This window comes from Achromobacter xylosoxidans (assembly GCF_002192695.1).
GTDB lineage: Bacteria > Pseudomonadota > Gammaproteobacteria > Burkholderiales > Burkholderiaceae_B > Achromobacter > Achromobacter xylosoxidans_C.
Genome location: NZ_MTLG01000082.1, coordinates 169119 through 226789, shown reverse-complemented (window position 1 = coordinate 226789; position 57671 = coordinate 169119). Strand labels below are relative to the sequence as shown.

Annotated in this window: 48 protein-coding genes (2 of these 48 cut by a window edge); 27 read left to right on the top strand and 21 right to left on the bottom strand. The window is 67.8% G+C overall.

Annotated features, from left to right (window positions below; all coding sequences use genetic code 11):
• The 7 genes from BRO63_RS19185 to BRO63_RS19155 all read left to right on the top strand — a co-directional run.
• On the top strand, positions 1 to 550 hold the 3' portion of the coding sequence (locus BRO63_RS19185) for a DUF899 domain-containing protein (RefSeq protein WP_218824104.1). It extends 200 nt beyond the left edge of the window; 550 of the gene's 750 nt are visible here — the last part of the coding sequence; its start codon lies beyond the left edge, outside the window; the stop codon is at positions 548 to 550.
• A gap of 221 nt (positions 551 to 771) precedes the next feature.
• Complete coding sequence (locus BRO63_RS19180; protein ID WP_088141311.1) at positions 772 to 1311, top strand: hypothetical protein; 540 nt, start codon at positions 772 to 774, stop codon at positions 1309 to 1311.
• Between the two features lie 99 nt (positions 1312 to 1410).
• Complete coding sequence (locus tag BRO63_RS19175) at positions 1411 to 1896, top strand: nucleoside deaminase (RefSeq protein ID WP_088141310.1); 486 nt, start codon at positions 1411 to 1413, stop codon at positions 1894 to 1896.
• A 96-nt stretch (positions 1897 to 1992) separates the two neighbouring features.
• On the top strand, positions 1993 to 2481 hold the full coding sequence (locus BRO63_RS19170; RefSeq protein WP_088141309.1) for a hypothetical protein: 489 nt from the start codon (positions 1993 to 1995) through the stop codon (positions 2479 to 2481).
• An 87-nt stretch (positions 2482 to 2568) separates the two neighbouring features.
• Complete coding sequence (locus BRO63_RS19165) at positions 2569 to 3870, top strand: UDP-N-acetylglucosamine 1-carboxyvinyltransferase (RefSeq protein ID WP_088141308.1); 1302 nt, start codon at positions 2569 to 2571, stop codon at positions 3868 to 3870.
• Positions 3871 to 4075: 205 nt separating this feature from the next.
• Complete coding sequence (locus tag BRO63_RS19160) at positions 4076 to 5467, top strand: FAD-binding oxidoreductase (RefSeq protein WP_088141307.1); 1392 nt, start codon at positions 4076 to 4078, stop codon at positions 5465 to 5467.
• Positions 5468 to 5554: 87 nt separating this feature from the next.
• Complete coding sequence (locus BRO63_RS19155) at positions 5555 to 6508, top strand: polysaccharide deacetylase family protein (protein ID WP_256943352.1); 954 nt, start codon at positions 5555 to 5557, stop codon at positions 6506 to 6508.
• 14 nt (positions 6509 to 6522) lie between these two features.
• On the opposite strand, the gene BRO63_RS19150 is transcribed toward BRO63_RS19155, so the two are convergent.
• On the bottom strand, positions 6523 to 6945 hold the full coding sequence (locus BRO63_RS19150; RefSeq protein ID WP_088141305.1) for a DUF1801 domain-containing protein: 423 nt from the start codon (positions 6943 to 6945) through the stop codon (positions 6523 to 6525).
• A 137-nt stretch (positions 6946 to 7082) separates the two neighbouring features.
• On the opposite strand from BRO63_RS19150, the gene BRO63_RS19145 reads away from it, so the two are divergent.
• A complete protein-coding gene (locus BRO63_RS19145) occupies positions 7083 to 8480 on the top strand; it encodes an HdeD family acid-resistance protein (RefSeq protein ID WP_088141304.1) in 1398 nt (465 codons plus the stop codon).
• 16 nt (positions 8481 to 8496) lie between these two features.
• Complete coding sequence (locus BRO63_RS19140; protein ID WP_088141303.1) at positions 8497 to 9546, top strand: Lnb N-terminal periplasmic domain-containing protein; 1050 nt, start codon at positions 8497 to 8499, stop codon at positions 9544 to 9546.
• Here the strand turns inward: BRO63_RS19140 and BRO63_RS19135 are convergent.
• Together BRO63_RS19135 and BRO63_RS19130 are read right to left on the bottom strand one after the other, a co-directional pair.
• Positions 9495 to 11090: an FAD-dependent monooxygenase gene (locus BRO63_RS19135; RefSeq protein ID WP_088141302.1), complete on the bottom strand. Its 1596-nt coding sequence runs from the start codon at positions 11088 to 11090 to the stop codon at positions 9495 to 9497. The two genes, BRO63_RS19140 and BRO63_RS19135, sit on opposite strands and share 52 nt — an antisense overlap.
• A gap of 159 nt (positions 11091 to 11249) precedes the next feature.
• Positions 11250 to 12155, bottom strand: coding sequence for a LysR substrate-binding domain-containing protein (locus tag BRO63_RS19130; RefSeq protein WP_088141301.1), 906 nt, complete (start codon positions 12153 to 12155; stop codon positions 11250 to 11252).
• Between the two features lie 113 nt (positions 12156 to 12268).
• Here BRO63_RS19130 and BRO63_RS19125 point away from each other — a divergent pair, with 113 nt between their 5' ends.
• The 3 genes from BRO63_RS19125 to BRO63_RS19115 are packed head-to-tail and all read left to right on the top strand — an operon-like array spanning position 12269 to position 15389.
• Complete coding sequence (locus BRO63_RS19125; protein ID WP_088141300.1) at positions 12269 to 13951, top strand: alkaline phosphatase family protein; 1683 nt, start codon at positions 12269 to 12271, stop codon at positions 13949 to 13951.
• Positions 13952 to 13961: 10 nt separating this feature from the next.
• The gene (locus BRO63_RS19120; RefSeq protein WP_054456254.1) at positions 13962 to 14414 is read left to right on the top strand and encodes a cupin domain-containing protein; all 453 of its coding nucleotides are present in this window, start codon (positions 13962 to 13964) and stop codon (positions 14412 to 14414) included.
• Positions 14415 to 14417: 3 nt separating this feature from the next.
• A complete protein-coding gene (locus BRO63_RS19115) occupies positions 14418 to 15389 on the top strand; it encodes a Bug family tripartite tricarboxylate transporter substrate binding protein (protein ID WP_088141299.1) in 972 nt (323 codons plus the stop codon).
• A gap of 37 nt (positions 15390 to 15426) precedes the next feature.
• On the opposite strand, the gene BRO63_RS19110 is transcribed toward BRO63_RS19115, so the two are convergent.
• The 5 genes from BRO63_RS19110 to BRO63_RS19090 all read right to left on the bottom strand — a co-directional run bounded on the left by BRO63_RS19110 (position 15427) and on the right by BRO63_RS19090 (position 21955).
• Entirely contained in the window at positions 15427 to 16725 is a 1299-nt protein-coding gene (locus BRO63_RS19110) for an acyl-CoA thioester hydrolase/BAAT C-terminal domain-containing protein (RefSeq protein WP_088141298.1), read from the bottom strand.
• Between the two features lie 9 nt (positions 16726 to 16734).
• Complete coding sequence (locus BRO63_RS19105; protein WP_088141297.1) at positions 16735 to 17721, bottom strand: Bug family tripartite tricarboxylate transporter substrate binding protein; 987 nt, start codon at positions 17719 to 17721, stop codon at positions 16735 to 16737.
• 274 nt (positions 17722 to 17995) lie between these two features.
• Positions 17996 to 18553: a DUF1415 domain-containing protein gene (locus BRO63_RS19100; RefSeq protein ID WP_088141296.1), complete on the bottom strand. Its 558-nt coding sequence runs from the start codon at positions 18551 to 18553 to the stop codon at positions 17996 to 17998.
• Positions 18554 to 18622: 69 nt separating this feature from the next.
• The gene (locus BRO63_RS19095; protein WP_088141295.1) at positions 18623 to 20095 is read right to left on the bottom strand and encodes a M20 family metallopeptidase; all 1473 of its coding nucleotides are present in this window, start codon (positions 20093 to 20095) and stop codon (positions 18623 to 18625) included.
• 234 nt (positions 20096 to 20329) lie between these two features.
• A complete protein-coding gene (locus BRO63_RS19090) occupies positions 20330 to 21955 on the bottom strand; it encodes a methyl-accepting chemotaxis protein (protein ID WP_088141294.1) in 1626 nt (541 codons plus the stop codon).
• A 169-nt stretch (positions 21956 to 22124) separates the two neighbouring features.
• Here BRO63_RS19090 and BRO63_RS19085 point away from each other — a divergent pair, with 169 nt between their 5' ends.
• From BRO63_RS19085 to BRO63_RS19075, 3 genes are all read left to right on the top strand, one after another.
• A complete protein-coding gene (locus BRO63_RS19085) occupies positions 22125 to 22631 on the top strand; it encodes a sigma-70 family RNA polymerase sigma factor (protein WP_088141293.1) in 507 nt (168 codons plus the stop codon).
• Entirely contained in the window at positions 22628 to 23590 is a 963-nt protein-coding gene (locus BRO63_RS19080; protein ID WP_256943351.1) for a FecR domain-containing protein, read from the top strand. The genes BRO63_RS19085 and BRO63_RS19080 overlap by 4 nt, the downstream gene beginning before the upstream one ends.
• Positions 23591 to 23692: 102 nt before the next feature.
• Complete coding sequence (locus BRO63_RS19075) at positions 23693 to 26089, top strand: TonB-dependent siderophore receptor (protein ID WP_088141291.1); 2397 nt, start codon at positions 23693 to 23695, stop codon at positions 26087 to 26089.
• Positions 26090 to 26171: 82 nt separating this feature from the next.
• Here the strand turns inward: BRO63_RS19075 and purL are convergent, their stop codons facing one another.
• Positions 26172 to 30221 carry a phosphoribosylformylglycinamidine synthase gene (purL, locus tag BRO63_RS19070; RefSeq protein ID WP_088141290.1) on the bottom strand — a complete coding sequence of 1350 codons (4050 nt, stop codon included), beginning with the start codon at positions 30219 to 30221 and terminating at the stop codon, positions 26172 to 26174.
• 355 nt (positions 30222 to 30576) lie between these two features.
• Here purL and BRO63_RS19065 point away from each other — a divergent pair, with 355 nt between their 5' ends.
• From BRO63_RS19065 to BRO63_RS19055, 3 genes are all read left to right on the top strand, one after another.
• Positions 30577 to 31125: a TRAP transporter small permease gene (locus tag BRO63_RS19065; RefSeq protein WP_179215148.1), complete on the top strand. Its 549-nt coding sequence runs from the start codon at positions 30577 to 30579 to the stop codon at positions 31123 to 31125.
• Entirely contained in the window at positions 31122 to 32420 is a 1299-nt protein-coding gene (locus tag BRO63_RS19060; RefSeq protein ID WP_088141288.1) for a TRAP transporter large permease, read from the top strand. The genes BRO63_RS19065 and BRO63_RS19060 overlap by 4 nt, the downstream gene beginning before the upstream one ends.
• A gap of 93 nt (positions 32421 to 32513) precedes the next feature.
• Positions 32514 to 33542 carry a DctP family TRAP transporter solute-binding subunit gene (locus tag BRO63_RS19055; RefSeq protein WP_088141287.1) on the top strand — a complete coding sequence of 343 codons (1029 nt, stop codon included), beginning with the start codon at positions 32514 to 32516 and terminating at the stop codon, positions 33540 to 33542.
• A gap of 162 nt (positions 33543 to 33704) precedes the next feature.
• Here BRO63_RS19055 and greB read toward each other — a convergent pair whose 3' ends face one another.
• The 3 genes from greB to BRO63_RS19040 all read right to left on the bottom strand — a co-directional run bounded on the left by greB (position 33705) and on the right by BRO63_RS19040 (position 36174).
• Positions 33705 to 34256 carry a transcription elongation factor GreB gene (gene greB / locus BRO63_RS19050; RefSeq protein ID WP_059373400.1) on the bottom strand — a complete coding sequence of 184 codons (552 nt, stop codon included), beginning with the start codon at positions 34254 to 34256 and terminating at the stop codon, positions 33705 to 33707.
• A 71-nt stretch (positions 34257 to 34327) separates the two neighbouring features.
• Positions 34328 to 35173 (bottom strand): 3',5'-nucleoside bisphosphate phosphatase, encoded by an 846-nt coding sequence (locus BRO63_RS19045; protein ID WP_088141286.1) that lies wholly within the window; start codon positions 35171 to 35173, stop codon positions 34328 to 34330.
• Positions 35174 to 35238: 65 nt separating this feature from the next.
• Complete coding sequence (locus BRO63_RS19040; RefSeq protein ID WP_088141285.1) at positions 35239 to 36174, bottom strand: alpha/beta fold hydrolase; 936 nt, start codon at positions 36172 to 36174, stop codon at positions 35239 to 35241.
• A 295-nt stretch (positions 36175 to 36469) separates the two neighbouring features.
• On the opposite strand from BRO63_RS19040, the gene cfa reads away from it, so the two are divergent.
• Complete coding sequence (gene cfa, locus BRO63_RS19035) at positions 36470 to 37651, top strand: cyclopropane fatty acyl phospholipid synthase (RefSeq protein ID WP_088141284.1); 1182 nt, start codon at positions 36470 to 36472, stop codon at positions 37649 to 37651.
• Positions 37652 to 37722: 71 nt separating this feature from the next.
• On the opposite strand, the gene BRO63_RS19030 is transcribed toward cfa, so the two are convergent.
• A complete protein-coding gene (locus BRO63_RS19030; RefSeq protein ID WP_088141283.1) occupies positions 37723 to 39327 on the bottom strand; it encodes a GMC family oxidoreductase in 1605 nt (534 codons plus the stop codon).
• Positions 39328 to 39520: 193 nt separating this feature from the next.
• Here BRO63_RS19030 and BRO63_RS19025 point away from each other — a divergent pair, with 193 nt between their 5' ends.
• From BRO63_RS19025 to nirD, 3 genes are all read left to right on the top strand, one after another.
• Positions 39521 to 40408 (top strand): LysR family transcriptional regulator, encoded by an 888-nt coding sequence (locus tag BRO63_RS19025; protein WP_088141282.1) that lies wholly within the window; start codon positions 39521 to 39523, stop codon positions 40406 to 40408.
• A 316-nt stretch (positions 40409 to 40724) separates the two neighbouring features.
• Positions 40725 to 43274 (top strand): nitrite reductase large subunit NirB, encoded by a 2550-nt coding sequence (gene nirB / locus BRO63_RS19020; RefSeq protein WP_088141281.1) that lies wholly within the window; start codon positions 40725 to 40727, stop codon positions 43272 to 43274.
• Positions 43274 to 43624, top strand: a complete 351-nt coding sequence (gene nirD, locus BRO63_RS19015; protein WP_088141280.1) for a nitrite reductase small subunit NirD — start codon at positions 43274 to 43276, stop codon at positions 43622 to 43624. Before nirB ends, nirD begins: the two co-directional genes overlap by 1 nt.
• A gap of 17 nt (positions 43625 to 43641) precedes the next feature.
• On the opposite strand, the gene BRO63_RS19010 is transcribed toward nirD, so the two are convergent.
• Positions 43642 to 45699, bottom strand: coding sequence for a transcriptional regulator (locus BRO63_RS19010; RefSeq protein ID WP_088141279.1), 2058 nt, complete (start codon positions 45697 to 45699; stop codon positions 43642 to 43644).
• Between the two features lie 125 nt (positions 45700 to 45824).
• Between BRO63_RS19010 and BRO63_RS19005 the strand changes: the two genes are divergently transcribed.
• On the top strand, positions 45825 to 46673 hold the full coding sequence (locus tag BRO63_RS19005; protein WP_088141278.1) for a class I SAM-dependent methyltransferase: 849 nt from the start codon (positions 45825 to 45827) through the stop codon (positions 46671 to 46673).
• A gap of 219 nt (positions 46674 to 46892) precedes the next feature.
• On the opposite strand, the gene BRO63_RS19000 is transcribed toward BRO63_RS19005, so the two are convergent.
• The 7 genes from BRO63_RS19000 to BRO63_RS18970 form a co-directional block, all read right to left on the bottom strand.
• Positions 46893 to 47753, bottom strand: coding sequence for a D-amino acid aminotransferase (locus BRO63_RS19000; protein ID WP_088141277.1), 861 nt, complete (start codon positions 47751 to 47753; stop codon positions 46893 to 46895).
• 24 nt (positions 47754 to 47777) lie between these two features.
• Complete coding sequence (locus BRO63_RS18995; RefSeq protein WP_088141276.1) at positions 47778 to 48506, bottom strand: amino acid ABC transporter ATP-binding protein; 729 nt, start codon at positions 48504 to 48506, stop codon at positions 47778 to 47780.
• A 27-nt stretch (positions 48507 to 48533) separates the two neighbouring features.
• Positions 48534 to 49217, bottom strand: a complete 684-nt coding sequence (locus BRO63_RS18990; RefSeq protein WP_088141275.1) for an amino acid ABC transporter permease — start codon at positions 49215 to 49217, stop codon at positions 48534 to 48536.
• On the bottom strand, positions 49214 to 49969 hold the full coding sequence (locus BRO63_RS18985) for an amino acid ABC transporter permease (RefSeq protein ID WP_088141346.1): 756 nt from the start codon (positions 49967 to 49969) through the stop codon (positions 49214 to 49216). The genes BRO63_RS18990 and BRO63_RS18985 overlap by 4 nt, the downstream gene beginning before the upstream one ends.
• 82 nt (positions 49970 to 50051) lie before the next feature.
• Entirely contained in the window at positions 50052 to 50960 is a 909-nt protein-coding gene (locus BRO63_RS18980; RefSeq protein WP_088141274.1) for an amino acid ABC transporter substrate-binding protein, read from the bottom strand.
• 101 nt (positions 50961 to 51061) lie between these two features.
• A complete protein-coding gene (locus tag BRO63_RS18975; protein ID WP_088141273.1) occupies positions 51062 to 51961 on the bottom strand; it encodes a LysR family transcriptional regulator in 900 nt (299 codons plus the stop codon).
• Between the two features lie 114 nt (positions 51962 to 52075).
• Entirely contained in the window at positions 52076 to 53137 is a 1062-nt protein-coding gene (locus BRO63_RS18970; protein WP_088141272.1) for a LacI family DNA-binding transcriptional regulator, read from the bottom strand.
• Positions 53138 to 53249: 112 nt separating this feature from the next.
• Between BRO63_RS18970 and BRO63_RS18965 the strand changes: the two genes are divergently transcribed.
• From BRO63_RS18965 to BRO63_RS18950, 4 genes are all read left to right on the top strand, one after another.
• Positions 53250 to 54269 (top strand): TRAP transporter substrate-binding protein, encoded by a 1020-nt coding sequence (locus BRO63_RS18965; RefSeq protein WP_088141271.1) that lies wholly within the window; start codon positions 53250 to 53252, stop codon positions 54267 to 54269.
• Positions 54270 to 54278: 9 nt separating this feature from the next.
• Positions 54279 to 56159 (top strand): TRAP transporter large permease, encoded by a 1881-nt coding sequence (locus tag BRO63_RS18960; protein WP_088141270.1) that lies wholly within the window; start codon positions 54279 to 54281, stop codon positions 56157 to 56159.
• A gap of 67 nt (positions 56160 to 56226) precedes the next feature.
• Positions 56227 to 56766, top strand: coding sequence for a VOC family protein (locus BRO63_RS18955; protein ID WP_088141269.1), 540 nt, complete (start codon positions 56227 to 56229; stop codon positions 56764 to 56766).
• A 21-nt stretch (positions 56767 to 56787) separates the two neighbouring features.
• Positions 56788 to 57671: the 5' portion of a ribulose-bisphosphate carboxylase large subunit family protein gene (locus BRO63_RS18950; protein ID WP_088141267.1), read on the top strand. It continues 394 nt past the right edge of the window; the window shows 884 of its 1278 coding nt (coding positions 1-884); it begins with the start codon at positions 56788 to 56790; its stop codon lies beyond the right edge, outside the window.

Here is a 57671-nt window from a genome sequence, read left to right as displayed (position 1 = left end):
CCGCCAACTGATCGTCTACCGCGCCTTCTTCGAACCGGGCGTGTACGGCTGGCCGGAACACGCCTGCCGCGGCTGCTCGATGGTGGCGGACCAGGTCGCCCATCTGGCGCACCTGAATGCCCGCGACACCACGCTGGTCTTCGTGTCCCGGGCGCCGCAGGCGGACATTGCGCGGCTGAAAGCGCAGATGGATTGGAAGATGCCCTGGTACACGCTGACCGATGGCTTTGACGCCGACTTCGGCGTGGACGAGTGGCATGGCACCAATGTGTTCTACCGCGACGGCGACCGCATATTCCGCACCTACTTCCTCAACAACCGCGGCGACGAACAGATGGGCGGCACCTGGAACTACCTGGACATCACCCCGCTGGGGCGCCAGGAAGTCTGGGAGGATTCTCCCGAGGGCTATCCGCAGACGCCGACCTACAAGTGGTGGAACTGGCACGACAGCTATGTGCCGGACGCTGCGCCCGACAGGAAATGGGTCGAGATTTCCGATGCGGGCGAAGCCGCATTCCGGGCGCAGAGCGCAGCCGCCAAACGGTGAGTGGGTGGGCGGCATGGCTGGGCGGGGCTGCTTGCTGTATTCATTGGCAACGTAAATAACCAATGGATACACAAGCTCAAACAACAGCAATTATCGGGGTCCGATGAGCGTGCTAATTTATGCGCCCGCCGACCTTCGGCCCCGGCGCATCCGCGGCGGCGTCCCCGTCAGTCGGCCCTTGCCGGGCGGCTGCGCCCATCTACCCCTACTTGACGAGAACCATGCACAAGAACCTCGAGAGCGACACGATCATCGCCAAGGGAAAAATGCGGATGTCCAGCCTGTTGCTGGCGGCAGGCCTGGCGCTTGCAGCAAGCGCGCCGGCCATGGCCGTGCCGCCGATCAAGGCGCACGGCGCGCCTGCCGCGGCTGCCCCCTCGGGTTCGGTGCAGAAGACCGATATCCAGAACCAGGCTGCCTACGAGCGCCTGATGAACAACAGCGGCATCACCCTGCAATGGCTCTGGTCCGCGCAGCGCGGCCACCTGACCGCCACGGATGAAAACGACGTGGTGCGCATCGAGGGCACGCAGGCCAACCACGAGGGCACGCTGAAGATCAAGGGCGATATCGTCTCCATCGCCAGCGACCGCTTCATCTTCCGCGGCACGATCCTGATCCTGGACGCGCCGGACAAGGGCCGGCGCTGCGAGCGCAACGGCGAGTTCGAGTTCCGCGCGACCGGCAAGCGCAAGTACTGGCGCCTGCAGCAAATGGAAGCCTGCGGCGGGCTGACGGACTACGTGGACGTGTATTACTAAGCCAGCCTGCAAGAAGGCTATGCTTGCGGCTGCATGCCGGCGGCCTCCCCATCCACCGCCGCCGGTCCCCCGCCGCGCGGCATACACGAGGAGGCTCGCATGATTACCGAAACGGACAAGAAGCATCTGGCGCGCTGCGTCGAACTCGCCAGACAGGCGCTGGAAGCAGGCGACGAGCCCTTCGGCTCGGTGCTGGTGTCGCCCGACGGCGCAGTTCTGTTCGAAGACCACAACCACGTCTCCAGCGGCGACCGCACGCGGCATCCGGAATTCGAGATCGCGCGCTGGGCCGCCAGCAATGTGCCGCCGGCCGAGCGCGCCGCCTGCACCGTCTATACCTCGGGCGAGCACTGCTCCATGTGCGCGTCGGCGCATGGCTGGGTCGGATTGGGCCGCATCGTCTATGCCAGTTCTTCTGCCCAGTACCGGGAATGGCTGCGGGAATGGGGTGTCGCCCCCACGTCCAAGGTGCGGCCGCTGGCCATCGCCGAGGTCGTGGACGGCATTCCCGTCGAAGGACCGGTGCCGGAGTTCGCCGAGCAGGTCAGGCTGCTGCACCAGGAAAGAATGCGGCGCCGGGCCTAGGCGGCATCTTGCCCGGATCGCGGTTACCGCCCGTCTCAATCGTCAGCAGCAATCCGCAGTATTCTCGCTGCACCGCATTATGAACAGGACTCCCGCATGCCCTCTGCCCTGACCAAGTGGCTCACCAGCATCGCGTTCGGCCTGCTCGTCGCCTGGGCCAGCGGCGGCGTCGTCAATCCGGTCATGCAGCAGGCGTTCGGGCTGGCGGACTTGACAGGGCTTGCCTATATGGCGGCGCTGGACAGAATGCTGATCACGACGGGCGTCGTGTCGCTGCTGATAGGCGTGGCGCTCGTCGCGGCGCTGGTCCGCATTGCCAATTTCCGCCGCCTGATCGGCTGGGGCTGCGCCATGCTCGGCCTGGCCGTCCTGCTGAACCTGCTCGGCGCCGTGCTTGCAATGGAGCCCGGCATCTTCAATCCGGCCGCCGGCGGCAAGCAGGCGGCCAACGACGCTTATACGGCGCTGTTTTTCTGGGCGCTGATTTTCGGCCTGCCTTATCTGGGGGCCGGCCTGGCGCTGACCATAGGCGGCTGGGTCCTGATCCGCAGGAATCCCGGCCCGGGCGCGGCCAGGCCGGCATGACACGGCCGCCGTGCGCCCTTAAAGTGTGAAATTACCCGGAGCTCCGCAAGCTCCCTACTCCCTGTTTCTTCTGGCCCTACACGTTCCATGTCCAACCTCATCGTCCACGGCGGCACCCCTTTGCGCGGCCGCGTCATCCCTTCGGCCAACAAGAACGCGGTCCTGCCGGTGCTGTGCGCCACCCTGCTGACGGACCAGCCGCTGCGGCTGCACGGCGTGCCCGACATCACGGACGTGCGCAAGATCCTTGAAATCTTCCGTACCCTGGGCAGCGACGTGCGCCTGGACGAGTCCACCCGCACGCTGGACCTGCACCATCGCGACACCGCCTTCGACGCCACCCGTCACCGGCTGCCCGAGGAAATGCGCTCTTCCATCATGCTGGTGCCGCCGCTGCTGGCCCGTTTTGGCGTGGCGCGGCTGGAAGACAACGTCAAGGGCTGCACGCTGGGCGTGCGCGAGATCGACCCGCACGTGGACATCTTCCGCTCCTTCGGCGGCGAGGTGGAACGCGCCAGCGGCTCGCTGCTGGTCCGCAGCAGCGGCCCCCTGAAGCCGACCCACCACTGGCTGGACTATGCCTCGGTGACGACCTCCGAGAACTTCGTGCTGTGCGCCGCCGCCGCGCAGGGCGAGTCGACGCTGACCAACGCCGCCTCCGAGCCGCACGTGCAGGAGTTCTGCCGCTTCATGGCGATGATGGGCGCGGACATCGACGGCATCGGCACCTCGCGGCTGACAGTGCGCGGCGGCGCCCGCCTGGGCGGCGGCGAATTCACCTTCGAGGAAGACTTCCACGAGATCACCACCTTTCTCGCGCTGGGCGCGATCACGGGCGGCGACGTGGTGGTGCGCAACAGCACGCCCGCGAACTTCCCGCTGATCGACCGCACCTTCGCCAAGTTCGGCGTGCAGATCGTGCACGAGAACGGCTGGTCGCGCGCGCTGCGCTCGGGTCCGCTGAAGGTGCAGACGCCCTTCACCAGCAATGTGCTGACCAAGGTCGAGGCGGCGCCGTGGCCCTATTTCCCGGTGGACCTGCTGCCCATCTTCATTGCGCTGGGCGTGTGCGCCGAGGGCAACGCCATGTTCTGGAACAAGGTCTACGACGGCGCGCTGGGCTGGACCGGCGAGCTGTCCAAGTTCGGCGCACATGTGTTTTCGTCCGATCCGCACCGGCTGATCACGTTCGGCGGCCGGCCGCTGACGCCCGCGGTGGTCGAAAGCCCCTACATCATCCGCGTCGCCATCGCGCTCTTCATGATCGCCAGCAGCATCGACGGGCGTTCGGAAATCCGCAACGCCACGCCGATCCGCCGCGCCCATCCGCGCTTCGTCGAAAACCTGCGCAGCCTCGGCGTGCAGGTGGAATGGACCAGCGAGGAGTAAGCTTTCCAGATACGCACGCCACGGCGCGCAAAACGGGAGCGGGCCGACCGGCTCCCGGCGCGGCGCGCCGCCCTCCTTGGGTCATGGCCTCTCACGCAGGAGGCGTACTCCATGCCGCGCCCGAACCCATAGGCGGCCAGGGCCTGCTTCGCAGGCCCCAGTTTCAGAGGTTGTTCACGAAGCAGCACCTTCAAGGAGGTGTGTGATGAGCAAACTTTCCGATAGCGCCCTGGATGATCTGAAAGCCTCGGCCCGAGGCCAGGTCCTCTGCCCGGGCGACCCCGGCTACGACGACGCCCGCAAGATCTGGAATGCGATGATAGACCGCCGGCCAGCGCTTATCTGCCGCTGCGCGGGCGCGGCCGACGTGCGCCGCGCCGTGGATTTCGCGCGCGACAACGGCCTGGTCCTGTCCGTGCGCGGCGCGGGCCACAACATCGCAGGCACCGCGGTCTGCGACGACGGCATGATGATCGACCTGTCTCCGATGAAGTCGGTGCGCGTCGATCCCGTGCGCGCCCGGGCCTACGTGGAGCCCGGCGCGACGCTGGCCGATTTCGACCATGAGGCCCAGGCCTACGGCCTGGCGACGCCGCTGGGCGTGAATTCCACCACCGGCGTGGCGGGGTTGACGCTGGGCGGCGGCTTCGGCTGGCTGACCCGCAGGTTCGGCATGACCATCGACAACCTGCTTTCAGCCGATGTCGTCACCGCGGACGGCAAGCTGCTGCACGCCAGCGAGCAGGACAACCCGGACCTGTTCTGGGCGATCCGGGGCGGCGGCGGCAATTTCGGCGTGGTCACGATGTTCGAATTCCAGCTGCATCCGGTCGGCCCCGAGGTGTATGGCGGCCTGGTGGTGCTGCCGCTGGAACAGGGCAAGCAAGCGCTGTCGAAGTACCGCGACGCGCTGGCCACCTTGCCCCAGGAATTGACGGTCTGGGCCGTGCTGCGCCTGGCGCCCCCGCTGCCCTTCCTGCCTCAAGATGTGCATGGCAAGCCCATGGTCGCCTTCGCCATGTGCTATACGGGCGATCCGGCACTGGGTCCGGCCGCGGTCGAAGTGGTGCGAGGCTTCGGCACGCCTTATGGCGAGCATCTGGGCCCCATGCCCTACACCGCCTGGCAAAAGGCCTTCGACCCGCTGCTTACGCCTGGCGCCCGCAACTACTGGAAGTCGCATAACCTGGGCGGCCTGGAGGACGGGCTGATCGACGCCATCGTCGCGGCGGTGGAAAACCTGCCTTCGCCGCAATGCGAGATCTTCCTGGGCTACATCGGCGGCGTGGCCGCGCAGGTGCCGGTGTCCGCCATGGCCTATCCGCACCGCTCGGCGCAATTCGCCATGAATGTGCATGGCCGCTGGGACTTTCCGGAAGAAGACGAGCGCTGCATCGCCTGGGCCCGTACGCTGTTCCGGACCACCGAGCCTTATGCGCAAGGAGGCGTGTACGTGAACTTCCTGACGCAGGACGAACCGGAGCGGCTGGGCGCGGCCTACGGCCCGAACTTCGACCGGCTGGTCCAGGCCAAGACCCGCTACGACCCGCAGAACCTGTTCCGGCATAACCAGAACATCAGGCCGGCGGCGGGCTGACCTGATCGGCGCGCCCGTTTGCCCTGGCTGCTATCCTGATGCCCCGGCATCCGCCGGGGCACGGGACGCCAGGGTCGGATTCCTGGCGTGCGTGGCAACGACATCCGAGGTTTGCTTCCCTGCATGGCTTTCCGCTTTTCCCTACACCGCATTCTTGCCGTCGGCTTCTCTCTGTGGGCGTCGTGGTGCTCCGCCCAGACCGTGGCCCTGACCTTCGACGACGGACTCAATCCCGATAAGCAGCCCCAGGCCGCGCTATGGAATTCCCAACTGCTGGACGCCTTGCATAAGCATGGGATCCAGTCCGCGCTGTTTCCCGCCTTGAGCAGCATAGGTGGCGCCGACGGGCTCGCACTGGTGGCGCAATGGTCGCGGGCGGGACATTGGGTTGGCAACCATACGGCCAGCCACCGCAGCCTTGCCGATCCCAAGGTATCGCTGGAAGCGTTCATCGCCGATGTAAAAAGCGCCGATGCCGCCCTCCGCAGCCTGCCTACCTTCGTGCCGATGCTGCGGTTCCCGTACTTGAGAGAAGGCGATACCCAGGCCAAGCGAGACGGCATGCGGGACTGGATGGCGCAGAACCGCTACAGGAACGGGCTGGTATCCATAGATGCCAGCGACTGGTACTACAGCCGCGTTTATGCCGATCACATCAAGGCGGGCGACACCGCCCGGGCCCAGATTGTGAAGCAACGGTACGTCCGCCATTTGCTGGACCGGGCGGCCTATTACGACGGGCTGGCCCGCAAGGTCCTGGGCCGCAGCCCCCAGCATGTCATGCTGCTGCACACCAACCCGCTCAATGCCGCAGCTCTGCCGGACGTGATTGCGGCGCTGAACGCCCAGGGCTGGACGATCGTCCCGGCAAGCGCCGCATTTGAAGATCCGCTGTACGCCCAAGCGCCCGATACGCTGCCCGCCGGCGAAAGCATCGTCTGGGCGCTGGCCAAGGCCAGCAAGCTTGCGGACCTGCGCTATCCGGCGGAAGGCTCCGAGTATGAGGAGCCGCTGTTGCGGGACGCCGGGCTGTTGCCCTGAACCCCAGGCGCAAGCTATTTTTTCGCGCTTGCCGATTTCCCCGCCGCGTTCAGACGCACCGCGGCGCGGATCAGCGCCTTCAGCGCCGTTTCGTCCAGGGTTTCGCCCTCGCGGATATCGATGGCGCGCCGCGTGTTGCCGTCCAGGCTGGCATTGAATAGCCCTGCGGGGTCCTCGAGCGCCGCGCCCTTGGCGAAGGTCAGTTTGACGGCGCTTTTATAGGTTTCGCCGGTGCAGATGATGCCATCGTGCGACCACACCGGCACCCGCCACTTCCATTCCTCGACCACGCCGGGGTCGGCCTGCCTGATGACGGCCCTGACCCGCGCTAGCGTCTGGCCGCGCCAGTCATCCAGTTCGCGGATCCTGGCGTCTATCAGGCCGGACGGGGTCTCTTGCGTTGCCTCTTTTACTGCGTTGCTCGTCTTGGTGTTCATGCCATGTCCCGGGAAAGATCGCAGACGGATGCGTCAGGAAGAATACCTGCATCGATCCCGGAAAATTTGTTAACTTGGTTAGCAAACCAAAATAGCTAGCACCGTAACGGGGTCACGGAAGAGGAGGACCAAACGCAATGGCCAATCTGGTTTTGCTGCTGCTGGGCGTGGACTATCTGCGCAAGCGCGCCCGCGGGCTGTATATCATCGGCAGCCTGCTCTTCATTACAGGCGTCACGCTGTTCATCGACGCGCTCGACAACGCCGTCTATTTCCCGCTGAATTTCTTCGCCGGGCTGCTGGTCATCGAAGGCCTGGCCACGCTGATCATTGCCAAGTCTGGCGTGGGCGGCCAGCGGGTGCTGCGCTATGCCAAGGGCGCCATCGTGCTGACGGCGGGCATCCTGGTCCTGATCGGCCACCATCACGGGCACTTCGTGCTGTCCATGCTGTTCGGCCTGATGTTCCTGGTGGACGGCCTGATCCAGTGCACCGCCGCCTACGTGGTGCGCTACGAGCGCTGGCGCTATGTCTTCGCCTCGGGCGTGGCGGAAATACTGCTGGCCATCTTCTTTTTCCAGCCCTACCCGACCCATTACGTCGGCACGGTGCCGTACTGCCTGGGCCTGTTCCTGGCGTTTTCGGGCCTGCGGCTGCTGTCGCTGGCGCGCCGTGTGCGCAACCTGGACTCCAACCCGGCGCTGGACGTCAATCCGCATCCGGACTTCATGCCCACGCGCGCCGACTCCCATGCGCAGAAGGTGTTCGATGGCCCGCCCCTGGAATCGGAACGCGCGCTGACCGTGCACGTCTGGACGCCGTCGGGCTCGGCCAAGAACGAGACGCGCAACTATCCCGTGGTGAACCGCTACATCGCCGCCGTCGACATCAATGGGGTGGTGTCCACCGGCCACGCCGCCCTGGAATCGCCGGAAGGCGTGTACATCAGCCTGTATCCGGCCCAGGAGATCGACCACTCTCCGGAGCAGTTCGGTGCCCTGCTGCGGGCCACGGCCGAAAACAACGTGCCGGGCGTGTTCCAGCCCGACTACGCCACCGAATCCAAGGCCTGGACGCCGTCCACGATGCGGGTGCGCATCCGCAACTACGACGCCGCCAAGCTGCAGGCGTTCTGGGATGAGTACCGCAAGACCGAGATCTACAACCTGACGCACCGCAACTGCTCCAGCTCCGTGTCCAGCGCGCTGGAGGCGGCGCTGGACGGCGTGGTCGGCCGCCTGCACGGCCCCGATGCCGGCTGGCGTGTGCTGCTGCGCCTTTTGCTGACGCCGGAACTGTGGGTGGCGGCGCAGATCCGCAAGCGCGCGCTGACCATGGCCTGGACCCCGGGCCTGACGCTGGACTATGCCCGTGCGCTCAGCATGTTGGCCGACCCGCGCCCGTTCGGCTGGTGGAAGATGTCGCAGGACGCGCTGCGCCAGATCGCGCGCATGCGCGCCGGCTGGCGCAAGCAGGACCGCAAGGCGCACGCGCGCAACGCGGAGCAGGCCGAATCCTCGCAAGGGGCGCAATGATGGCCCCGCAACGCGCGTGATCGCGCAGATCGCGGCCGGCGTGGCCGTCTTGGTTGGCGCCGCGTGGGGCGCGGCGGCGCTCTGGTTCCAATCGCCGTACACCGGCCGCGCGCGCGCCGTCCTGCCGGCGGCGTGGCTCGCGCTCGCGGCCGGCGCGCTGATCGGCCTGTTTGTCGGGCAGCCCTTGCCCGCCTGGCTGTTCGGCGCCCTGCTGCTGGCGCTGCTGGCCTGGTGGTGGCTGGGCGTGCGTCCGTCCAACGAGCGCGAGTGGATGCCGGAGGTGGCGCGCCAGACGCAGGGAACGGTCGAAGGCGACATCGTCACCCTGCGCAACGTGCGCAACTTCGATTGGCGGTCGCGCACGGATTACGACGAGCGTTGGGAGACCCGCTCCTACGATCTAACGCGGCTGGACTCCGTGGACCTGGCGCTGTCCTATTGGGGCCGGCCCGCGATCGCCCACGCCCTGGTGTCGTTCGGCTTCGCAGACGGCCAGTACGCGGTGTTCTCGGTGGAGATCCGCCGCAAGCTGCACGACGTATTCTCCGAGATCGGCGGCTTCTTCCGCCAGTATGAACTATCGGTGCTGGCCTCGACCGAGGAAGACAGCCTGCGCGTGCGCACCAATGTGCGCGGCGAGGAAGGCTATCTGTACCGCGTGCGCATGCCGGACGGCGCGGCCCGCAAGCTGTTCCTGGCCTATGTGGAGACCGCCACCCGGCTGGCGGACAAGCCGCGCTTCTACAACACGCTGACGGGCAACTGCACCACTATCGTGTACCGGCTGGCCGACCAGATCGTGCCGGGGCTGCCGCTGGATTACCGCGTGCTGTTTTCGGGTTATCTGCCCGAGTACCTGTACCGCCTGGACGCGCTGGAAGGCGCGGACAGTCCGCTGGCGTACCGCCAGGCCGGCCACTACACGCAACGCGCCCGCGCCACCGTGGATGCGGCGGAATTCTCGCGCAACATCCGGCGCGGCGTGCCAGGCGTGCCGCAGGCGCCCGCCCCCGCTCAGGAGGGCACGGCCGTGCCCGGCGCAGGCGCGCGCAGCCGCGCTACGTAAGCGCCCAGGGTCTCGACGTGGCGTTCTTCCGAGCGCAGCCCGACATGGCCATCCGCCCTGACGGCCAGCACCAGGATATGCCACACGCCCAGCCTTCCAGCCAGCGAGGGATCCAGATAGCCGTCCGCGCCGTCGGCATCCGCGTTCGCCGTCAGTGCGACCACGGCTTCGATGATGGCGCCGTCCGATAGCGGCTCGATTGCGGCGCGGACCTGGGCGAGCGCATCCGCCGACGTCCGCGGCCCGCCCAGGATGAAGACCGTATGGCCCTTGCGGTGAGCGCCTTCGTGCAGCATCCCGGCGCCGCCCGCCGCGAGTCGGATCGGGATCTGGTCCGGCAGCCGCTGGCCCGGCGAAACCGGGTCGTGCCGGTCTCCCATGACGATGGGCGAATCGCGGTAGTCGATGTCCAGCTCCGCCTCGGCGACCGCCTCGTGATGCTGCGAGGCGCCGTCCTCGAAGGCCTTGCGGATGGCGGCATTGCGCTCGCGCAGCAGGTCCGGGTCCGTGGCGAGTTGGGCGCTCTCGGCCTCGTCGCCCGATGCCAGCACGCGCTGCGCGGCCGGCCGGCGCTCGGCCTGGTAGCTGTCGAGCAGGCTATCCGAACACTGCCCACCGCAGACCAGCGCAAGCTTCCAGGCCAGGTTGACGGCGTCATGCAGGCCGCTATTCATGCCGTGGCCCTGGGCCGGGCTGCAGGTATGCGCGGCGTCCCCGGCCAGCAGGATGCGGCCGGCCCGGAATTGCCGCGCGACCTTGGTGTAGCAAAGGAAACGCGCCGGATGGGCCACGTCCTCGAAATTGGCCTCGGGCAGATAGCGCCGCAAGGTGGACAAGGCATCGGCCACCAGGTCGGAGTCCTCGGCGCTGGGCCGCAGATACACGCGCCAGCGCTGGCCCGGCAGCGCCGTCAGGATCACCGGGATCCGGTCCAGGTAGGCGTAGTTGGCCTCGAAGATCTCGGGCCAGCCGCTGATCGCGGCGTCGAACACCGCCCAAGGCTGGCTGATGTCATGGCCGTCCTGTTCGATGCCGGCCAGCTGGCGCACCGTGCTGTGGTGGCCGTCGCAGCCTATCACCCACTCGGCCAGCACTTCGATATCGCCGTCCGGCTGTTGGATCCTGGCCAGCATGCCGTCCGGCCGTTCCTGCAGATCGACCAGCTTGCTTGCGCGCCGCACGCTCCCGCCGTGGCTGGCCAGATAGTCGGCAAGGATGGACTCGGTGACCTCTTCCGAGATCCCGATGTTGTAGGGATAGCGGCTGCCGCAAAGGTCCAGATCGATCTCGCCCAGCACCTTGCCATCGGCATGGATGCGCGCGCCGCGCTGCTTCACGCCTGCGGCCAGCAGCGGTTCGACGATGCCCAGCGAGTCGAAGATCTCCAGCGAGCGCGGATGGACCACCGTGGCGCGGTCCCATTCCAAGGGCCGCTCGTGCGCGTCGATCAACAGGCATTGCACGCCGCGCCGCTGCAGCTCGGCGGCAGTGAGCAGGCCCGCCGGACCGGCGCCAACCACCAGGACTGTCGTTGCAATCACCATGATGTCGCCTCGGGGAATTTCGAGGCGGCGTGGATTGCGCCTCGGCAGGAATCCAAAAAAATAAGACCGCGCATCACTTGCCGTCAAGGATATTGAGGCTTACGCCGCTGGCATGACGCGGTGGACGGGACTCAACCTTTTGGACCGATCCCTGGCGACTCAGGGGTGGCCGGCCAGCTGCGCGGCCTCGCCCAGCAGCGCGTCCAGCAGGCGGCGCGCCGGCACCGTCAGCGGCGCATCGGCGCGGTGGGTCACGTAGATGACGGTCTTGGGCAAGGGATCGATGATGTCCAGCCGCACCAGCCCCAACGCCGGCCCGTAACGGTCCAGGAACCCCTGCGGCATGATGCCGATCAGGTCCAGCTGCGGCATCAGCGCCAACAGCGTGGAAAAGGACTCGCATTCCAGCTGCAAGCGCAGCGCGCGCGCCTGCGCTTCGTCGCTGTACAGCGCCCTGGGATCGCCCGGCCCCTGCGCCGGCCCGGTCAGCACCCAGGCGGCTTCGGCCAGTTCGCTCAGGCGCCGCGCGCCAGCCAGCGGATGCGAGGCCCGCGCGACGATGACCGACTGGCTTTCGAACAGCGGCTGCACGGCCAGGTCGCCGCCGCCGCCCGCTTCGGGCAGCGGCCCCAGCGCCATATCCAACTCGCCCGAACGGATGCGCTCCAGCGCCTGCGGATACAGCGTGTCGCGCACCCGCAGCCGCACCTGCGGCCAGCGGGCGCCATAGCGCGCCACCGCGCCCGGCGCCAGCAGGATGGCGGCGGCGGGCGATACGCCCAAGGTCACCTGGGCTTCGGCGCCGCGCAGGTGCCAGGCCAGGTCTTCGTGGGCCTTCTCGATTTCCCGCATGACGACGGCTGCGCGTGCCGCGAGGATCTCGCCGGCCTGCGCCAGCCGCACGCCCTTGGGCGTGCGCAGCACGAGTTCGGCGCCGACCTCTTCCTCCAGCTGGCGCAACGACTTGGTCAGCGCCGGCTGCGACACGTTCAGGACCTGCGCGGCGGCGCGCATGCTGCCGGTCCGGGCCAGGGTGAGCAACAGGTTCAGATGCTGGAGTCGCAAGCCGCCTCTCCGGCCGATTACCTGGGGTAATCGACATCAAAACAATTCAAGGGATGCGCGCGCAGGCCATCGATAGAATTCCTGCATGCCCCAATCGGAGACAGGAGCCTAGCATGACCCGAGGCGTGAAGAACATTCTCTTCATCATGTGCGACCAGCTGCGCTACGACCATCTTTCCTGTTTCGGCCATCCCAGGCTGAAGACCCCGAATCTGGACGCGCTGGCCGCGCGCGGCGTGATCTTCGACCGGGCCTTCGTGCAGTCGCCCGTTTGCGGCCCGTCGCGCATGAGCTACTACACCGGGCGCTACGTGCATGCGCATGGGGCCAGCTGGAACTTCGTGCCGCTGAAGGCCGGCGAGATGACCATCGGCGACCATCTGCGGCCGCTGGGCGTGCGCTCCGTGCTGGTGGGCAAGACCCATATGCGCGCAGACATGGCCGGCATGTCGCGGCTGGGCATAGACCCGGCCTCCGTCATCGGCCGCCGCATTGCCGAATGCGGCTTCGACGCCTACGAGCGCGACGACGGCATCCATCCGTACTCGGGCCACGATCCGGACCCGCGCTACAACGACTATCTGCGCGCGCAGGGCTATGGCGGCGACAACCCCTGGGAAAGCTGGGCCAATTCCGCGGAGGACGCGGATGGCACGGTGCGCTCGGGCTGGTTCCTGAAATACTCCAACCTGCCCGCGCGCGTGCCCGACGAGCATTCGGAAACGCCCTACATCACGCGCCGCGCGATGGACTTCATCAGCGAGGCGGGCGAGCAGCCCTGGTGCCTGCACCTGTCCTACATCAAGCCGCACTGGCCGTATCTGGCGCCGGCGCCCTACGCCGGCATGTACGGCGCGCACGACGCGCTGCCGGTGGTGCGCGCCGAGGCTGAACGCGCCGATCCGCATCCGGTGTATGCGGCGATGATGCAGCACCGCGTATCCGCGACCTTTTCCGAACCCGGCGTGCGCGAAGCCGTCATGCCGGGCTACATGGGATTGATCAAACAGATCGACGACCAGCTCGGCGTGCTGTTCCGCTTCATGGAGGCGCGCGGCCTGTTCGACAACACCATGATCGTGTTCACCTCCGACCACGGCGACTATCTGGGCGACCATTGGATGGGGGAAAAGGACCTGTTCCACGAGCCCGTCATCCGCGCGCCGCTGATCGTCTACGACCCGGATCCGCGCGCCGACGCGGCCCGCGGCACGCGCTGCGCGGCCATGGTCGAAGCGATAGACCTGGCGCCGACCTTCCTGGAAGCCTGCGGCGGCGTGCCGGTGCCGCACATCATGGACGGCCGTTCGCTGCGGCCCCTGCTGTTCGGCCAGACCCCGCCGGATTGGCGCGACCACGTCATCTGCGAATACGACTACGCCTTCCAGGATTCGCGCATCGCGCTGGGCACGCCCGCGCGCCAGGCCTGGCTGCGCATGGTGCGCGACGAACGCTGGAAGTACGTGCTGGCGGAAGGCTACCGGCCGATGCTCTACGACCTGCAGGAAGATCCGAACGAATTCGTCGACCTGGGCGCCTCGCCCGCGCACGAGGCGGTGCGCAAGCGCATGGAGGACCTGCTGTTCCGCTGGGCGCGCCAGCCGCGCCAGCGCGCCACGGTGGCCGACGGCACCATTGAATCGATCGAAGTCCAGCCGCGCATTTCCGAGGGCGGCATCCTGATCGGCTATTGGGACGAAGCCGACCTGGCGCGCGCCAGGCAGACGTTCAAGCCCCGTTTCGCATCATCCAACCCGCTCGTGAAGCCGACGCTGGATCGGCTGTCGCAATCCTGAGGAGTGCCGCATGATTCTCGAAACCCCCGACATCACCCGCGCCCAGGCCGGCCTGGACGGCGTCTCCTGGAACATCCTGGGGCAGGTGTACGTGCCCAAGCAGGTCAGCCTGGACAGCATTTCCTGGCACGCCACGTTTCCCGAAGAGAGCTTCGTGCCGCCGCACGTGCATCCCAACCAGGACGAGTACATCTTCGTGCTGGACGGCCGCATCGACCTGCTGCTGGACGGCAAGAAGACCTCGGCCGGCCCCGGCGACCTGGTGCGCATGCCCCGCGGCGTGCCGCATGCCTTCTTCAACAATTCCGGCGTCGCCGCCACCGCGCTGTTCTGGGCCGCGCCCGCCGGCAAGCTGCTGGAGCTTTACCGCCGCATCCACAACATGTCGAGTCCGGCGGAGGTCGTTGCGGTCGCGCCGGAGTATGACGTGATCTTCATGCCGCCTGTTTCGTCAGCGGCCTGAACCATGCGCCGCCGCACGCTATTGAAGGGCCTGTCCGGCGCCCTGGCCTGTACCCTGCCCTGGGCCGCCCGCGCCGCGTACCCGGACAAGCCCGTACGCATCATCGTGCCGCTGCCGGCGGCCAGCCCGCCCGACGTGCTGGCGCGCGTGATCGGCGAAAGGCTGCAGCGCCTGTGGGGGCAGCCGGTGGTGGTGGAGAACCGGCCCGGCGCGACCGGCATGATAGGGCTGGACGCCGTCGCCCGCAGCGCCCCCGACGGCTACACCGTGGGCATCATGTTCCTGACCCATACCGTGCTGCCGGCGCTGTTCGGCAAGGTGTCCTACCGCACGGATGGCGACTTCGCGCCGATCGCGAACCTGGTCTGGCTGTACAACGCCCTGCTGGTGGCGCCGGGCAGCGAGTACGCCGACGTCCGCGGCCTGGTCGAACAGGCGCAGCGCCAGCCCGGCAAGCTCAGCTACGGTTCCGGCGGCAATGGCTCGCCCGCCCATCTGCTGGGCGCGGCCTTCTGCCAGGCGGCGGGCATAGACATGCTGCACGTGCCGTTCAAGGGGCCTGCGGAAGCGGCGCAGGCGCTGATGGGCGGCTACGTGCAGACCATGTTCGCCACCGCCTCCGTCGCCGTGCCGCTGGCCCAGTCCGGCAAGCTGCGCGCGCTGGCCGTCACGCGCGACGGCGGCATGACCGCCCTGCCCGGCGTGCCCACGCTGGCCGAGGCCGGGGTGCCCGCGTTCAACCTGAAGGAATGGGAAGGCATCGTCGCGCCCGCGGGCACGCCGCCGGACCTGATCGCCAAATGGAACGGCGCCATGCGGACCATCCTGGCCGAGGCGGAGGTACGCGACAAACTCGCCGGCCTGGGCATGGAAGCCGCCGATGCCAACACGCCGGCCGAGTTCGCGGGGCTGATACGGGGCGAGCTGCAGCGCTGGTCGGCGTTCGTGGCGGACCAGAAGCTGCGCAACGGGTGATGGCCGGGCGGACTAGCCCGGCCGCCCACCAGCCCGTTTACTTCGCCGCGCCCCCCACCCGGCCCAGGAAGTCCAGGACGGCGAGGTAGGAACCTTCGTTGCCCGCCGCATTCGCGCTGGGCGTGCCACCCGCGTCCAGCAGCAGGCCGGACATGGCGTGCGGCTTGCTGATCAGGGTCGCTGGCAGGCAGGGATAGTGCACGTGATGGCCGGCGCCCATGCAGACGTGGTGGAACGTGGGCAAGCCATGTTCCTGGCGCCGGCGCATGACGATTTCCGAGTAAGCGGTGCTGGGCCAGAAGCCGTCATCCGACGCGCTGACCAGCAGCACCGGGCCGGGATAGTTCTCGACCGGAATGCGGGCGCGCTCGAACGCCGCGCTGTCGCGCGTGGCGCTGAGGAAGGCATGCGTCTGGCGGTACGGCGGCTGGGACGCGTAGGCGGCGTCCCAGTTGGCGCTGGCGTTGTCCTGCCACAGGTGCGGCAGCGGCTCGCCGCCCTTGGTCCAGACCTGCGCGTCGCGGCCGGTGCCGGGCGCGCCGGCGCTGACCACGCCATGCATGACCGGCGACGGCACATAGGCGACCACCGCGCTGACGAGATCGGGATAGTGCGAGGCCACCAGCAGCGAGGTTTCGCCGCCGCGGCTGATGCCGGACAGGGCCACGAAGCCGTCGCGCGGCGCAAGCTCCGCGCGGGCCCAGCGCAGCGCATGCTCGAAGTACTCCAGCGGCATGTCGTTCAGGTACTTGGGGCGGCCCTCGTAGTTGAAGATGGCCAGCGCCAGGCATTGGTAGCCGCGCGACGCGAACAGCGCAGCGCGCGGCGCGTTGACGCCGCCGGACGAGCCGTTCATGTAGATCACCAGCGGATGCGGGCCGGGGCCGGCGGGCGTGTAGAGCTCGCCCGACAGCGTCATGCCGCCGACTTGCTCGCGCACGCTGCGGTGGGTCACGCCTTCGGCCTGGAATTCCTGCACCAGGGTCGCCGCCGCGGACTGGCGTCCGTCGCTGGCTTCGATGCGGATGACGAGCGGCTCGGTCCGGTCCGGCGGGAACACCACGCTGGCGATGTCCTCGCAAGCCATGGACCAGACGATGCCCATGGCCGAGGGTTCGGCATAGCTGCCGGACACGGGGCAATCGCGGGCCAGGTCCAGGCTGCCGTCGTGGCCGGCCACGAACACGGCTTGCGAGCGCCAGGGCGCGCCGCACATCGTCATGCTGGCCGTAACGGTGATGAAGGCGTAGGCCGGGAAGCCGCTGACGCGGGTCTCGCGCGCCACGTCGATCAGGGCGCGTTCCGGAGTGACGGTGATGCTGGGTTGTTCTGCCACGGTGACTCCTTAGCTCTTCAGGTCGGTCTTGGGCACGCCGTTGGCCTTGATGACCTGGGCCCACATGGCGGACTCGTCGGCGATGACCTTGTCCAGGTCGGCCGAGGACGTGAATTCCACGGTCACGCCCTGGTCCGCGAACTGCTGCACCAGGCTGCGGTCGCGCGTGCCTTCGCGCACCGCGTTCTCCAGCGCCGCGACCACCGGCGCCGGCATGGCGGCCGGACCCGAGATCATCATGCGGGTATAGAGCTCGAAGCCGTCCACGCCCGCTTCCTTCATGGTGGGGACGTCCGGCAAGCTGGAAAGGCGCTTGTCGGAGGTGACCGCCAGCACCTGCAGCTTGCCCGACTTGATGTTGGGCAACGCCGAAGTCGGGAAGTCGAAGGTGCTCTGCACCGTGCCCGCCATCAGGTCCAGCAGCGCGGGACCGCTGCCCTTGTAGGGCACGTCCTGGAACTGGGTGCCGGTCTTGGACTGGAAATGCAGCAGCGCCAGGTGGTTGATCACCCCGCGGCCCGCGTGCGCGCAAGTGATGTCGCCGGGCTTCTTCTTGGCCAGCGCGATGAATTCCTGCACGTTCTTCACGCCCAGATCGGGATGCACAATCAGCAGCATCGGCGACTTGCCCATGGAGCCCAGCTGCTTGAAATCCGACTGCTGGTAAGGCAGGTTGTTGTAGAGCAAAGGGTTCAGGATCATGCCATTGGTGCCGGCGAAACCCAGGGTGTAGCCATCGGGCTCGGCGCGCGCCACCGCCACGGTGGCGATGATGGCCTGGCCGCCGGGACGGTTTTCCACCACCACGCTCTGCTTGAGCGTCTTGCCCATGCGCTCGGCCAGGGCGCGCGCCGCGATATCGGTCAGCCCGCCGGGGGCAAAGCCCACCAGCAGGCGCACGGGGCGGGTCGGAAAGGTGTTCTGGGCCCAAGCGGGGCGCGAGATCAGAGGCAGCGCGGCAAGCGCGCCCAGGGCATGGCGGCGGGTAAATCGCATACAACTCTCCAGGCAAGGACAACGCCCCCGCGCCCGGGAGAGGCCGCGGGGCAAAGCAATCGAAGGGAAAGGACACGCGGGCCGCTCACCTTACGGCGAGCTGTCACGGCGTCAGTATGTTGTATGCAATACCGCGGACGGGCTATCTAGGGATATCCCGAGGCTCGTTGGCAAAAAGCGGATCTTGTATTCCGCATGGCGGTATTTGGTATGCGATCTGATCGATTGCCCGACCGGCCCGCCATCCCGTCAGGTGCCGTCTACAGAACTGGCGTCAAGCCTTGGTCATCAGCTTCTTCCACCCGTCCAGCCCCAACCGCTTCATCGTGTCGATGTTCTTCTCGTAGATCTCGGCGGCATCCGGGAAGGACTCCACCGCGCGGTCGATGCTGTCTTCGCGCAGCAGATGCAGGATCGGGTACGGCGAACGGTTGGTGTAGTTCTCGATATCGTCCGGCTGCGTGTCGGCGAACTGGAACTGGGGGTGGAAGGTGGCGACCTGCAGCTCGCCCACCAGGCGCATGCGCTTGAGCAGGCGCTCCGACAGCTCTTCGAAGTCATTGAAGTCCAGGAAGTCGTCGAGCGCGTCCGGGATGATCAGCAGCGTGGTGTCGATCTTTTCCGGGTCGGTTTCGGCCAGCAGCGCGAGTTCGTCCTGCAGGTCGGTCAGAACGCCCTCGGCGTCGGTGGCGTCGCTGACGGCAAAGCGGATCTGGTCCTTGACCTGCACCGCCTTGGCGAAGGGACAGAGGTTCAGGCCGATCACGGCCTGGTTCAGCCAATGCTTGGTCTCAGCGACCACGTTGGCGTAGGCGTCGGAAGTGGAAATCATGGGTGTCCGTCCTGGAAAAAAGAAAAGCGCGGGCGTTGCGGCCCGCGCTTTGAAGAGCGTCGCCGCCGCTTACGCGGTGGGCATGGCCGCCATGGTCTGGGCCACGGCCGCGGTCAGTTTCTTGCCGTAGGGCACGTGCAGGAACTCATTGGGGCCGTGGGCGTTGGACTTGGGGCCCAACACGCCGCAGACCATGAACTGGGCCTTGGGGAAGCCCTTCTGCAGGATGCTCATCAGCGGAATGGTGCCGCCCTGGCCGATGTAGCCGCAGGACGCGCCATAGTATTGCTGCGAGGCCGCGTCCAGCGCCTGGGTCAGCCAGGGTGCGGAAGCCGGGGCGTTCCAGCCGGTGGCGGCGCCTTCGTTGGCCTTGAACAACACCTTGGCGTTGTAGGGCGAGTCGGCTTCCAGCAGGGCCTTGATCTCTTGCGAGGCGGCCACGGCGTCCACCAGCGGCGGCAGGCGCAGCGACAGCTTGAAGGCGGTGCGCGGGCGCAGCACGTTGCCGGCGCTGGACAGCGGCGGCAGGCCTTCGGCGCCGGTCACGGACAGCGTCGGACGCCAGGTGCGGTTCAGCAGGGCCTGTTCGGGTTCGGTCGTCATGGGCAGCACGAAGCCGCCGTCGGCGCCGCAGCTCCAGGGGAAACGGCGCCAGACTTCGTCGCCCAGGATGCGCGCGGTGGCGTGCACTTGTTCCACGCGGTCGGCGGGGATCTCGCAATGCAGGCTCTGCGGCAGCAGGCGGCCGGTGCCGCTGTCTTCCAGGCGGTCCAGCAGATGACGCAGGATGCGGAACGAGGACGGCACCACGCCGCTGGAGTCGCCCGAGTGCACGCCTTCGTCCAGCACCTGCACTTCCAGCGTGCCCGACACCATGCCGCGCAGCGAGGTCGTCATCCAGAGCTGGTCGTAGTTGCCGGCGCCCGAGTCCAGGCACACCACCAGGGCCACGTTGCCCAGGCGGTCGCGCAGCGCGTCCACATAGGGCAGCAGGTCGTAGCTGCCGGATTCCTCACAGGTCTCGACGATGCCCACGCAGCGCGGGCGCGGAATGCCCTGCTTGTCCAGCGCCATGATGGCGGTGAGCGAGGCGTACACGGCGTAGCCGTCGTCGGCGCCGCCGCGGCCATACAGCTTGCCGTCTTCGAGCTTGGGGGTCCAGGGGCCGAGGCCGGCGCGCCAGCCGGAAAATTCGGGCTGCTTGTCCAGGTGGCCGTACAGCAGCACGGTGTCGCCGTTGTCGCTGCGCGTGGCGGGCGCGTCAAAGAAGATGACGGGCGTGCGGCCCGGCAGGCGCACCACTTCGAGCTTCAGGCCCGAGACCTTCTGCGCCTCGACCCACTGCGCGGCGTCGCGCACCACGCGTTCGATGAAAGCGTTCTTTTCCCAGTCCGCGTCGAACGCCGGGCTCTTGGCCGGGATGGCGATGTAGTCGGTCAGCGCCGGGATGATCTCGTTGTCCCATTTGTCGTCGACGAAAGCCTGCAGGGCCTTCGGGTCCAGGGTGGGAGGAAGAGCGTCTTCGGGGATGCGTGCGTTCATGGCGCGGGATCCTGTGTGCGGAGGGGGTAGGCAATCCGCTATTTTATGCCTGCGCGGCGCGGCTGGCATCTTTTGTCCCTGATTGTTGTTGGCGCCAGGAAATGGTGCCGCCACGCGGGCCGCGCATCCGGCCCATGGACAAAGCCCCCAGGCGCGAACACGCTGGGGGCTTTGTGCCAGTTCATGGCCAGCCATCCGGGCTGGCCGCCATATGGACGAGTTCAGGGACGCGGTTCAGGCGCCCAGCAAGGCCGGCTCGCCGTTGTGGCCCACGGCCGGCGCGTCGGCGTCGATCACGCGGCCGGTCTGCAGCTTGAATACCGCCACGGCGTCGCGCAGGCGCTGCGCCTGGGTTTCCAGCGAGGCTGCGGAGGCCGCGGCCTCTTCGACCAGCGCGGCATTCTGCTGCGTCACGCTGTCCATCTGCGACACGGCCTGGTTGACCTGCTGGATGCCCTGCGACTGCTCCTCGGAAGCGCTGGAGATCTCGTTGATGATGTCCGTCACGCGGCGCACCGAGGCCACGATTTCCTGCATGGTGGCGCCGGCGGCTTCCACCTGGTCCGAACCGACCGATACCTTCTGCACGGAGTCGTCGATCAAGCCCTTGATTTCCTTGGCGGCGGCGGCGCTGCGCTGCGCCAGGGCGCGCACTTCGCTGGCGACCACCGCGAAGCCCTTGCCCTGCTCGCCCGCGCGCGCCGCTTCCACGGCCGCGTTGAGCGCCAGGATGTTGGTCTGGAAGGCGATGCCGTCGATCACGCCGACGATGTCGGCGATGCGGTTGGAGCTGTCGGCGATGCCGCGCATGGTGCCGACCACGTCGCCCACGGCCTCGCCGCCGCGCGTGGCCACTTCGGACGCCGCCACGGCCAGTTCCGAGGCGCTGCGCGAGCTTTCCGCGTTGTTGCGAACGGTGGAAGACAGCTCGTCCATGCTGGCGGCGGTTTCTTCCAGCGAAGCCGCCTGCTGCTCGGTGCGCGAAGACAGGTCGATGTTGCCGGCGGCGATCTCGCGCGCGCCGGTGTGGATCTCTTCCACGCCCAGGCGCACGGCCGACACGGTGCGGGCCAGGCTGTCCTGCATGCGCTTGACGGCGGCGTAGAGCACCCCGATTTCGTTGTTGCCGCGTTGCTCGATGCGGTTGGTCAGATCGCCGCCGGCGATGCGGTCGAACAGGCGTCCGGCTTCATGCAGCGGACGGAACACCGAGCGGCCGAACACCGCGTACAGCCCCACCACCAGCGCGGCCACCACGACCAGCAGGCCGATCAGCAGCGCAATCGCGCTATTGATGCGGGCGGAAGCCTGGCGCGCCACGCGCTGGCCGACTTCGTCGGCGTAGTCCACGTACTTCTGGATGGCGGCGGTAAAGGTCAGGCCCAGCGGCGTGACTTTTTCCAGGTTGAGGCGGCTGGAATCCTGGGCGTTGCCGGCGCGGATGGCCGCGATCATGGGCACGATGGCGTCGCGGTGATAGACGTCGTAGGCCGCCAGGGCCGCGTCCAGCAGGGGCTTGCCCTGGGCCGAGGTTTCCGGAGTCTTGCGCACCAGCTCGATCAGCTCGCCGGCCTTCTTGGTGTAGCCGTCCAGCCGCTGCATGCTGGCCAGGTTGTCCAGGCTCTTGCCTTCCATCAGCGCGGTCTGCGCGGCCAGCAGCACCAGGCGGGCGCGCAACAGTTCGGTACCGGCGCCGTTCACGGCATTGGCGCGGACCAGGTTGGTGTCCAGCAGCACTTCGATGGAATTGCGGTTGGAGGTCAGCTGCTGGTGGACGGCGATGCCTGTTACCAGGAAAAGCGCGAAGAAAACGGCTAAAGCGGTCGTCAAGACCGCGCGAATACTGAGATTCTTGAACATTGGGGTCACTCCGGGTTGCGTATAGCGGCTACCTATGCGTTACGACAGGTTGCAATGAAAAGTTAAACATCTCATTTGATTGCATGCCGCATTTCCTTCCGCGCCGTGCTTGTCCAACACAATTAACAACGATTATCATTTGCAGTTTTGGACCTGACGGGAACCCATCGTGACGGCGGCCACCCAGCCCACGGCGCACCATGCCTTGAACCTGCTCTACCGCGACCATCACGGATGGCTGGCGGGCTGGCTGCGGCGGCGGCTGGGCTGCGCGCATGACGCCGCGGACCTGTCGCACGACACCTACGAACGGCTGCTGAACTCGGGCCGGCTGCCCGAAGCCGACCAGGCGCGCGCCTTCCTCACCCAGATCGCCAAAGGCCTGGTGGTGGACCTGTACCGCCGCCGCGCGCTGGAAAGCGCCTACCTGGACGCCCTGGCCAGCCTGCCCGAAGCGCACATGCCTTCGGCCGAGGCGCGCGCGCTGGCGCTGGAAACGCTGATGGCGGTGGACGCCGCGCTGGACGCCCTGCCCACCCGCGCCCGCCAGGTCTTCATCCTGTCCCGCTTCGAGGGCCGGACCTATTCCGACATCGCGCAAAGCCTAGGCGTGTCGGTGGCGCTGGTGCGCAAGCACATGCTGCGCGCCGCCCAAGCCTGCCTGGCGGCGCTGTGAGCGCCCGGCACGGGGACATCCCCGAACCGATACTGGCGCAAGGACTGGAATGGCTGGTCATCCTGTGGTCCGGCGAAGCCAGCGCCGACGAGCGCGCCGCCTGGGAGCGCTGGCGCGCGGCCCATCCGGACCATGAGCGCGCCTGGCAGCAAGTGCAGCGCATCGATACCCGGCTGATGGACGTGTCGCCCGAGGCATCGGCCCAGGCCCTGGCCCGCTCGGGCCGGCAGGCAGGACGCCGCAAGGCCCTGCGCCTGATGGGCTGGGCGGTGCTGGGCGCTGGCGCGGCGGGCCTGGCGGCCCAACGGGTGCCTTGGCAGGCCTACGCCGCCGACTACCGTAGCGCGGTAGGCGAACGGCGCGAAATCATGCTGGCCGACGGCACGCGGCTCATACTCAACGGCGATAGCGCCGTGGACATGGAATACACCGCCGACACGCGCCGACTGGTCCTGCGCCGCGGCGAGATCTACGTGCAAACCGGCCACGGCCCCGCCGCCGCGGGCCGCCCCTTCTTCGTCGCCACCGCCTATGGCGACGTGCAGGCGCTGGGCACCCGGTTCACGGTGGAGCAGCAGCGCAACCGGATCCGGGTCGGCGTCTACGAAGGCGCGGTGGAAATCCAGCCGTCCCGGGGCCGCCCGCTGCGCCTGGACGCGGGCCAATCCGCCGCGTTCACGCCGCTGGCGGCCGAGCCGATGCCGGACGCCTTGCAGCAGGCGCCGGCCTGGCTGCACGGCCAGCTGGTGGCCGAACGCCTGCGGCTGGCCGATTTCCTGGACCAGATCGGGCGTTACCGGCGCGGCGTGATCCGTTGCGACCCGCGCGTAGCGGACCTGATCGTGTCGGGCGTGTACGCCCTGGACGACACGGACCGGATCCTGGCCTCTCTAGCAAGAGCCCTGCCGCTGCGCGTGTCGCGCTACACGGGCTATTGGGTGGTGGTCGAGCCCAGATAGCCCTGCGCAAAAAAATTTCGCGAAAACCGTAGCACTTTTTATTTCTCGTTCGGGATACCTGCATATCCGCAGCATTCACGTCCGCAACGAGGAACCCACTACATGCAAGCCCGCTCCACTCCCAAGCCCGCCCGCAGCACGCTGGCGCTGGCCCTGACCGCCCTGGCGCTGGCCGCGCCCCCCGCCGCCATGGCCGCGGAACCAGGCGCCCCCTCGCCCCAGGAGCGGGCCGCCAGAAGCTACGACATTCCCGCCGGCCCGCTGGACCAGGTGCTGAACGCCTATTCGCAGCAGGCGGGCGTGACCATCACCATCGACGGCGCCCTGACCGCGGGCCGGCGCAGCCCCGGCCTGCGCGGCGCCTACAGCCTGAACGCGGGCTATGCCGCGATCCTTGCCGGCAGCGGCCTAGCGGCGCGGCTGGAAGGCGGCGGCTACGTGCTGCGTCCGCTGCCGCCGGGCGCGGCCGGCGTCTCCACGCTGGAGCCGGTCACCGTGCGGGCCTCGAGCGTGGCGCCCGACAGCTACGTGGCCGAGGAAACCCGGGCCGGCACCAAGACCGACACGCCGATCCTGGAAGTCCCCCAGTCGATCTCCGTCGTGACGCGCGCGCAGATGGAAGCGCAGAACGCGCAAAGCGTGACCGAAGTGCTGCGCTACGTACCCGGCGTGACGGTGGAAACCTACGGGGTGGACCCCAAGGGTTTCGACTGGGTCATGCTGCGCGGCTTCAACGCCCAAGCCACCAGCGACTATAAGGACGGCCTGCGCCAGGCGACGTCCGGCTACACCCTGTTCCGCAGCGAACCCTACGCGCTCGATCGCATCGAGGTGCTGCGCGGCCCCTCTTCCGTGCTGTACGGCCAAGGCGACGCGGGCGGGGTCATCAACCGCGTGAGCAAGCTCCCCTCGGCCACGCCGCACTACGAGGCCGAGCTGGAGTACGGCAGCTTCCAGCGCAAGCAGGCCGCAGTCGACCTGACCGGTCCGGCGACCGAAGACGGCACGCTGATGTACCGCGTCATCGGCGTGGCGCGCGACGCCAACACGCAATTCACCTATCCGAACGGCGACCGCATTTCCGACGACCGCCTGTTCCTGGCGCCCTCGCTCACCTGGGCGCCCTCCGCCGCCACCCGTTTCACCCTGCTGACCGAGTACCTGCGCGACCGCTCGGGCGGCACCATCGGCACGGTCACGGTCAACGGCAAGCCCACCAACCTGCGCAACGGCGATCCCAATTTCAACCGCTACGACCAGGACCAGAAGAGCATCGGCTACCTGTTCGAGCACCGCTTCAACGACACGCTGCAGGTGCGGCAGAACCTGCGCTACGGACGGGTCGATTCGATCCTGGACAACATGTTCCTGGCCGGCCTGACGCCCACGGGCATCGCCCGCACTGCCCGCCGCTACGACGAAAGCATGACCGCGCTGGCGTTGGACAACCAGGCCCAGCTGGAGCTGCGCACCGGCCCGCTGGCCCATACGCTGCTGCTCGGCCTGGACTTCAACCGCAGCAGCGCCGACGTGTCGCGCACCATGGGGCCGGCGCCCAGCCTGAACCCCTTTGACCCGGTCTATGGCGTGGACGTGCCCACGCCGACCATACCGCTGGCCAACTACCTGGAGCGCACGCACCAGACCGGCCTGTATCTGCAGGACCAGATCCGCTTCGACGAGCGCTGGGTGCTGACCCTGGGCGGCCGCTACGACTGGTATAGCCAGAAGACCGAAAACCGGATCCTGAACAACGACACCGATCAGAGCGGCAGCCGCTTCAGCGGCCGCGCCGGCCTGAACTACGTCATGCCCAACGGCGTCGCGCCCTACGTCAGCTTCGCCCAGTCCTTCTTGCCCAACACCGGGACCTCGGCGCCGGCCAATGGCAGCTCTCCGTTCGCCCCCTCGCGCGGACGCCAGTGGGAAGGCGGCATCAAGTTCCAGCCGCCCGGATCGAATGCGCTCTACACGCTGGCGGTCTTCGACATCAAGAAGAGCAACGTGCTGACCAATGACCTGCAGAATCCCGGCTTCCAGGTCGCCTCCGGCGAGGTGCAATCGCGCGGCGTGGAACTGGAAGGCAAGTTCAGCCTGGGCGACGGCTGGGACTTCACCGGTTCCTATACCTACGTGCACGCCCGGATCTCCCGCGCCAACAACGGCACCGAAGGCAACCGCCCGGCCCTGGTGCCCGAGCACAGCGCCTCGGGCTGGCTCAATTACACCGTGCGCAACAGCGCGCTGGCCGGATTGAGCCTGGGCGCGGGCCTGCGCTACGTGGGCTCGACCTACGGCGACAACGCCAACACGCTGAAGATCGCCGGGCGCACGCTGGTGGACGCGGGCGTGTCCTATGCTGTCGACAAGCACCTGACGCTGTCGGTCAACGCCACCAACCTGTTCGACAAGGAATACCTGGCGACCTGCTCCGACCTGAGCGATTGCTATCCGGGCAGCCGGCGCAGCGTCATCGGGCGGGTGAAGTACCAGTTCTGAGCGCCACAATGAAAACGCCCCGCCAAGTAGCGGGGCGTTTCGCGCAAGCGCCGGGAAGCAAGCCCCGGCGCCAGCGTTTGGCTTACTTCAGCCAGACGCGCGCGTTGCGGAAGATGCGCATCCAGGGGCTGAACGCGCCACCCTGGTCTGCCTTGCCCCACTTCTCCGGCGCCCACGACATCATGACGTTGCGCGTCACGCGTTCCGGGTGCGGCATCATGACCGTGAAGCGGCCGTCGGCAGTGGTGACCGAAGTCAGGCCGCCCGGGCTGCCGTTCGGGTTGAACGGATAGGCTTCCGTGGCCTGGCCACGGTTGTCGATGTAGCGCGCGGCGGCCAGCAGGCGGCTGGCGTCGCCCTGCTGCGAGAAGTCCGCATAGCCTTCGCCGTGCGCCACGGCCACCGGAATGCGCGCGCCTTCCATGCCGGCGAAGAAGATCGACGGCGACTTGGCCACTTCGACCATCGCCAGGCGGGCTTCGTACTTTTCCGACAGGTTGCGCGTGAAGCGCGGCCAGAACTCGGCGCCCGGGATCATCGGCGCCAGCGCAGCCATCATCTGGCAGCCGTTGCACACGCCCAGCGCGAAGGTGTCGGGACGCGCGAAGTAGGCGGCAAACTGGTCCGACAGCTTGCTGTTGAAGCGGATGGTGCGGGCCCAGCCTTCGCCGGCGCCCAGCACATCGCCGTAGCTGAAGCCGCCCACGGCCACCAGGCCCTGCACTTGCGCCAGGTCCACGCGGCCGGACAGCAGATCAGTCATGTGCACGTCGATGGCTTCGAAGCCGGCGGTGTCGAAGGCCCAGCCCATTTCCACCTGGCTGTTGCAGCCCTGCTCGCGCAGGATCGCCACGCGCGGACGCTTGCCGGTGTTGATGAACGGCGCGGCCACGTCTTCCTGCGGATCGAAGTCCACGTTGGGGCTCATGCCCGGATCCGTGGCGTCGTTCCAGACGTCGAGCTCGGCCTGGGCGCAGGCCGGGTTGTCGCGGCGCGACATGATGCGGTAGGACACTTCGCTCCAGGCGCGGCCGAGTTCGGCGCGCGGCTGGCCCCAGACCTTCTTGCCATCGCGGTAGAACTCGACTTCGTCGGCGCCGTTCAGGCCGCCGATGACGTGCGAATGCGCCGACAGGCCCGCGCCGCGCAGCACCTGCATGACGGCGTCGCGCTGGGCGGCCGGCACCTGGATAACGGCGCCGGCTTCTTCGGAGAACAGCGCCTTGAGCGTCAGTTCCTCGCGCTGCACCGCCACCTGTTCGGGGCGGATCTTGTAGTCGCCCCAATCCGCGGATTGCGGATCGAAGGTCAGCATGTCCAGGTTGACCGAGATGCCGGTGCGGCCGGCGAAGGCCATTTCGGTCAGGGTCGCGAACAGGCCGCCGTCGGAACGGTCGTGGTAGGCCAGGATGGTGCCGGCTTCGGCCAAGGTGCGGATGGTGACGAAGAAGGCGCGCAGGTCCTGCGGCGCATCGATGTCCGGCACGGTTTCGCCGACCTGGTTATAGGCCTGCGCCAGGATCGAGCCGCCCATGCGATGGCGGCCGCGGCCCAGGTCGATCAGGATCAGCACGCTGTCGCCCGCGTCGGTACGCAGCTGCGGGGTCAGGCTGGCGCGCACGTCGGCCACGGGCGCGAAGGCCGTGATGACCAGCGACACCGGCGCCACCACCTGGCGCTGCTCGCCGTCCTGTTCCCAGGACGTCTTCATGGACAGGGAATCCTTGCCCACCGGGATCGACAGGCCGGTGGCCTGGCACAGTTCGCTGACGGCGGACACGGTGTCGTACAGCGCGGCGTCCTGGCCGGCCACGCCGCAGGCGGCCATCCAGTTGGCCGACAGCTTGATGTCTTCCAGGCGCGCCACGTCGGCGGCGGCCAGGTTGGTCAGGGCCTCGGCCACGGCCATGCGGCCGGAGGCCGGCGCGTCCAGCATGGCGATCGGGGTGCGTTCGCCCATGGACATGGCTTCGCCGCGGAAGCCTTCGTAGTCGGCCAGGGTCACGGCGCAGTCAGCCACCGGCACCTGCCACGGACCGACCATCTGGTCGCGGCTGGACAGCCCGCCCACGGTGCGGTCGCCGATGGTGATGAGGAAGGATTTGTTGGCCACCGTGGGGTGGCGCAGTACGCGGTAGGCGGCTTCGGTCAGGTCGATGCCGGCCAGGTCCAACGGCGCGGACACGCCCGGCAGGCGCGTGACGTCGCGGGTCATGCGCGGCGGCTTGCCCAGGATGACGTCGATCGGCACGTCCACCGGACGCACTTCGGCTTCGCCCTGCGGGCGGATGGTGTCCAGGCCCGGCAGGCCCTCGCCGTCCACCACGCGCAGCTGGCGCTCTTCGGTGGCCACGCCCACCACCGCGTAGGGGCAGCGTTCGCGGCGGGCGATGGCGTCGAAGCGCTCCAGGTCCTTGGGCAGGATCGACAGGACGTAGCGTTCCTGGGATTCGTTGCTCCAGATTTCGGCGGGCGACAGGCCCGATTCTTCCAGCGGCACGCGCTTCAGGTCGAAGATGGCGCCGCGGCCGGCATCGTTCACCAGTTCCGGGAAGGCATTGGACAGGCCGCCCGCGCCCACGTCGTGGATCGCGATGATGGGGTTGTTCTCGGCCTGCTGCCAGCAGCGGTCGATGACCTCCTGGGCGCGGCGCTCGATTTCAGGGTTGCCGCGCTGGACGGAATCGAAGTCCAGTTCGGCCGAGTTGCTGCCCATGCTGATGCTGGAGGCGGCGCCGCCGCCCATGCCGATGCGGAAGCCCGGGCCGCCCAGCTGGATCAGCAGCGCGCCCGGCGGAATCACGTCCTTGTGCGTCAGGCCGGCATCGATGCTGCCCAGGCCGCCCGCGATCATGATGGGCTTGTGGTAGCCCCAGCGCGTGCCGCCGGCGGTCTGTTCGAACGAACGGAAATAGCCCAGCAGGTTGGGACGGCCGAATTCGTTGTTGAACGCCGCGCCGCCGATGGGGCCGTCGATCATGATGGACAGCGGCGAGGCGATGCGCTCGGGCAGGCCGTGGTGATCGGCTTCCCAGGGCTGCAAGGCGTCGTCAAAGCGCAGGTGCGACACGGTGAAGCCGGTCAGGCCGGCCTTGGGCTTGGAGCCGCGGCCGGTCGCGCCTTCGTCGCGGATCTCGCCGCCGTTGCCGGTCGAGGCGCCGGGGAACGGCGCGATCGCGGTCGGGTGGTTGTGCGTTTCCACCTTCATCAGCGTGTGCACGGTGGTGTTGCGGCGAATGTACCTGGCGCCTTCGACGCCCTCGCCCGTCACGCCCGGCACGCCCGCCTGGAAGCGCTGCGCGGGGCCGCCTTCCATGATGGCGGCGTTGTCCGAATAGGCGACCACGGTGCCCTCGGGCTGCGCCTTGTGGGTGGCGCGGATCATGCCGAACAGCGTATTGGGCTGTTCCTGGCCGTCGATCACCCACTGGGCGTTGAAGATCTTGTGGCGGCAGTGTTCGCTGTTGGCCTGCGCGAACATCATCAGTTCCACGTCGGTGGGATCGCGGCCCAGGTCGGTGAAGGACTTGGCCAGGTATTCGATTTCGTCGTCCGACAGCGCCAGGCCCAGCGAGACGTTCGCTTCGGCCAGGGCTTGGGCGCCTTGCGCCTGCACGCCGACCGTGCGCATGGGCTTGCCAGCCAGCGGCTGGAACAGCGCCTGGCCGTCGAAGCTGGCGTCCACCACGGTTTCCGTCATGCGGTCGTGCAGGCAGTCGGCCGCGCGCGCCAGCATGGCGTCGTCAAAGGACTTGGTACCCAGCAGGCCGCGCTCGGGAGTGATCACGTAGCGCACGCCGCGCTCAATGCGGTGCACCGACGCCAGGCCACAGTTGTGGGCGATGTCGGTGGCCTTGCTGGCCCAGGGCGAAATCGTGCCCAGGCGCGGGATCACCAGCAGGGACAGGCTCTTGGCCGGCGCTTCGCCCGTCACGGGCGTGCCGTAGTCCAGCAGTTGGGTCAGGTGTTGCTGCTGCTCGGCCGTCAGGGCCGCGTCGGTGCTGACGAAGTGCTCGTAGCGGGCGGATATGTCGGCCACCGGCAAGCCGGCTTCCTTCAATTGCGCCAGGAGGCGATCGCGACGGAAGGAGGACAGGACGGAGGAACCAGGCAGATGCTGAACTAGGGACACGATGCGGGCGCCGTATAAAGAGAGGAGAGCAAAAAGAGATTTTACCTGTTTAGGGGGTTTTCCCGGAGCCGTTGTTCAACCGATCCCGAACGCCCCTATTTCGGCCATTGTTACAAAAGAATTCCGAAGGCCGCATACCGGGATGGTGCGAAGCAGCATCCGCGCCAACTCCGCGCCGCTGCGAATCTTTCCCAATATCGCCAGGCGCCCTGCCTGCGGTTTTATATTGCGCCGCAGCATGTTGCGATCATCCCGCACCGCGGGAAAACACGAACTACCGGCCCCACGGCGCAACGGTAGGATGCAGCGACCCCATAAATGAATGGCGCCTACCCGGCGCTGGCCGTTGCCTCACATGTCCCGCCCCGAAGCCCCCGCCGAGCCTGTCGAACCGATCATTCCCCCAGAATCAGATCCCGCAGTCAAAGTGCCGCTGGCCATCGAGGACTGGCTGGCCGTGATCCTGCTGGCGGCCCTGGCCATCATTACCTTCCTGAATGTGCTGGTGCGCTACTTCACCGACCAGTCCTTCGCCTGGACGGAAGAAATCTCGGTGTTCCTGCTGATCGTGCTGACCATGGCGGGCGGCAGCGTGGCCTTCGTGCGCAACCACCACATCCGCATCGAGATCCTGGCGGATTCCGGCTCGCCGCGCCGCCAGCGCATCATGGCCCTGATCTCCAATGGCTGCGTGCTGGCCTTCTTCCTGCTGCTGACCGTGCTGTCGGTGAAGCTGGTCGCCGACGAATACATCTACGAAGAAACCTCGCCCGCCATCGGCGTGCCGACCTGGTGGTATTCGATCTGGCTGCCCGTGATGGCCGCGGCGATCTCGCTGCGCACCATCGGCACGCTGCGCCGCATCGCCAAGAGCGGGCGCGCCGCCGGACAGGGTCAGCAATGATCGCCGCCATCCTCTTCACCGTCTTTATCGTCCTGATGCTGATCGGCGTGCCGGTCGGCGTGGCCCTGGGCCTGGGCGGGACCGTGGCCATCGTGCTGTCCAACCTGGATACGCCCTGGTATGGCCTGTTGACCGTGCCGCAGAACTTCTACGCCGGCCTGGCCAAGTACCCGCTGCTGGCCATTCCCATGTTCGTGCTGGTGGGCTCGATCTTCGACCGCTCCGGCGTGGCCAAGCGGCTAGTGGACTTCGCCATCGCCATCGTCGGGCGCGGCCCGGGCATGCTGCCGCTGGTGTCGATCGCGGTGGCCATGTTCCTGGGCGGCATCTCCGGTTCCGGCCCGGCCTGCGCGGCCGCGGTGGGCGCAGTGATGATCACCGCCATGTCGCGCGCCGGCTATCCGGGCTCGTTCTCGGCCGCGGTGGTCGCGGCGGGCGCGGCCACCGACATCCTGATCCCGCCCTCGGTGGCCTTCATCATCTACTCGGTGCTGGTGCCAGGCGCCTCGGTGCCCGCGCTGTTCGCCGCCGGCATGATCCCCGGCATCCTGGCGGGCTTCGCCCTCATCGTTCCGGCGGTCTGGCTGTCGCGCAAATACAAGATGGGCGGACTGGAATCCCACCTGCCCCGCCCGCCCTTCTGGGCCAGCCTGCGCGAAGCCTCATGGGGCCTGGCCGCGCCCGTCCTGATCCTGGGCGGCATGCGCATGGGCTGGTTCACGCCCACCGAAGCCGCGGTGGTCGCGGTGTTCTACGGCCTGTTCGTGGGCATGTTCATCCACCGCACCATCAAGCTGCGCGACCTGTACACCATCCTGCGCGAGGCCGCCGAACTGTCCGCCGTCATCATGCTGGTGGTGACGCTGGCCGGCATCTTCGCCTGGGCCCTGTCCACCTTGAGCGTGATCGATCCCATCACCCACGCCATCGTCAATTCCGGATTGGGCGAATGGGGCGTGCTGGCGCTGCTGATCCTGCTGCTGATGACCGTGGGCATGTTCCTGGACGGCATTTCCATCTTCCTGATCTTCGTGCCGCTGCTCATGCCCATCGCCAACGCCTATGGCTGGGATCCGGTGTGGTTCGGCGTGATCCTGACCTTGAAGGTGGCGCTGGGCCAGTTCACCCCGCCGCTCGCCGTGAACCTGATGGTGTCGTGCCGCATCGCGCGCGTGCCCATGGAATCCACGGTGCGCTGGGTGGTGTGGCTGCTGGGCGCGATGTTCCTGGTGCTGGTCGCGGTGCTGGTGTTCCCGCAACTGGCGCTGTGGCTGCCCAAGAAGCTGGGTTATTGAAAGGGCCAAACGGGACGCCCCAAGGGGCGACCCCAAGGCCGGCGGTACCGGTGTTCACTACAACAACAGACACGCAAAGAGAGGAGACGCAACATGAAATTCCGCAACCTGATCGGAGCGGCCCTGTGCGCGGCGGCCGTCGTCGGCATGGCGCCTGCGCACGCGCAGAACTACAAGCCCGAGTACAAGCTCTCCATCGTCGTCGGCACCACCTTCCCCTGGGGCCAGGGCGCCGAAATCTGGTCCAACCTGGTGCGCGAGCGCACCCAGGGCCGCATCAACATCAAGGTCTATCCCGGCACCTCGCTGGTCCAGGGCGACCAGACGCGCGAATTCACCGCCATCCGCCAGGGCGTGATCGACATGGCCGTGGGCTCCACCATCAACTGGTCGCCGCAGGTCAAGCAACTGAACCTGTTCTCCCTGCCCTTCCTGATGCCCGACTACGCCGCCATCGATGCGCTGGTTCAGGGCGACGTGGGCAAAGAGATGTTCAAGCTGATCGAAAAAGCCGGCGTGGTGCCGCTGGCCTGGGGCGAAAACGGCTACCGCCAGCTCAGCAACTCCAAGCACGAGATCAAGAAGCCCGAAGACATGAAGGGCCAGAAGCTGCGCGTGGTGGGCTCGCCGCTGTACATCGACACCTTCACCGCGCTGGGCGCCAACCCCACGCAGATGAGCTGGGCCGATGCCCAGCCGGCGCTGGCCAGCGGCGCGGTGGACGGCCAGGAGAACCCCCTGTCGATCTACACCGGCTCCAAGCTCTACACCGTCGGCCAGAAGTACCTGACGCTGTGGAACTACGTGGCCGATCCGCTGATCTTCGTGGTCAACCGCGAGGTCTGGAATTCATGGTCCGAGAAGGACCGTGACATCGTCCGCCAGGCCGCGCTGGATGCCGGCAAGCAGCAGATCGTGATCGCGCGCAAGGGCGTGACGCCTGAAGATCCGTCGCTGCTGAAGGAAATCGCGGGCCACGGCGTGACCGTGACCGCGCTGTCGCCGGCGGACCACGAGGCCTTCGTCAAGGTCACCAAGCCCGTCTATGACAAGTGGAAGAAGCAGATCGGCGAAGACCTGGTGAACCTGGCCGAGAAGTCGATCGCCAATCGCAAGAAGTAAACGCGCAAGAACAAGCAGCAAGCCCCAGGGGAACGGCGGCGCAAGCCGCCAACCGAGGCAGGGACGTCAGATCCCGCCCACCAACGGGCGCCGGCCACAAGCTGGCGCCCGTTTTCTTTGCCGCGTCAGAACGCCATTGCCGCCGCCGGCCCGATCGGCGAGCTAGGCCGGATAGCTAACTTCCAGGATATCCAGCTCTTCGATCCCGCCCGGCGTGCGCAGCACCACGGTGTCGCCTTCCTTGGCCTTGATCAGCGCGCGCGCCACCGGCGAGATCCAGCTGATCTTGCCCGCCAGCGGCTCGGCCTCGTCGACGCCGACGATGGTCACGTTGTGTTCCTCGCCGGCCTTGTCGGAATACAGCACCGTGGCGCCGAAGAAGACCTGGTCGCGGTTGGGCTGGGCGGCCGGATCGACCACTTCGGCGATGTCCAGCCGCTTGGTCAGGAAGCGCATGCGGCGGTCGATCTCGCGCAGGCGCTTCTTGCCGTACAGGTAATCGCCGTTCTCGGAACGGTCGCCGTTGGACGCGGCCCACGACACCACCTGCACCACAGAAGGACGCTCCACGTTCATCAAGTGCGTGAGTTCGCCGCGCAGGCGCTCGTAGCCGCCGGGCGTCATGTAGTTCTTGGTGCCGGCAGGCAAGGCCTGGGCTTGCGGCAGATCGTCGTCGTCCTCGTTGTCCGACTCTTTGACAAAGGCTTTGTTCATGGCGGTTGCGCCGGTCGGGCGCGGTCACAGTCGATAGCTTGAAGGGCAAGGCGGCCTGGCCGCCGCCCGCGTCAGAACCAGTCGTGCCAGACCGGTTTAAGGTCGGGCGGCAGCGCCGGCAAGCGGCCCAGGTCCACCCGGCTTTCCTTCGGACTATGGAAGTCCGAACCGCGCGACGCCAGGAATCCGTAGCGGCGCGCCACATCCGCATAATAGCGGGCCTCTTCCGGGGTATGGCTGCCGGTGTTGACCTCGATGCCCAGGCCGCCCAGCTGCAGGAATTCGTCGAACAGCGCGGCGAATTGCAGCGGCGTGTACTTGTAGCGGCCGGGATGCGCGATGACGGCGATGCCGCCCGCGCCGCGGATCCAGCCCACGGCTTCCGCCAGCGTGGCCCATTGCATGGGCACGTGGCCGGGCCGGTCGTCGCCCAGGTGCTTGGTGAACACGGTCTGCACGTCGGGGCAATAGCCGGCCTCGACCAGATAGCGCGCAAAGTGCGTGCGGCTGATGAGTTCGGGGTTGCCGGCGAACGGCAGCGCGCCTTCGTAGGCGCCGGGCATGCCCATGTCGGCCAAACGTTCGCCGATGCGCTTGGCGCGTTCGGCGCGGCCGGAGCGGGTCTTGCGCAGGCCTTCGACCAGCGTGGCGTTCTCGGGGTCGAAGCGCAAGCCCACGATATGCACGGTCACGCCGGCCCAGGTCACGGAGATCTCGACGCCGGTGGCGAAGTCCATGTCCAGTTCGCGCGCCGCGCGGGCCGCTTCGGCCAGGCCGCCCACTTCGTCGTGGTCGGTCAAGGCCCACACGTCCACGCCGTTGGCATGCGCGCGCTGCGCCACGTCGCGCGGCGCAAGGGCGCCGTCCGAGACGGTGGAATGGCAGTGCAGATCGATGTTCAGTGTGCGCGCGTTCATCCAGCTATTGTAGAGAAGGCCCGGCAGCGTGGATAGCGCCAAGCCGTCCCCTGTTTACCGCATGGTCAGGACAGCAGAAAGGACGCGACCGGATCCACCTGCTCGTCCGAGATCAAGGTGGGCGCGTGGCCCACGCCGGCCACTTCATGGGCTTGCGCTCGCGGATTGCGCTTGAGCATTTCCTCGACGGTGGCGCGCGTCAGCAGGTCGGATTGCGCGCCGCGCACGATCAGCACGGGGCACGGCAGGGAATCGTACGAACGCCACAGGATCTGCTCGCCGGCCGCCAATTCCTCGGGAGTCTGCGCAGCCAGCGCCTGCGACAGCGCCAGGTCGTAGTGCTTGACCCATTTATCGCCCTGCTGGGGATACAGGTATCGCGCCAGGTCCGCCCACTGCGCGTCGGTATGCGGGCCGAACGTGGCGGAGTTGGCGCGCATGGTGGCCACCGCCTCTTCGAAGCTCGCGAACTCGCCGGGCTCGCCCACATACTGGCCGATGCGCGCCAGGGCGCCCGTCTCCAGCCGCGGCCCGACGTCGTTGAGCACCAGCTTGTCGAGATGGAAGCCTTGCTCCGGCGGCAGCATGCCCGCGTGCGGACGCATGGCCAGCATGGCGCGGGCGAACACGGCCGCGCCCGACAGCGCCAGGCCGATCAGCCCGCCCATGGATGTCCCCACCCACGCCAGCCGCGCCGGCTGCAGGCGCGCCAGCAGGGTCACCATGTCCGAGACGTACTGCGGCACCGTGTAGAACGCGGGATTGGCCAACCAGTCGGAGCGGCCGCGTCCCACCACGTCCGGGCAGACCACGCGATACCGCCCGGCCAGCCGCCGGGCCAGCGTATCGAAGTCGCGCCCGCTGCGGGTCAGGCCGTGCACGCAGACCAGCACCTGGTCGTTGGCCGGATCGCCCCATTCCCAGTAGGCCATGCGGTGCAGGCCCGCGGGGCTGGCGCATGTGACGAAATCCAAACGGGGTTCCAGGCTGGCGTCCACCATCGATACACTCCACAAGTCGTTGCGCGCCACGGCTGGCAGCGCGCCAGGCCGGTATCTTATCGGACTGCGGGCTGCGCCGCCGCAACAGCGGGACCGCCTGGTTCTGGACTATCGGCCCGGTCGTCGCTACGATCCTGGCATCCGGATCGCCGTCTCCACCCCTTGTCATCGCGGAATTGCCGTTGCCTATCGAGGCGATCCAATCATTAAATTGGAGTTGCGGACCTGTTAGGATCAGAGTCGGAAGTTTCAAGCATTGCCAGATCAGTCATCCCAAAATTGATATGGAGTCCGTATGCAGCAAAGCAGTCCTTCCTCGCCGCTGGCCACCGGCCACCCCTCCCTCAGTTCCCCTCCCCCCGAACCGCCCAAAGTGCTCCAGGACATCCTGGCCCGGGCCGATGTCCGCATCAACGGCAACCGCCCCTGGGACATACAGGTTCATGACAAGCATATGTACGAGCGCGTCTTCGCCAGCTGGTCGCTGGGCCTGGGCGAATCCTACATGGACGGCGAATGGGACTGCGACCAGCTCGACGAGCTGTTCACCCGCCTGCTGCGCGCCGACATGGGGTCGGCGGCGCTGGGCCTGGCGCGCGTCAAGCTGATCGCCGAGCACCTGCGCCACAAGCTGTTCAATCTGCAATCCAAGCACCGCGCCTTCGAGGTCGGCGAACAGCACTACGACGCGGGCAACGACGTGTTCGAGGCCATGCTGGACAGCCGCATGATCTATTCCTGCGCCTACTGGGAAAACGCCCAGACGCTGGAAGAGGCGCAACTGGCCAAGCTGGAGATGATCTGCCGCAAGCTGCAGCTGCGCGAAGGCGAGACGCTGCTGGACATCGGCTGCGGCTGGGGCGGGCTGGCGCGCTTTGCCGCCGAACGCTATGGCGTCAAGGTCACCGGCGTGACCGTGTCCAAGGAGCAGCTGGCGCTGGCGCAGGAAAGGGTCCAGGGCCTGCCCGTGCAACTGCTGCTGCAGGATTACCGCGACCTGCAGGGCAGTTTCGACAAGGTGGTTTCGGTAGGCATGTTCGAGCACGTCGGCCCCAAGAACTACGACACCTACTTCAGCAACGTGCAGCGCCTGATGGCGCCGGACGGCGTGTTCCTGCTGCACACCATCGGCATCGCCGCCACCAGCCAGAGCACCGATCCTTGGATCGACCGCTACGTGTTCCCCAACGGCAAACTGCCGTCGGCCCGCGAGATCGCCACCGCCGTGGAAGGCCGCTTCATCATTGAAGACTGGCATAACTTCGGCAACGACTACGACCGCACCCTGATGGCCTGGTGGGACAACTTCGAGCGCGCCTGGCCCGGACTGGAATCGCGCTACGGCAACCGCTTCTACCGCATGTGGAAGTACTACCTGATGTGTTGCGCCGGCTTCTTCCGCTCGCGCGAGGGCCAGCTCTGGCAAGTGATGCTGACCCACCCGCAACGCCAGGAGATGTACCGTTCGCTGCGCTGAGCGCGATGATGCCATCGCCAGAAAGCCGCCCTTCAAGGGCGGCTTTCTTTTCTGCCACGCCCGCGGTCGATTCAGCGCCCTGCGGCGTCCTCGCGGATCATGTCGGCGGCCCGCTCCGCGATCATGATGGTCGGCGAATTAGTGTTGCCCGACGTGATCAAAGGCATCACCGAGGCGTCGGCGATGCGCAGGCCCTCCAGGCCGTGGACGCGCAGCCGCGCGTCCACCACGGCCCCGCCGTCCGCGTCGCGCCCCATGGCGCAGGTGCCCACCGGATGGAAGATAGTCGTGCCGATCTTGCCGGCCGCCTCCCTCAGCTCGGCGTCCGTCTGGAACGCCGGCCCCGGCAGCCATTCCTGCGGCTGGTAGCGCTGCAAGGCCGGCGCCGCCGCGATCCGCCGCACCAGGCGGATCGAGTCCGCTGCCACGCGCAGGTCCTCATCGGTGCTGAGGTAATTGGGCGTGATGACAGGCGCGCCTTGCGGCCCCTGCGCATGCACGCTGCCGCGCGAGGTCGGCCGCAGATTGCAGACGCTGGCCGTGAAGGCGTCAAAGCCGTGCAACGGTTCGCCAAAAGCGCCCAGCGACAAGGGCTGCACATGGAATTCGACGTTGGCGCGCGCCTGTCCCGGATCGGACTTGGCGAATGCGCCCAGCTGCGACGGCGCCATGCTCATCGGCCCGCTGCGTTTGAGCAGGTACTCCAGGCCGATGCCGGCCTTGCCCAACCAGGTGGAGGCGATGCGGTTCAGCGTCTTCACGCCCTGCACCTGGATAATGACGCGCAGCTGCAGGTGATCCTGCAGGTTCTCGCCCACGCCGGGCAGCGCATGGCTCAAGGCGATGCCGCTTTCGCGCAGCCGCTCGGGCTCGCCCACGCCGGAGAGTTCCAGCAGGTGCGGCGTGTTGACGGCGCCGGCCGCCAGCACCACCTCGCGGCGCGCGCGCACGGCGATGTCCTGCCCGTTGCGGCGCAGCTGCACGCCGACGCAGCGCTTGCCCTCGAACACCAGCCGCTCGGCCTGCGCGCCCGTCAACACGCGCAGGTTCGCGCGCTTTTGCACCGGCCGCAGGAACGCCTTGGAGGTATTCCAGCGCCAGCCGCCGCGCTGGTTCACTTCGAAGTAGCCGCAGCCGAAGTTGTCGCCGCGGTTGAAGTCCTGCACCCGCGGGATGCCCTCCTGCTCGGCGGCGCCGGCAAAGGCTTCCAGGATGTCCCAGCGCAGGCGCTGCGACTCCACCCGCCATTCGCCGCCTGCGCCATGGAATTCGTCCGCGCCGCGGTGGTAGTCCTCGCTGCGCTTGAACACCGGCAGCACCTGGTCCCAGCCCCAGGCCGGGTCGCCGGACAGTTCGGCCCAGTCCTCGTAGTCCTGGCGCTGGCCGCGCATGTAGATCATGCCGTTGATCGATGAACTGCCGCCCAGCACGCGGCCGCGCGGGTAGATCAGGGAACGGCCGCCCAGGCCGGGTTCCGCCGCGGTCCGGTACATCCAGTCCGTGCGGGGATTGCCGATGCAATGCAGGTAGCCCACCGGGATATGGATCCAGTGGTAGTTGTCGTTCCCGCCCGCCTCCAGCAGCAGCACCTGCACGGCAGGGTCGCGGCTCAGGCGGTTGGCCAGCACGCAGCCGGCCGAACCCGCGCCCACGATGATGTAGTCGTATGTCTCCATAAGCTCTTCTTATCTTCTTGCCGGGGCCGTGTGCCCCCGGATTGGGTGAGCCGACCCGGCGCGCCGGGCATCTACCGTGACTCTCGCCCAGCGGCGCGCAACTGTCCAATGAATTGTTGAAAAACGGTTTATAAGCAACTTAAATAATGCTTGGCCCCTTTCAACGCTGGCCGCTTACTCCGGGAACCGCCCCATGGACCTGAAGCACATCCGCACCTTTGCCGCCGTCGCCCGCGAGGGCAACCTGACGCGCGCGGCCGAGCATCTGCACCTGACCCAGCCCGCGCTCAGCCTGCAGTTGAAGAACTTCCAGGAATCGCTGGACCTGACTTTGTTCTCGCGCACGGCGCAAGGCCTGGCGCCCAACGCCGACGGCCGCGCGCTGCTGCCCTCGGCGCAGCGCATCCTGGACGCGCTCGACGACTTTCAGCGCGCCCTGGGCGCGCTGCGCGACACCGTCCAGGGCGATCTGCGCATCGGCACCATCCTCGATCCGGAATTCCTGCGCCTGGGCGCCACCCTGCAATACCTGGTCGAGCACTATCCCAAGATCCGCCCCACCTTGCGCCACGGCATGTCCGGATCGGTGGCGAAACAGGTGCGCGCGGGCGAACTGGACGTGGGTTTTTCCCTCGGCCCGCAAGGGCGCGACGCGGCGCCCGCCGGGCTCGAAGCGCTGCCGCTCGCCTCCTTCGCCTATTTCGTCGTGGCGCCCAAAGGCTGGGGCGCGCAGGTGGCCGGCCGCGATTGGGCGGCGATCGCCGCCCTGCCCTGGATCTGGACGCCGCCGGACTCGGTGCACCACCGGCTGCTGTCGGACAAATTCGACGCGCTGGGCGTCGCGCCCAACGCCGTGGCCGAAGTGGACCAGGAAGCCTCGATGCTGGACCTGGTGCGCTCGGGCGTGGGCCTGTCGCTGGCGCGCGACTCCATCGCGCTGCGCGAGTCCCAGGCCAGCGGGCTGGTGCTGGTCAAGGGCCTGGCGATCCAGGCCGAACTCGCCTTCATCACCCAGGCCGCCCGCCGCGAGGATCCCCTGGTCGCCGCTGCCTTCGCCGCCGTCCAGGCGGCGTTTGCCTAGACCGGCGCGCTGCGCCAAACGGGTGCGGCGCCGCACAGGAATATGCACCGCCTTGATGCACGCCGGTTTCGGCGGCGCGGCGCGCGACGCGGCCGCCAACGCCTTCCTGAGACCGCTTTCCCTATGACGCTCCCGGCGCGCCAATCCGCGCCGATGGCCGCCGGCATCCCTGGCATGGACTTTGCTTGATGGTTCATGCGCGGGCCGCAAGGCCGGCGAGACAACTAGAGCAGTAACGGCAATGGCGCCCCGACCGCAAGGTCCAGGGCGCCTTTGCGCTTTCTGAAACCCGAATACCCAAGCCCGGGGACATCCCATGAAACTAGCGGCCTCATCCGATTCTCTGCAGACCCTCGTCGTCATCGGCAACGGCATGGTGGGCCACCATTGCGTCGAGCAACTCATCGCCGGCGGCGCGCTCGCGCGCTACCGCATCCACGTCTACGGCGAGGAAAGCCGCCGCGCCTACGACCGCGTGCACCTGTCCGAATACCTGAACGGGCGCGACGCGGAATCGATGGCGCTGGGCGCTGCGGCGCTGTATGAACAGGAAGGCGTGACCCTGCACCTGGGCGCGCCGGTGCTGGAGATCGACCGCCGCCAGCGCGAGGTCGTGACCGCGCGCGGCCGCAGCGCCTACGACAAGCTGATACTCGCCACGGGCTCCTACCCCTTCGTGCCGCCGATCGCGGGCGCGGAAGGCGCATCGCGCCTGGTGTACCGCACGCTCGACGACCTGGACCTGATCCGCGAGGCCGCGCACGGCGCGCGCCGCGGCGTGGTGGTAGGCGGGGGCCTGCTGGGGCTGGAAGCCGCCCATGCGCTGAAGTCGCTGAACCTGGAGGCGCACGTGGTCGAATTCGCGCCGCGCCTGATGCCGGTGCAGCTGGACGAACAAGGCGGCGCGGCGCTCAAGGCGCGCATCGAGGCGCTGGGCGTGGGCGTGCACCTGTCGCGCGCCACCCAGGACATCAAGCCCGGCACGCAGTACCGCTACCGCATGCGCTTTGCCGAAGGCGCGCCGCTGGAAACCGACCTGATCGTGTTCTCGGCCGGCATCCGGCCGCAGGTCGCGCTGGCGCGCAAGGCCGGGCTGGCGCTGGCCGAGCGCGGCGGCGTGGCCATCGACGACCAATGCCGCAGCAGCGACGAGCACATCTACGCCATCGGCGAATGCGCGGCCTGGAACGGCAGCGTGTTCGGGCTGGTGGCGCCCGGCTACCAGATGGCGCGCACGGTGGCGGCTACGCTTTGCGGCAGCGGCGAGCAGCCGTTCAGCGGCGCCGACATGTCCACCAAGCTCAAGCTGCTGGGCGTGGACGTGGGTTCGATCGGCGACGCCCACGGCGCCACGCCCGGCGCGCGCAGCTACCGCTACATCGACGAAGCCGGCGCCGGCTACCGCCGCCTGGTGGTGTCGGCCGACGGCAAGCGCGTGCTGGGCGCGGTGCTGGTGGGTGACAACAGCTATTACGACACCTTGCTGCAATACGTGCAGAACGGCATTGCGCCGCCCGCGGACCCGGCCAGCCTGATCCTGCCGCTGGGCCAGGGCGCGCCGCTCCTGGGCGTGGATGCGCTGCCCGCCGCCGCCACCCTCTGTTCCTGCCACAACGTGAGCAAGGGCGCGGTCTGCGCCGCGATCGACGGCGGCTGTGCCGACCTGGCCGCGGTCAAGGGCTGCACCAAGGCGGCTTCCGGCTGCGGCGGCTGCGCCAGCCTGCTGAAGCAGGTGGTCGAACACGAACTGGCCAGCCGCGGCGTGGCCGTGGACAAGAGCCTGTGCGAGCACTTCCCCCACACCCGCCAGGAGCTCTACGCCATCGTGCGCGTCAACGGCATCGAATCCTTCGACGAGCTTCTGGCCAGCCACGGACGCGGCCAGCAGGGTTGCGACATCTGCAAACCCGCGGTGGGCTCCATCCTGGCCTCTTGCTGGAACCGCCCGATCCAGGACCCCCACCTGGTGCCGCTGCAGGACACCAACGACACCTTCATGGCGAACATGCAGAAGAATGGCACCTATTCGGTGGTGCCGCGCATCCCCGCGGGCGAGATCACGCCCGACGGCCTGATCGCGATCGGCGCGGTTGCCAAGAAGTACCAGCTGTACACCAAGATCACGGGCGGCCAGCGCATCGACCTGTTCGGCGCGCAGCTGCATGAACTGCCGGACATCTGGGCGGAACTGATCGCCGCCGGCTTCGAGACCGGCCATGCCTACGGCAAGTCCACCCGCACCGTGAAGTCCTGCGTCGGCAGCACCTGGTGCCGCTACGGCGTGCAGGACAGCGTCAAGATGGCGCTGGACATCGAGCACCGCTACAAGGGCCTGCGCTCGCCGCACAAGCTGAAGTTCGCCGTCTCCGGCTGCACCCGCGAATGCGCCGAGGCGCAAAGCAAGGACATCGGCGTCATCGCCACCGAAAACGGCTGGAACCTCTACGTCTGCGGCAACGGCGGCATGCGCCCGCGCCATGCGGAGCTGTTCGCTACCGACCTGGACGACGCCGCCCTCATCCGCACCATAGACCGCCTCTTGATGTTCTACATCCGCACCGCCGACAAGCTGCAGCGCACCTCGGTCTGGCGCGAATCGCTGGAAGGCGGCCTGGACTATCTGAAGCAGGTGGTGCTGGAGGACAGCCTGGGCCTGTGCGCGGAGCTGGAGGCGCAGATGCAGCTGGTGGTCGACCGCTACGAATGCGAATGGGCCAACGCGCTGAACGACCCGGAAAAGCTCAAGCGCTTCCGCACCTTCGTCAACGATCGCGGCGCCGACCCCGACATCCAGTTCGTGCAGGAACGCGGCCAGCCCCGGCCCGCTCCCGCGCGCGTCATCGCCATCGCCGAGGAGATTGCCTGATGGACGCCCTGATCCGCGAACCCCAAGACTGGCGGCCGGTATGCCGGCGCCAGGATCTGGTGCCCAATTCCGGCGTGGTGGCGCTGGTGGATGGCGCGCAGATCGCCCTCTTCTACGTGCCGCAAGCCGCCGGCAACGGCGTCTACGCCATGGAGAACCGCGACCCCAAGTCCGGCGCCAACGTCATCGGCCGCGGCCTCGTCGGCCACGTGGGCGGTGAACTTGTCGTGGCCTCGCCGCTCTACAAGCAGCACTTCCGGCTTGCCGACGGCGCGTGCGTGCAGTACCCGGAACAGCGGCTGCGGACCTGGCGGGCGCGCTTGAACGGCGACGCGGTGGAGATCGCCTGAGACGCGCCGCCGCCGGCTCAGCCCAGCCCGATGCGCCGGGCGCCCGCCCGGAACAGCGCCTCGGCATCCCCGGCCAGGCGGAAAGCCGCCAGGAAGTCGTCCACGCGGTACGAGGGATGCGTCTTGCGGATCGCGGCCAGCAGGCCGGAGGTTTCATCGTCCTTGCCGGCTATCGCCAGGCAGCAGGCCGCGATCGCCAGGATGTGCACGTGGGCGTTGGGGCGGGCCGCCGCCTTCAGCGCCCAGCCGGCGGCTTCCTCGAACCGGCCCAGGCGCACCAGCGCCAGCGCGCGCACGGCCAGCATGCCGAACAGCAGCGGGTCATAGGGACTGAGGTCGCGCGAGTGGTCGGACGAGCCTATCGCCGCCTCGGCGTCGCCCGACTGGCAATTGACGAAGCCCAGGGTGTAATGCGCCAGGGCGAAATTGGGGCTCAGGTCCACGGCGCGCGCCAGTTCGGCCAAGGACTGGTCCTGGTTGCCGCGCAGCCATAGCGCCCGGCCCATGGCCCAGTGCGCGGCCGGGTCGCGGTCGTCGGCGATCAGGCCCTGGCCAGCGGCCTCGAACGCCAGATCGATGGCCGGCGCCTGCTCGCCCCAACGCTGGAACGCGTCCTGCCAATGGGTGAACGACAGGCCCGCATAGGCCCGCGAAAACGTTGGATCGAGCCGCAAGGCCGTCTCGAAGAAGTGCCGCGCCTGCTCGTTGTCGGCCCGGTTGAAACGGTACATATGCCACAGGCCGCGGTGATGGGCCTGCCAGGCGTCCAGGGAGTTCGGCGGCCTCAGGATGGCGCGGTTGCGCTCGGCGGCCTCGATTTCGAGGTCGATGGCGGCCACGATCCGGTTGCCGATTTCGTCCAGGGCCAGAAAGGCGTCGTCCAGTTCCCGGTCGTAGACGTCCGCCCAGACGATGCGCGCGGTCCTGGACTCCACGAGTTCCACGCTCACGGCGATGCGCTTGTCCCGGCGCTGCAGCGACCCGCTCACGACATAGTCCACGTTGAGCGTGCGGCCGGCCTCGTCCGGGCCCACGTTGCGCTGGTCCAGGGCGAAAACCGTGCCTTGGGCGATGACGAACAGGCTGCGCAGCTTGGCCAGCCGCGTGATGATGTCGTAGGCCAGGCCATCGGCCAGCCCGCCCCGCACGCCGGCCTGCGCCGAGCGGTCCGCGAACGGCATCACGGCGATCGAGGCGCGGCCCGCACGGTCCCGGGCGTCCATGGATGGCCCATCGGACGTCTCTGCTGGCGCGGCCTCGAGCCGCGGCGCCTGGCCGGCGCGCCCCCTCAACTCCCGCCACGCGTCGCGCAAGGGCCGCCAGTCCAGCCCGTCCGCCTCGAAGGCGCGCACCGCCGCGGCCAGATGCTCCTCGCCTTCGCGCCACTGGCCGCGCTGCGCCAGCAAGCCCAGCAGCATCTCGTGCGCGCGCCGGTCGAACGGGACGAGCTGCAGCCACTTGTCCAGGCAGGCGAAGGTCTCGCCCGACGCCGCCGGAAGACTGGCCGCCAGATGCTCCAGGACCGCGGCATGGCAGGCCCTCAAGCGCCGGCGTTGCGCGGTCAGCCAGTTGTTGAAAATGGGGTTGCGGTCGATCTCCAGGCCCTCGAGGAAATCACCCGCAAACAGCGCGGCCAGCGCTTGCAGCCGCCCGCAGTCCCGCTGGCCGATGCCCTGCTGCATCGCGCCGCCGATTTCGATGGCGTCGACATGGCAGTCGGCCAGGTCCAGCCTGACCGTGTCCTGCGCTGTCTCCACCCTGCGCCGGCCGGGCTCGTCCAGCAGCGCGCGGGCCTTGCTGAGGCACCAGCGCAACTCGCCGCGCGGATCGTTCGGAATGTCCCACAGCAGCTCGCACAGATGCGCGCGCTGCACGGGATGCGGCGCAAGCGCCAGATAGGCGATCAGTGCGCGCAGCTTGCGCGACGGCGGCAGCGACAGGGTGGCGCCCGTCCGGCTGATCGCCATGGGTCCGAGCAGGCGCAGCCGGACCTCGCCGGGGACGGAACCGGCCGGCGGCTTGGGGCCGGCCGAACCCTCGGCCGATTCCACGCCGGCTACCACGCCCGCCTCCATGGCCGGCTCTTAACTTGGATTCCGGGAAGCACGGTGCGCGCAAGCCTGCGCGACACCGGTTGCGATTCCCCGGCAGGCCGGTATCGCGCGCTGCCGCATACACAGAGCTTTAACGGAGACAGACCATGTCCATTTCCTCCCTCGCCACCAGCCCCGTGCGCGATTCCGCGCAGCCCGACCTGGCCGCCTTGAAGACACGCCAGCAGGGCACCTGGGCTTCCGGGGACTATGCCATTGTCGGCACCACGCTGCAGATCGTAGGAGAACAGCTGTGCGAATCGCTGGATGTCCGCGCCGGACAGAAGGTGCTTGATGTGGCCGCCGGCAACGGCAATGCCTCGCTGGCCGCCGCCCGCCGCTGGTGCGACGTGGTCTCGACCGACTATGTGCCGGCGCTGCTCGGACGCGGCCGCGAACGCGCCGCCGCCGAACACTTGAAGATCGAGTTCCAGGAGGCCGATGCCGAAGCCCTGCCGTTCCCGGATGGCGGATTCGACGCGGTCGTCTCGACCTTCGGCGTGATGTTCACCCCTGACCAGGACCAGGCGGCCGCCGAACTGATCCGCGTCTGCCGCGCCGGCGGCAAGATCGGCCTGGCCAACTGGACGCCTGACGGTTTCATCGGCCAGGTCTTCAAGACCATAGGCAAGCATCTGCCGCCGCCCGCCGGCGTCAAGTCCCCTGCCCTGTGGGGCACCCGGGCGCGCATCGACGAAATGTTCGGTCCGCACGCCTCGTCGATCCAGGCCGAGCCCCGTCACTTCGTGTTCCGCTACCGCTCTCCGGAACACTGGCTGCAGGTCTTCAAGACCTACTACGGCCCCTTGCTCAAGGCGTTCGGCGCGTTGGATACGGCGGCGCAAGCCGCGCTGACCAGCGATCTCATGGTGCAGATAGACCGGTATAACCGCTCTGGCGATGGCACGATGGTGGTACCCAGCGAATACCTGGAGATCGTGGTGACGCGCCGGTGACCGGACCTTGATGCCTGGCTTGGGCCGGTCCGGGCCATTCAGGCGGACAGCGGACGGGAAGCGATCCATGGCGCAACGCCTTCACGGCCGCCCGCGGAATGGCCCAGGCGGCCGATGTAGAGCAACCCTACGACGAGGTAGGCAATGGCGTGCCGGCCATTGCCGGACGGGGTGCGAGCCCTTATGCGGAATCATACGCCCGCCATGGCTCGCGCGCCGCTATAGCGCCGAGGCCAGGGCATATTCCATGTAGAGCTGCCGCAGCTCGCGGCACACGGGTCCGGGCCGGCCCGTGCCGATGGGCTGGCCGTCCAGTTCGATGACCGGCAGCACGAAGTGCAATGCCGACGTCAACACCAGCTCCGTCGCCCGCCGGCATTCGTCCAGTGTGAACTTGCGCTCTTCCACCGCCACCCCGCGCTTGGCGGCCAGCGCCAGCACCGCGGCGCGCGTGCAGCCCGGCAGTATCTCGCGCGACAAAGGCCGCACCACGATCCGTCCTTCCGCATCGACCAGCAGCGCGCTCGACGAGGAGCCCTCCGTCACCACGCCATCGGCATCGACCATCAGCGCCTCGAACGCGCCCGAGGCCTGCGCCGCCTGCTTGGCCAGCACCTGGGCGATCAAGGACACGCTCTTGATGTCGCGCCGCTGCCAGCGCATGTCGGGCACGCTTGCCACCCGCACGCCAGATTCCGCCAGCGGATTCACGCGCAAGGACTTCTCGCTGACGTACATCATCACGGTGGGCTCGACGTCGGCGGGAAAGGCGAAGTCGCGCTTGCTGTCCGTGCCGCGCGTCACCTGCACATAGACAGACCCTTCGCGCAAGCCGTTGCGCAGCACCAGTTCGCGGCAACGCGCCAGCAGCGTGTCGCGCGGCAGCGGATTGCGGATGCCGACTTCGGCCAGGCTGCGCGCCAGGCGGGCGGCGTGCCGCTCGAACTCCAGCAGCATGCCGTCGATCACCGCGATCACCTCATAGACGCCGTCGCCGAAAAGAAAGCCCCGGTCCAGCGCCGGGATGACGGCCTGCTCGGCCGGAACAAGACTGCCGTTGATATGGAAAATGGAGGACATGGAAGTTCGTGTGGGTAAGGGAAATCAGTGGCTGATGATGCGGGACAGGAAAGCGCGCGAGCGCGCCGACGCGGCGTTGCCGAAGAACGCCTCGGCGCTGGCGTCGTCGACGATCTCTCCGGACTCCATGAACACGACGCGGTCGGCCACGCGCCGCGCGAAGCCCATTTCATGCGTGACGACCATCATGGTCATGCCATCGCGCGCCAGCCCCGTCATCACGTCCAGCACTTCGCCGATCATTTCCGGATCCAGCGCCGAGGTCGGCTCGTCGAACAACATCACCACCGGGTCCATGGCCAACGCCCGCGCAATCGCGACCCGCTGCTGCTGGCCGCCCGAAAGCTGTCCCGGGTGCTTGGCGCCATGCGCCGCCACGCCGACGCGCTCCAGCAGCGCGGCCGCCTTCTCCAGCGCCTGCGCGCGGCTGCGGCCCAGCACGCTGACCTGCCCCAGGCAGACGTTCTCCAGCACCGTCAGATGCGGGAACAGCTCGAAATGCTGGAACACCATGCCGACGCGGGCGCGCAGCTTGGGCAGATCCGTGCCGGGCGCGCCGACGTCGGTGCCGTCCACCACGATGCGGCCCGAATCGAAGGGTTCCAGCCGGTTCACGCATTTGATCAGCGTGGACTTGCCCGATCCGGACGGCCCGCAGACCACCACCACCTCGCCGCGCTGCACCCGCAGCGAGCATTGCTTGAGCACCGGCAGATCGCCGTAGCGCTTGCCGACCTGTTCGATCTCGATCATGTATGTAGACTCCTCATGGAAACAGCTTCAGGCCCCGATCCGGGCGCGCAACGCCCGCACGCCGCGCGAAGCGGTGAACGAGATCACGAAAAACACCAGCGCCACCAGCATGTACATCTCGACCAGGCGGTTGTCGCGCTGCGCGATCTTGGTCGCGGCCCCAAGGAAGTCCGTGAGGGACAGGACGTAGACCAGCGCCGTTTCCTGGAAGATGACGATCACCTGGGTCAACAGCACCGGCAGCATGTTGCGAAACGCCTGCGGCAGGATCACCTTGCGCAGCACCTGCGCGTGCGTGAGGCCCAGGGCGCTGCCGGCGGCATACTGGCCTGGCCCCACGCTCCCCACCCCGGCCCGGATGATCTCGGAAAAGTACGCGGCCTCGAACAGGATGAAAGTGATGAACGCCGACCCCATCGCGCCCAGCACGATGGGCCGCTCAGCCCCCGTGACCGCCTGCAGCGCATACGGCAGGATGAAGTAGATCAGGAAGATCACCAGCACCAGCGGCAGCGAGCGGAACAGGTTCACGTACACCGTGGCGGGCCAGGCCAGCAGGCGGCCGCCATACAGCCGCGCAATCGCCAGCAAGGTGCCCAGCAGCACGCCGCCCACGGTCGACGTGAAGGTCAGCAGCAGGGTAAAGCGCAGGCCCGACAGGATCAGGTACGGCAACGCGTCGATGATGGCTTGCAGGTCGAAATCCGTCATGCCCTGCCCCCCTTCGCCACGCGCCCGCCGGCTGCGCGCCCCGGAATCCGCAGCTTGTACTCAAGCGCCCGCATCACCACGATCACAATCAGGTTGAGCGCCAGATAGGCCATGGTCGCGGTCAGGAACGCCTCGAACACCTGGAACGAAAACTCCTGCATCGCATGGGCCTGGGCGGTCAGTTCCGCCAGCCCGATGGTCAGCGCCACCGAGGTGTTCTTGATGGTGTTCAGGCAGTCCGACGTCATGGTGGGCAGGACCGTGCGCAGCGCATTCGGCAACAGCACGTGCCAGTACAGCTGGGGCAAGGTCAGGCCCAGCGCCAGGCCCGCGTTGCGTTGCCCCTTGGGCAGGGCCTCGATCCCTGCGCGCAGCTGTTCGCCGATGCGCGCCGACATGTACATGCCGATGGCCAGCGCCGCCGTGTAAAAGGACGCGTCGCGCAACTGCTTGATCCAGTCGCCGGCCGCCGTCGGCAGCAGCTCCGGCAAGACGAAGTACCACAGGAACATCTGCACGATCAGCGGGATGTTCCGGAACACTTCCACGTAGACTGCCGCCGCCGCGCGCGCCCCGCGATACGGCAGCGTGCGCGCCACCCCGACCGCCAGGCCCAGCGCCAGCGCGATCAGCCATGCCAGCGCCGCCGTCTTGACCGTCACGCTCAACCCGTCCAGCAGGGTTTGCAGATAGGTGTGCCCGCCATCGGGCGACGGGGCCAGCAGCACGCCCCAATTCCATTGATATGCCATGCTTTTCTCGATGATCAGGCCGCGCGCGGTCCCAGCCCCCGGGGCGGGGCCGCGCATCGGCGTATTGCGGCAGGTTCCGGGCCTAGCGGTAGGCGGCCGGATCGCCCGAATCGGTGGGGGTGGCGACCACGCGCTTGAGCGCCTCGCTCATGGCCACGTTCAGGTTGATGCCCTTGGGCGGCAGCGGGCTGCGGTACCAGCGGTCGTACAAGGCCTGGAACTCGCCGCTGGCATAGAGCGCCTTGATGGTGTCGTCCACCAGCGCCTTGAATTGCGGATCGTCGCGGCGCAGCATGATGGCGTAGGGCTCGATCGACAGCGACTCGTCGGACACCTCGTAGCGGTCCGGCTGTTTGGCGTTGGCGATCAGGCCGTACAGCAGGATGTCGTCCATCACGAAGGCGGCGGCGCGGCCGGTTTCCACCATCAGAAAGCCTTCCGCGTGCTCCTTCACGGGCACGACGCGCATGCCCAAGCCCCGCGTTTCGTTCAGTTCGTTGATCTGACGGATGTTCGCGGTCCCGGAGGTCGAAGCCACGACCTTGCCCTTCAGGTCGTCGATGGAGCGCAATTTGGACGACTTCTGGCTGAGGAACCGGTTGCCGGTGACGAAGGTCGTGACCGAGAACGCCACCTGCTGCTGGCGGTCCAGCGTGTTGGAGGTCGAGGCGCACTCCAGGTCTATGGTGCCGTTGCCCATCAGCGGAATGCGCGTGGCGGAGGTGACGGGCAGGTACTTCACCTGGATGTCGCTGCGCTTCAGACGGGCCTGCACCGCGCTGACGATGCGATTGCAGATGTCGATGGAGTAGCCGACAGGCTTCTGGTTGCCGTCATAGTAGGAAAACGGAATCGAGGTCTCGCGGTGGCCGATGGTGATCGCGCCGGTGTCGGCGACCTTCTTCAGCGTGCCGTCCAGTTGCTGGGCCGCGGCCGGGCCCGCCATCGCAATCGCCAATGCCGCGATCAATGTCTTGATGGAAAGTGCCATGCTTTTCTCCTTGGGATTCATGTACTTGTGGGGTGCTGCACAGGACTCGCCGCCGAGCGCGCCCGTCTCCCGGCCGTGGCGGGAGTGGCGGGCGCGGCCAGTCAACGTTGGGTATAGAGGTTGAACACGCGCTCCACCGGCTCCTGGGCCGGTCCCTGGCGGCGCGCATACATGCAGATCTGCATCGGGACGGCGCAGCGCCGGTCCTTGATCGCGGCGATCTGCCCGGCGTCCACCGACACCCGGGCGCTGGACTCGGGCAGCCACGCCAGACCGACCCCGGCGCTGACCAGCGTGCGGGCGCCATCGACGAAATCGGTTTCGCAGACGCGCTGCAGGACGGGACGCTGCAGCAGGTCGCCGCAAGACAGGTCGACCAGGCGCCGGAAATAAGCGCCCTGGGCATGCGACACATAGGGATAGCGCGCCTGGGAATCGGCGGCGTACAGCGCCGTCTCGTCCACCGGCATGGCGGCGGGGCGGAACAGGCGTAGGAAGTCGGGCTCCATGCCGGTCCGCATATAGGCTTGCGGGTCCAGCTGTATGTCTTCGGCGGCGTGGCGAAAACACACCAGCAGGTCCACCACGCCAGCCGCCAGCCACTCGACGGAATCATGCACATTGCCTACATGCAGACGCAGCGACTCGACCCCGCTCGCTTCCTTCCAGCGGACGCACCAGCCCGGGAAGTGCGAGGTCGCCAGGCAATGCGGCATGGCGACCCTGAGGACTGCGCCGTCATGGCCGGTGACTCCGGCCTCGCCGCGCGCATCCACCACCTTGCGCACGATCTCGGCGGCGTTGGAACGGAACTGCTCGCCCGCCGCCGTCAGCCGCAAGGGAAAGCAGCCGCGGTCGATCAGCGCGGCGCCAGCCCAGGTCTCCAGGGACTGGATGCGCCGGCTGAACGCCGACTGCGACACATGCCGCAGTTCGGCCGCCGTGGTGAACTGCCCGCATTCCGCCAGGGTCAGGAAATCCTGGAACCAACGTAGATCCATTGCAACCGCCGCGCCGTCAGAGTGAATGCGAGGCAGTATAGGGACCGCGCCCGCAGGCCTCATGCATAGTTTGCATAACGCCCCGGCAGTCAGGGTTACTCCCGACCTTTCCGCCTAGGGCAGGTTTTCCCGGAAGATCACCTGGCTGCGCGCCAGCTCCACGCCGTTCATCGGGCTGCGCTTGTCGCGCAGGTTGCAGAAGATGCGCACGCAGCTCATCAGCGCCTCCATCGGGCTTTGCGTGATGACCGCGTCCATGGTGCCGTCGATCAGCAACGCGCGGGTGTCGGGCGTGAGGCCGTGGCCGATGAAGACCACCCGATGCTGCTGCCCGGCCTCCTTCAACGCGCGCGCCACGCCATCGGAGGCGCCGCCGATGTTGTAGATGCCGGCCAGCTGCGGATACTGCTCCAGCAACTGGCGGGTCTGCTCGTAGTTGCGCTGCGCGTCGTCGTAGCCTTCGCGCAGGTCCACCACCTGCATGGCCTGGAACTGTTCGGCGTACAGCTGCAAAAAGCCGCCTTCGCGCTCTTCGTGGGCGCGATAGTGGCGCGACCCGGCGATCAGCGCCACGTGCGCCGCGCGCGTGCCGATGAAGCGGGCGATCAGATAGCCCGCGGTGCGGCCGGCGGCGCGGTTGTCCAGGCCCACATAGGCCGCGCGGGCGCTGTTGGCCAAGTCAGAGATCAGCGTCACCGTAGGCACGCCCTGCTGCGCCAGCAGGTTGACGGCCTCGCGCACCGCCGGGTGCTCCAGCGCCATGAAGGCGATGCCGTCGGCGCGCTTGCCGTGCTTGGCCAGGGCCTGGGCGAGCGCGTCCGGATTGAAGCTCTCCACGTACTCGACCTGGCACCTGGCGTTGAGCGGCCCGAAGTGCTCCTGCGCATAGCTGACGGTATCGCCCAGCATGCGCAGGTAGCGGTTGCTGCCGCGCGGCAGCAGGAACACCAGCCGCAAGGGTTCGGGCGCCGCGGCCGCGCGGACCTCCTGCTCCGGCAGATAGTCCAGTTCGATGGCCGCCTTGAAGACTTTCTGGGCGGTGCTGGCGCGCACGCCCGGCCTGCGGTTCAGGACCCGGTCGGCCGTGGCGGTGGACACTCCGGCGCGTTCCGCCACATCGGCCAGGCGCGCCAGCCTGCGTTCGGGAGGCATTCGATTCACATCAAAATCCATCATTAATCAGGTTTGACGATATTGGCAACGATTCACTATTGTCCAGTCTGCCGCATGGTACTGGCGCTGTTGTGGCACATCAAAAAACATCATAACCAAGATTATGGAGACAACCATGAAGCTGCTGACACGCCGTAGCGCCCTGCGCCGCCTTTGCGCGGTTCCCGCCGTCGCCCTGACCTCGGGCTTCCCGCTGATCGCCCGCGCCGCCGACTACACGCTCAAGTACGGCAACAACCTGCCGGTCACGCACCCGCTGAACATTCGCGCCCAGGAAGCCGCCGAACGCATCCTCAAGGAAAGCAACGGCCGCGTGGACATCAAGATCTTCCCGAACAACCAGCTGGGCGGGGACACCGACATGCTGGCCCAGGTGCGCTCGGGCGGCATCGACTTCTTCACCCCGTCCGCACTGGTCATCGCGACCCTGGTGCCGGTCGCGGCGATCAATGCCGTGGGCTTCGCCTTCAAGGACTATGGCCAGGTCTGGAGCGCCATGGACGGCGCGCTTGGCGCGCATGTGCGCGCCGCCATCGCGCAGCGCCGCCTCTACGCCTTCGAAAAGATGTGGGACAACGGTTTCCGCCAGACCACCAGCAGCAAGGCGCCGGTCAAGTCCGCCGCCGACATGGAAGGGCTGAAGATCCGCGTGCCGGTCAGCTCGCTGCCGATCTCGATGTTCAAGGGCCTGGGCGCCGCCCCCGCCAGCCTGCAGTTCAGCGAGGTCTATTCCTCGCTGCAGACCAAGGTGGTGGACGCGCAGGAAAACCCGCTGCCCATCATCCAGGTGGCCAAGCTGTACGAAGTGCAGAAATACTGCTCGCTCACCAACCACATCTGGGACGGCTACTGGTTCATCGCCAACGGCCGCATGTGGGAAGGCCTGCCGCAGGACCTGAAGACCGTCGTGGCGCGCGGCATCAACGAGGCCGGCCTGGCCCAGCGCGAAGACATCAAGAAGCTCAACGCCTCGGTGCAGTCGGACCTGGAGGGCAAGGGGTTGCTGTTCAACCAGCCGTCGGCCGACAGCTTCCGCGAGCAATTGCGCGCGGCCGGCTTCTACAAGGAATGGCAGGGCCGCTTCGGCAACGAGGCCTGGACCCTGCTGGAGCAGGCCGTAGGCAAGCTGGCCTGAGGACGCGCCATGTCCTCCCTGTCCGCTCCCCACGCCGCGCCGCAGGCGCTGCCGGCCCACCCTCTGCGCCGCGCCGCCGGCGCGCTCGACGCGCTGCTGGGCAGCGTGGTCGAGCACGTGGCCGCGGCCATCGTGCTGGTCGAGATCGCCGTGCTGTTCGCGGGCGTCGTCGCGCGCTACGCCTTCCACAGCCCGCTGGTCTGGTCCGACGAGCTGGCGTCCATCCTGTTCCTGTGGCTGTCCATGCTGGGCGCGGTGGTCGCCCTGCGGCGGGGCGAACACATGCGGATGACGGCGCTGGTCAACAACGTCAGCCCCGCGCGCCGCGCCCAGCTGGAAACGCTGGCGCTGGCCGCCTCGCTGGCCTTCCTGGCGCTGATCCTGGCGCCCGCCGTGGAATACGCGCATGAAGAGCACTTCATCATCACGCCCGCGCTGGAACTCAGCAACGCCTGGCGCGCCGCCGCGATTCCGGTGGGCATGGGGCTGATGACGGTGGTGGCGCTGCTGCGCCTCCTGCGCACGCAGACCGCGCCGCAGATGCTGGCGGCGCTGGCGGGAGCCGCGGCGGTCGTCGCGCTGTTCTGGGTGGCGCAGCCCCTCTTTGCCACGCTGGGCAAGCTGAACCTGCTGATCTTCTTCGTGGGCATCGTCGCCGCGACCGTGTTCTCGGGCGTGCCCATCGCGTTCTCGTTCGCGCTGGCCACGTTCTCCTACCTGGCCCTGACCACCAACACCCCCATGGTGGTGATGGTGGGACGGCTGGACGAAGGCATGTCGCACCTGATGCTGCTGGCGGTGCCGCTCTTCATCTTCCTGGGCTCGCTGATCGAGATGACCGGCATGGCGCGCGCAATGATCCAGTTCCTGGCCAGCCTGCTGGGCCACGTGCGCGGCGGGCTGTCCTATGTGCTGATCGGCGCCATGTACCTGGTGTCCGGCATTTCGGGCTCCAAGATCGCCGACATGGCGGCCATCGCGCCCGTGCTGTTCCCGGAAATGCAGAAACGCGGCGCCAAGCCCGGCGACCTGGTGGCGCTGCTGTCGGCCACCGGCGCGCAGACCGAGACCATTCCACCGTCCATCGTGCTCATCACCATCGGCTCGGTGACCGGCGTGTCCATCGCCGCGCTCTTCACGGGCGGGCTGCTGCCGGCCGTGGTGCTGGGCCTGGCCCTGTGCTCGGTGGTGTGGTGGCGCTACCGCAAGGAAGACCTGAGCCTGGCGCAGCGCTTCAGCCCCCGCGAGATCGGACGCTTCTTCGTCATCGCCCTGCCCGCCGTGGCCCTGCCCTTCGTGATCCGCGCCGCGGTGGTCGAAGGCGTGGCCACCGCCACCGAGGTCTCGACCATAGGCATCGTGTACTCGGCCCTGGTCGGCCTGCTGATCTACCGGCGCTTCGACTGGGCCAGGTTGAAGCCCATGCTGATCGAGACCGCCTCGCTGTCCGGCGCCATCATGCTGATCGTGGGCTGCGCCACGGCCATGGCCTGGGCGCTGACGCAGTCCGGCTTCTCCGGCGACCTGGCGAAGCTGATGGCCGGCATGCCCGGCGGCAGCTACGGTTTCCTGGCCGTGTCCATCGTGGCCTTCATCATCCTGGGCAGCGTGCTGGAAGGCATCCCCGCCATCGTGCTGTTCGGCCCGCTGCTGTTCCCGATCGCGGCGCAGGCCGGCGTGCACGAGGTGCACTACGCCATGGTGGTGATCTTCGCCATGGGCATAGGCCTGTTCGCGCCGCCCTTCGGCGTGGGCTACTACGGCGCCTGCGCCATCAGCCGGGTCGATCCCAACGAAGGCATAGGCCCTATCTGGGGCTACGTCGCCGCGCTGCTGGTGGGCCTGGTGATCGTCGCCGCCTTCCCCTGGTTCTCCATCGGTTTCCTGTGAGATCCGCGGCCCCAACGGGGCCGCTTCCTCCCGACATCCTCAAACCTCTTCCCGCAAAGAATCCATCATGAGTCGTTTTCTGGGCGAAATCCGCCAACTCGGTTATGTGGTGCACGACATCGAAGCCGCCATGGACTACTGGAGCGCCACGCTGGGCGTGGGCCCCTGGTACTACAACCCGCGCGTGCCCATCGTCAACTACCAGTACGACGGCGAAAGCCACGAGCCGCACAACTCGGTGGCGCTGGCCAACTCGGGCTTCGTGCAGGTCGAACTGATCCAGACCCGCAACGACGTGCCCTCCATGTACCGCGACTTCCTGCAGGCCGGCCGCACCGGGCTGCAGCACGTGGCGTACTGGACCGAAAGCTACGACGCCGACCTGGAGCGCCTGCTGGCGCAGGGCTTCAAGCCCAAGATGAGCGGCGAAGTGGGCGAGAAAGGCCGCTTCATCTACTTCGACACCGAATACCACCCCGGCACCGTGATCGAGCTGTCCGAAGTCGCCGGCCCCAAGGGCCGCCTGTTCGACCTGATCCGCGACAGCGCCCGGGATTGGGACGGCAAGGATCCCGTGCGCCCCTTTCCCGACCTGAACCGGATCTGACCCTTACCCGCCACCGCCGCCATGAATTCCCAATCGTTTACCGCCACCTACCTGATCGAAACCCCGCTGGACCCCGCAAAGGTCGCGGAGGTCATGGCTGGCGAGCAATCCTGCGGCACCTTCACGCGGGTGCAGGGCGAGACCGATGAACTGCGGGCCCGCGCCCGCGCGCGCATCGAGTCCATCGAGCCCCTGGAATCCGCGTCCGCGCCCAGCCTGCCCAACGCCTGGCTGGCGCGACAGCCCGGCGGCATGCCCGGCCGCTACCAGCGCGCCCGCGTGCGCATCGCCTTCCCCGTCGCCAACGTCGGCGCCAACCTGCCGACGCTGGCGGCCACGGTAGGCGGCAACCTTTACGACCTGGGCGAAGTCACCGGGCTGCGCCTGGAAAGCATGGACCTGCCGGCCAACTACCGCGCCCAGTTCGACATGCCGCGCGTGGGCATCGCCGGCACGCGGCAACTGACCGGCGTGGCGCACGGTCCGCTGGTAGGCACCATCATCAAGCCCAACGTCGGCCTGTCGCCCGAGCAGACCGCGCATCTGGCGGCGCAGTTGTGCGCCGCGGGCGTGGACTTCATCAAGGACGACGAGGTCTGCGCCAACCCCGCCCACGCGCCGCTGGCCCAGCGCGTCGCCGCCGTCATGGCGGTGGTGCGCGCGCACCGCGAACGCACCGGGCGGCAGGTCATGGTGGCGTTCAACATCAGCGACGAGACCGACGCCATGCGCCGCCACGCCGACCTGATCGAACGCGAAGGCGGCACCTGCGTCATGGCCAGCCTGAACCATTGCGGCTACTCGGCCATCCAGACCTTGCGCCGCAGCACCCCGCTGGCGCTGCACGGCCACCGCAACGGCCATGGCGCGCTGTCGCGCCACCCCATGCTGGGCGTGGGCTTCCA

What these genes read in the sequence shown, in the direction of transcription:
- BRO63_RS19180 (WP_088141311.1), top strand. Translation starts at nt 772, where the DNA reads ATGCACAAGAACCTCGAGAGCGACACGATCATCGCCAAGGGAAAAATG.
- BRO63_RS19175 (WP_088141310.1), top strand. Translation starts at nt 1,411, where the DNA reads ATGATTACCGAAACGGACAAGAAGCATCTGGCGCGCTGCGTCGAACTC.
- BRO63_RS19170 (WP_088141309.1), top strand. Translation starts at nt 1,993, where the DNA reads ATGCCCTCTGCCCTGACCAAGTGGCTCACCAGCATCGCGTTCGGCCTG.
- BRO63_RS19165 (WP_088141308.1), top strand. Translation starts at nt 2,569, where the DNA reads ATGTCCAACCTCATCGTCCACGGCGGCACCCCTTTGCGCGGCCGCGTC.
- BRO63_RS19160 (WP_088141307.1), top strand. Translation starts at nt 4,076, where the DNA reads ATGAGCAAACTTTCCGATAGCGCCCTGGATGATCTGAAAGCCTCGGCC.
- BRO63_RS19150 (WP_088141305.1), bottom strand. Translation starts at nt 6,945, where the DNA reads ATGAACACCAAGACGAGCAACGCAGTAAAAGAGGCAACGCAAGAGACC.
- BRO63_RS19145 (WP_088141304.1), top strand. Translation starts at nt 7,083, where the DNA reads ATGGCCAATCTGGTTTTGCTGCTGCTGGGCGTGGACTATCTGCGCAAG.
- BRO63_RS19135 (WP_088141302.1), bottom strand. Translation starts at nt 11,090, where the DNA reads ATGGTGATTGCAACGACAGTCCTGGTGGTTGGCGCCGGTCCGGCGGGC.
- BRO63_RS19125 (WP_088141300.1), top strand. Translation starts at nt 12,269, where the DNA reads ATGACCCGAGGCGTGAAGAACATTCTCTTCATCATGTGCGACCAGCTG.
- BRO63_RS19120 (WP_054456254.1), top strand. Translation starts at nt 13,962, where the DNA reads ATGATTCTCGAAACCCCCGACATCACCCGCGCCCAGGCCGGCCTGGAC.
- BRO63_RS19115 (WP_088141299.1), top strand. Translation starts at nt 14,418, where the DNA reads ATGCGCCGCCGCACGCTATTGAAGGGCCTGTCCGGCGCCCTGGCCTGT.
- BRO63_RS19105 (WP_088141297.1), bottom strand. Translation starts at nt 17,721, where the DNA reads ATGCGATTTACCCGCCGCCATGCCCTGGGCGCGCTTGCCGCGCTGCCT.
- BRO63_RS19100 (WP_088141296.1), bottom strand. Translation starts at nt 18,553, where the DNA reads ATGATTTCCACTTCCGACGCCTACGCCAACGTGGTCGCTGAGACCAAG.
- BRO63_RS19095 (WP_088141295.1), bottom strand. Translation starts at nt 20,095, where the DNA reads ATGAACGCACGCATCCCCGAAGACGCTCTTCCTCCCACCCTGGACCCG.
- BRO63_RS19090 (WP_088141294.1), bottom strand. Translation starts at nt 21,955, where the DNA reads ATGTTCAAGAATCTCAGTATTCGCGCGGTCTTGACGACCGCTTTAGCC.
- BRO63_RS19075 (WP_088141291.1), top strand. Translation starts at nt 23,693, where the DNA reads ATGCAAGCCCGCTCCACTCCCAAGCCCGCCCGCAGCACGCTGGCGCTG.
- BRO63_RS19065 (WP_179215148.1), top strand. Translation starts at nt 30,577, where the DNA reads ATGTCCCGCCCCGAAGCCCCCGCCGAGCCTGTCGAACCGATCATTCCC.
- BRO63_RS19060 (WP_088141288.1), top strand. Translation starts at nt 31,122, where the DNA reads ATGATCGCCGCCATCCTCTTCACCGTCTTTATCGTCCTGATGCTGATC.
- BRO63_RS19055 (WP_088141287.1), top strand. Translation starts at nt 32,514, where the DNA reads ATGAAATTCCGCAACCTGATCGGAGCGGCCCTGTGCGCGGCGGCCGTC.
- greB (WP_059373400.1), bottom strand. Translation starts at nt 34,256, where the DNA reads ATGAACAAAGCCTTTGTCAAAGAGTCGGACAACGAGGACGACGACGAT.
- BRO63_RS19045 (WP_088141286.1), bottom strand. Translation starts at nt 35,173, where the DNA reads ATGAACGCGCGCACACTGAACATCGATCTGCACTGCCATTCCACCGTC.
- BRO63_RS19040 (WP_088141285.1), bottom strand. Translation starts at nt 36,174, where the DNA reads ATGGTGGACGCCAGCCTGGAACCCCGTTTGGATTTCGTCACATGCGCC.
- cfa (WP_088141284.1), top strand. Translation starts at nt 36,470, where the DNA reads ATGCAGCAAAGCAGTCCTTCCTCGCCGCTGGCCACCGGCCACCCCTCC.
- BRO63_RS19030 (WP_088141283.1), bottom strand. Translation starts at nt 39,327, where the DNA reads ATGGAGACATACGACTACATCATCGTGGGCGCGGGTTCGGCCGGCTGC.
- BRO63_RS19025 (WP_088141282.1), top strand. Translation starts at nt 39,521, where the DNA reads ATGGACCTGAAGCACATCCGCACCTTTGCCGCCGTCGCCCGCGAGGGC.
- nirB (WP_088141281.1), top strand. Translation starts at nt 40,725, where the DNA reads ATGAAACTAGCGGCCTCATCCGATTCTCTGCAGACCCTCGTCGTCATC.
- nirD (WP_088141280.1), top strand. Translation starts at nt 43,274, where the DNA reads ATGGACGCCCTGATCCGCGAACCCCAAGACTGGCGGCCGGTATGCCGG.
- BRO63_RS19010 (WP_088141279.1), bottom strand. Translation starts at nt 45,699, where the DNA reads ATGGAGGCGGGCGTGGTAGCCGGCGTGGAATCGGCCGAGGGTTCGGCC.
- BRO63_RS19005 (WP_088141278.1), top strand. Translation starts at nt 45,825, where the DNA reads ATGTCCATTTCCTCCCTCGCCACCAGCCCCGTGCGCGATTCCGCGCAG.
- BRO63_RS19000 (WP_088141277.1), bottom strand. Translation starts at nt 47,753, where the DNA reads ATGTCCTCCATTTTCCATATCAACGGCAGTCTTGTTCCGGCCGAGCAG.
- BRO63_RS18995 (WP_088141276.1), bottom strand. Translation starts at nt 48,506, where the DNA reads ATGATCGAGATCGAACAGGTCGGCAAGCGCTACGGCGATCTGCCGGTG.
- BRO63_RS18990 (WP_088141275.1), bottom strand. Translation starts at nt 49,217, where the DNA reads ATGACGGATTTCGACCTGCAAGCCATCATCGACGCGTTGCCGTACCTG.
- BRO63_RS18985 (WP_088141346.1), bottom strand. Translation starts at nt 49,969, where the DNA reads ATGGCATATCAATGGAATTGGGGCGTGCTGCTGGCCCCGTCGCCCGAT.
- BRO63_RS18980 (WP_088141274.1), bottom strand. Translation starts at nt 50,960, where the DNA reads ATGGCACTTTCCATCAAGACATTGATCGCGGCATTGGCGATTGCGATG.
- BRO63_RS18975 (WP_088141273.1), bottom strand. Translation starts at nt 51,961, where the DNA reads ATGGATCTACGTTGGTTCCAGGATTTCCTGACCCTGGCGGAATGCGGG.
- BRO63_RS18970 (WP_088141272.1), bottom strand. Translation starts at nt 53,137, where the DNA reads ATGATGGATTTTGATGTGAATCGAATGCCTCCCGAACGCAGGCTGGCG.
- BRO63_RS18965 (WP_088141271.1), top strand. Translation starts at nt 53,250, where the DNA reads ATGAAGCTGCTGACACGCCGTAGCGCCCTGCGCCGCCTTTGCGCGGTT.
- BRO63_RS18960 (WP_088141270.1), top strand. Translation starts at nt 54,279, where the DNA reads ATGTCCTCCCTGTCCGCTCCCCACGCCGCGCCGCAGGCGCTGCCGGCC.
- BRO63_RS18955 (WP_088141269.1), top strand. Translation starts at nt 56,227, where the DNA reads ATGAGTCGTTTTCTGGGCGAAATCCGCCAACTCGGTTATGTGGTGCAC.